The organism is Acidovorax sp. AC410 (genome assembly GCF_979253235.1).
The window spans coordinates 6,353,837-6,408,505 of record NZ_CEEDCG010000001.1 but is presented as its reverse complement, the minus strand read 5'-3'; the positions used below and the strand labels follow the sequence as shown (position 1 = coordinate 6,408,505).

At 65.7% G+C, this 54,669-nt stretch carries 51 protein-coding genes (1 of these 51 running past the window's edge); 33 read left to right on the top strand and 18 right to left on the bottom strand.

Annotation, left to right across the window (positions count from 1 at the left end; all coding sequences use genetic code 11):
* Positions 1–1,027, bottom strand: the 5' portion of a protein-coding gene (locus AC0IZS_RS29775; protein ID WP_471638973.1) for a CoA-acylating methylmalonate-semialdehyde dehydrogenase. It extends 497 nt beyond the left edge of the window; only the first 1,027 of its 1,524 coding nucleotides appear in the window; it begins with the start codon at positions 1,025–1,027; its stop codon lies beyond the left edge, outside the window.
* Between the two features lie 187 nt (positions 1,028–1,214).
* Here AC0IZS_RS29775 and AC0IZS_RS29770 point away from each other — a divergent pair, with 187 nt between their 5' ends.
* From AC0IZS_RS29770 to AC0IZS_RS29750, 5 genes are all read left to right on the top strand, one after another.
* Positions 1,215–2,045 (top strand): hypothetical protein, encoded by an 831-nt coding sequence (locus tag AC0IZS_RS29770; protein ID WP_471638972.1) that lies wholly within the window; start codon positions 1,215–1,217, stop codon positions 2,043–2,045.
* Positions 2,046–2,058: 13 nt separating this feature from the next.
* Positions 2,059–2,976, top strand: coding sequence for a LysR family transcriptional regulator (locus tag AC0IZS_RS29765; RefSeq protein ID WP_471638971.1), 918 nt, complete (start codon positions 2,059–2,061; stop codon positions 2,974–2,976).
* A 21-nt stretch (positions 2,977–2,997) separates the two neighbouring features.
* Complete coding sequence (locus AC0IZS_RS29760; RefSeq protein ID WP_471638970.1) at positions 2,998–3,453, top strand: YiiD C-terminal domain-containing protein; 456 nt, start codon at positions 2,998–3,000, stop codon at positions 3,451–3,453.
* 38 nt (positions 3,454–3,491) lie between these two features.
* Positions 3,492–3,869 (top strand): PH domain-containing protein, encoded by a 378-nt coding sequence (locus tag AC0IZS_RS29755; RefSeq protein WP_471638969.1) that lies wholly within the window; start codon positions 3,492–3,494, stop codon positions 3,867–3,869.
* 152 nt (positions 3,870–4,021) lie between these two features.
* Positions 4,022–4,579, top strand: a complete 558-nt coding sequence (locus AC0IZS_RS29750; RefSeq protein WP_471638968.1) for an EF-hand domain-containing protein — start codon at positions 4,022–4,024, stop codon at positions 4,577–4,579.
* 92 nt (positions 4,580–4,671) lie between these two features.
* Here the strand turns inward: AC0IZS_RS29750 and AC0IZS_RS29745 are convergent, their stop codons facing one another.
* Positions 4,672–4,830 (bottom strand): DUF3309 family protein, encoded by a 159-nt coding sequence (locus AC0IZS_RS29745; protein WP_007856361.1) that lies wholly within the window; start codon positions 4,828–4,830, stop codon positions 4,672–4,674.
* A gap of 123 nt (positions 4,831–4,953) precedes the next feature.
* Positions 4,954–5,949 (bottom strand): Bug family tripartite tricarboxylate transporter substrate binding protein, encoded by a 996-nt coding sequence (locus AC0IZS_RS29740; protein WP_471638967.1) that lies wholly within the window; start codon positions 5,947–5,949, stop codon positions 4,954–4,956.
* A gap of 210 nt (positions 5,950–6,159) precedes the next feature.
* Here AC0IZS_RS29740 and AC0IZS_RS29735 point away from each other — a divergent pair, with 210 nt between their 5' ends.
* From AC0IZS_RS29735 to AC0IZS_RS29715, 5 genes are all read left to right on the top strand, one after another.
* Complete coding sequence (locus AC0IZS_RS29735; RefSeq protein WP_471638966.1) at positions 6,160–7,371, top strand: 3-hydroxybenzoate 6-monooxygenase; 1,212 nt, start codon at positions 6,160–6,162, stop codon at positions 7,369–7,371.
* Positions 7,372–7,391: 20 nt separating this feature from the next.
* Positions 7,392–8,432, top strand: a complete 1,041-nt coding sequence (locus AC0IZS_RS29730; RefSeq protein WP_471638965.1) for a cupin domain-containing protein — start codon at positions 7,392–7,394, stop codon at positions 8,430–8,432.
* A 38-nt stretch (positions 8,433–8,470) separates the two neighbouring features.
* Positions 8,471–9,175: a fumarylacetoacetate hydrolase family protein gene (locus AC0IZS_RS29725; protein WP_471638964.1), complete on the top strand. Its 705-nt coding sequence runs from the start codon at positions 8,471–8,473 to the stop codon at positions 9,173–9,175.
* 10 nt (positions 9,176–9,185) lie between these two features.
* Positions 9,186–9,818, top strand: a complete 633-nt coding sequence (gene maiA / locus AC0IZS_RS29720; RefSeq protein ID WP_471638963.1) for a maleylacetoacetate isomerase — start codon at positions 9,186–9,188, stop codon at positions 9,816–9,818.
* Positions 9,819–9,905: 87 nt separating this feature from the next.
* Positions 9,906–10,421, top strand: coding sequence for a MarR family winged helix-turn-helix transcriptional regulator (locus tag AC0IZS_RS29715; protein ID WP_057203731.1), 516 nt, complete (start codon positions 9,906–9,908; stop codon positions 10,419–10,421).
* Positions 10,422–10,486: 65 nt separating this feature from the next.
* On the opposite strand, the gene AC0IZS_RS29710 is transcribed toward AC0IZS_RS29715, so the two are convergent.
* The 4 genes from AC0IZS_RS29710 to AC0IZS_RS29695 form a co-directional block, all read right to left on the bottom strand.
* Positions 10,487–12,118, bottom strand: coding sequence for a DHA2 family efflux MFS transporter permease subunit (locus AC0IZS_RS29710; protein WP_471638962.1), 1,632 nt, complete (start codon positions 12,116–12,118; stop codon positions 10,487–10,489).
* 15 nt (positions 12,119–12,133) lie between these two features.
* Positions 12,134–13,444, bottom strand: a complete 1,311-nt coding sequence (locus AC0IZS_RS29705; protein WP_471638961.1) for an EmrA/EmrK family multidrug efflux transporter periplasmic adaptor subunit — start codon at positions 13,442–13,444, stop codon at positions 12,134–12,136.
* Between the two features lie 67 nt (positions 13,445–13,511).
* Positions 13,512–14,984, bottom strand: a complete 1,473-nt coding sequence (locus AC0IZS_RS29700; RefSeq protein WP_471638960.1) for an efflux transporter outer membrane subunit — start codon at positions 14,982–14,984, stop codon at positions 13,512–13,514.
* Positions 14,985–15,035: 51 nt separating this feature from the next.
* Positions 15,036–15,569 (bottom strand): MarR family winged helix-turn-helix transcriptional regulator, encoded by a 534-nt coding sequence (locus AC0IZS_RS29695; RefSeq protein ID WP_471638959.1) that lies wholly within the window; start codon positions 15,567–15,569, stop codon positions 15,036–15,038.
* 166 nt (positions 15,570–15,735) lie between these two features.
* On the opposite strand from AC0IZS_RS29695, the gene AC0IZS_RS29690 reads away from it, so the two are divergent.
* Positions 15,736–16,683 (top strand): ketopantoate reductase family protein, encoded by a 948-nt coding sequence (locus AC0IZS_RS29690; RefSeq protein ID WP_471638958.1) that lies wholly within the window; start codon positions 15,736–15,738, stop codon positions 16,681–16,683.
* A gap of 824 nt (positions 16,684–17,507) precedes the next feature.
* Positions 17,508–18,779 carry a M20/M25/M40 family metallo-hydrolase gene (locus tag AC0IZS_RS29685; RefSeq protein ID WP_471638957.1) on the top strand — a complete coding sequence of 424 codons (1,272 nt, stop codon included), beginning with the start codon at positions 17,508–17,510 and terminating at the stop codon, positions 18,777–18,779.
* Between the two features lie 207 nt (positions 18,780–18,986).
* Here AC0IZS_RS29685 and AC0IZS_RS29680 read toward each other — a convergent pair whose 3' ends face one another.
* The 4 genes from AC0IZS_RS29680 to AC0IZS_RS29665 all read right to left on the bottom strand — a co-directional run bounded on the left by AC0IZS_RS29680 (position 18,987) and on the right by AC0IZS_RS29665 (position 22,575).
* Positions 18,987–19,946 (bottom strand): 2-hydroxyacid dehydrogenase, encoded by a 960-nt coding sequence (locus AC0IZS_RS29680; protein ID WP_471638956.1) that lies wholly within the window; start codon positions 19,944–19,946, stop codon positions 18,987–18,989.
* 92 nt (positions 19,947–20,038) lie between these two features.
* A complete protein-coding gene (locus AC0IZS_RS29675) occupies positions 20,039–20,500 on the bottom strand; it encodes a nuclear transport factor 2 family protein (RefSeq protein ID WP_471638955.1) in 462 nt (153 codons plus the stop codon).
* 135 nt (positions 20,501–20,635) lie between these two features.
* Entirely contained in the window at positions 20,636–21,547 is a 912-nt protein-coding gene (gene kdgD, locus AC0IZS_RS29670; RefSeq protein ID WP_471638954.1) for a 5-dehydro-4-deoxyglucarate dehydratase, read from the bottom strand.
* A 50-nt stretch (positions 21,548–21,597) separates the two neighbouring features.
* The gene (locus AC0IZS_RS29665) at positions 21,598–22,575 is read right to left on the bottom strand and encodes a Bug family tripartite tricarboxylate transporter substrate binding protein (RefSeq protein ID WP_471638953.1); all 978 of its coding nucleotides are present in this window, start codon (positions 22,573–22,575) and stop codon (positions 21,598–21,600) included.
* Between the two features lie 434 nt (positions 22,576–23,009).
* On the opposite strand from AC0IZS_RS29665, the gene AC0IZS_RS29660 reads away from it, so the two are divergent.
* Together AC0IZS_RS29660 and AC0IZS_RS29655 are read left to right on the top strand one after the other, a co-directional pair.
* Positions 23,010–24,107, top strand: a complete 1,098-nt coding sequence (locus tag AC0IZS_RS29660) for a lactonase family protein (RefSeq protein WP_471638952.1) — start codon at positions 23,010–23,012, stop codon at positions 24,105–24,107.
* Between the two features lie 51 nt (positions 24,108–24,158).
* Positions 24,159–25,151 (top strand): Bug family tripartite tricarboxylate transporter substrate binding protein, encoded by a 993-nt coding sequence (locus tag AC0IZS_RS29655; protein ID WP_471638951.1) that lies wholly within the window; start codon positions 24,159–24,161, stop codon positions 25,149–25,151.
* Between the two features lie 21 nt (positions 25,152–25,172).
* Here AC0IZS_RS29655 and AC0IZS_RS29650 read toward each other — a convergent pair whose 3' ends face one another.
* Entirely contained in the window at positions 25,173–25,517 is a 345-nt protein-coding gene (locus AC0IZS_RS29650; protein ID WP_471638950.1) for a helix-turn-helix domain-containing protein, read from the bottom strand.
* A gap of 187 nt (positions 25,518–25,704) precedes the next feature.
* Between AC0IZS_RS29650 and AC0IZS_RS29645 the strand changes: the two genes are divergently transcribed.
* The 10 genes from AC0IZS_RS29645 to AC0IZS_RS29600 all read left to right on the top strand — a co-directional run bounded on the left by AC0IZS_RS29645 (position 25,705) and on the right by AC0IZS_RS29600 (position 40,680).
* A complete protein-coding gene (locus AC0IZS_RS29645) occupies positions 25,705–26,094 on the top strand; it encodes a thioredoxin family protein (RefSeq protein WP_471638949.1) in 390 nt (129 codons plus the stop codon).
* Between the two features lie 291 nt (positions 26,095–26,385).
* The gene (locus AC0IZS_RS29640; RefSeq protein WP_471638948.1) at positions 26,386–29,952 is read left to right on the top strand and encodes a DEAD/DEAH box helicase; all 3,567 of its coding nucleotides are present in this window, start codon (positions 26,386–26,388) and stop codon (positions 29,950–29,952) included.
* 263 nt (positions 29,953–30,215) lie between these two features.
* Positions 30,216–30,809, top strand: a complete 594-nt coding sequence (gene rimP, locus AC0IZS_RS29635; protein WP_471638947.1) for a ribosome maturation factor RimP — start codon at positions 30,216–30,218, stop codon at positions 30,807–30,809.
* Positions 30,810–30,897: 88 nt separating this feature from the next.
* A complete protein-coding gene (gene nusA / locus AC0IZS_RS29630; protein ID WP_007857628.1) occupies positions 30,898–32,385 on the top strand; it encodes a transcription termination factor NusA in 1,488 nt (495 codons plus the stop codon).
* Between the two features lie 24 nt (positions 32,386–32,409).
* The gene (infB, locus tag AC0IZS_RS29625) at positions 32,410–35,280 is read left to right on the top strand and encodes a translation initiation factor IF-2 (RefSeq protein ID WP_471638946.1); all 2,871 of its coding nucleotides are present in this window, start codon (positions 32,410–32,412) and stop codon (positions 35,278–35,280) included.
* Between the two features lie 3 nt (positions 35,281–35,283).
* A complete protein-coding gene (rbfA, locus tag AC0IZS_RS29620; RefSeq protein WP_007851039.1) occupies positions 35,284–35,658 on the top strand; it encodes a 30S ribosome-binding factor RbfA in 375 nt (124 codons plus the stop codon).
* 3 nt (positions 35,659–35,661) lie between these two features.
* Positions 35,662–36,654, top strand: coding sequence for a tRNA pseudouridine(55) synthase TruB (gene truB / locus AC0IZS_RS29615; protein ID WP_471638945.1), 993 nt, complete (start codon positions 35,662–35,664; stop codon positions 36,652–36,654).
* Positions 36,651–38,471: a translational GTPase TypA gene (typA, locus tag AC0IZS_RS29610; protein WP_057203712.1), complete on the top strand. Its 1,821-nt coding sequence runs from the start codon at positions 36,651–36,653 to the stop codon at positions 38,469–38,471. The genes truB and typA overlap by 4 nt, the downstream gene beginning before the upstream one ends.
* A gap of 179 nt (positions 38,472–38,650) precedes the next feature.
* The gene (locus tag AC0IZS_RS29605; protein ID WP_471638944.1) at positions 38,651–39,556 is read left to right on the top strand and encodes a DMT family transporter; all 906 of its coding nucleotides are present in this window, start codon (positions 38,651–38,653) and stop codon (positions 39,554–39,556) included.
* Positions 39,557–39,567: 11 nt separating this feature from the next.
* Positions 39,568–40,680 (top strand): enoyl-CoA hydratase/isomerase family protein, encoded by a 1,113-nt coding sequence (locus tag AC0IZS_RS29600; protein WP_471638943.1) that lies wholly within the window; start codon positions 39,568–39,570, stop codon positions 40,678–40,680.
* A gap of 13 nt (positions 40,681–40,693) precedes the next feature.
* Here AC0IZS_RS29600 and AC0IZS_RS29595 read toward each other — a convergent pair whose 3' ends face one another.
* The 4 genes from AC0IZS_RS29595 to smpB all read right to left on the bottom strand — a co-directional run bounded on the left by AC0IZS_RS29595 (position 40,694) and on the right by smpB (position 43,124).
* Complete coding sequence (locus AC0IZS_RS29595; RefSeq protein WP_471638942.1) at positions 40,694–41,581, bottom strand: anti-sigma factor family protein; 888 nt, start codon at positions 41,579–41,581, stop codon at positions 40,694–40,696.
* On the bottom strand, positions 41,578–42,138 hold the full coding sequence (locus AC0IZS_RS29590) for an RNA polymerase sigma factor (protein WP_471638941.1): 561 nt from the start codon (positions 42,136–42,138) through the stop codon (positions 41,578–41,580). Before AC0IZS_RS29590 ends, AC0IZS_RS29595 begins: the two co-directional genes overlap by 4 nt.
* A 20-nt stretch (positions 42,139–42,158) precedes the next feature.
* Positions 42,159–42,524, bottom strand: a complete 366-nt coding sequence (locus AC0IZS_RS29585; RefSeq protein WP_471638940.1) for a COG4315 family predicted lipoprotein — start codon at positions 42,522–42,524, stop codon at positions 42,159–42,161.
* 126 nt (positions 42,525–42,650) lie between these two features.
* Entirely contained in the window at positions 42,651–43,124 is a 474-nt protein-coding gene (gene smpB / locus AC0IZS_RS29580; RefSeq protein WP_007856984.1) for an SsrA-binding protein SmpB, read from the bottom strand.
* A gap of 149 nt (positions 43,125–43,273) precedes the next feature.
* Between smpB and AC0IZS_RS29575 the strand changes: the two genes are divergently transcribed.
* Both AC0IZS_RS29575 and AC0IZS_RS29570 read left to right on the top strand, forming a co-directional pair.
* Complete coding sequence (locus AC0IZS_RS29575; RefSeq protein WP_471638939.1) at positions 43,274–43,714, top strand: type II toxin-antitoxin system RatA family toxin; 441 nt, start codon at positions 43,274–43,276, stop codon at positions 43,712–43,714.
* Positions 43,707–44,060: an RnfH family protein gene (locus tag AC0IZS_RS29570; protein WP_471638938.1), complete on the top strand. Its 354-nt coding sequence runs from the start codon at positions 43,707–43,709 to the stop codon at positions 44,058–44,060. The genes AC0IZS_RS29575 and AC0IZS_RS29570 overlap by 8 nt, the downstream gene beginning before the upstream one ends.
* A 61-nt stretch (positions 44,061–44,121) precedes the next feature.
* Here the strand turns inward: AC0IZS_RS29570 and AC0IZS_RS29565 are convergent, their stop codons facing one another.
* Complete coding sequence (locus AC0IZS_RS29565; protein ID WP_471638937.1) at positions 44,122–44,667, bottom strand: DUF4124 domain-containing protein; 546 nt, start codon at positions 44,665–44,667, stop codon at positions 44,122–44,124.
* 128 nt (positions 44,668–44,795) lie between these two features.
* Between AC0IZS_RS29565 and guaB the strand changes: the two genes are divergently transcribed.
* From guaB to AC0IZS_RS29540, 5 genes are all read left to right on the top strand, one after another.
* Entirely contained in the window at positions 44,796–46,271 is a 1,476-nt protein-coding gene (gene guaB, locus AC0IZS_RS29560; RefSeq protein WP_471638936.1) for an IMP dehydrogenase, read from the top strand.
* A gap of 110 nt (positions 46,272–46,381) precedes the next feature.
* The gene (locus AC0IZS_RS29555) at positions 46,382–46,654 is read left to right on the top strand and encodes a type II toxin-antitoxin system Phd/YefM family antitoxin (RefSeq protein WP_057203704.1); all 273 of its coding nucleotides are present in this window, start codon (positions 46,382–46,384) and stop codon (positions 46,652–46,654) included.
* Complete coding sequence (locus AC0IZS_RS29550; RefSeq protein ID WP_179680916.1) at positions 46,651–47,085, top strand: type II toxin-antitoxin system VapC family toxin; 435 nt, start codon at positions 46,651–46,653, stop codon at positions 47,083–47,085. The genes AC0IZS_RS29555 and AC0IZS_RS29550 overlap by 4 nt, the downstream gene beginning before the upstream one ends.
* A 25-nt stretch (positions 47,086–47,110) precedes the next feature.
* Entirely contained in the window at positions 47,111–48,730 is a 1,620-nt protein-coding gene (guaA, locus tag AC0IZS_RS29545; RefSeq protein WP_471638935.1) for a glutamine-hydrolyzing GMP synthase, read from the top strand.
* A 348-nt stretch (positions 48,731–49,078) separates the two neighbouring features.
* Positions 49,079–51,193 (top strand): ATP-binding protein, encoded by a 2,115-nt coding sequence (locus AC0IZS_RS29540; RefSeq protein WP_471638934.1) that lies wholly within the window; start codon positions 49,079–49,081, stop codon positions 51,191–51,193.
* A 455-nt stretch (positions 51,194–51,648) separates the two neighbouring features.
* Here AC0IZS_RS29540 and AC0IZS_RS29535 read toward each other — a convergent pair whose 3' ends face one another.
* Entirely contained in the window at positions 51,649–53,082 is a 1,434-nt protein-coding gene (locus tag AC0IZS_RS29535; RefSeq protein WP_471638933.1) for a DNA cytosine methyltransferase, read from the bottom strand.
* A 652-nt stretch (positions 53,083–53,734) separates the two neighbouring features.
* Between AC0IZS_RS29535 and AC0IZS_RS29530 the strand changes: the two genes are divergently transcribed.
* A complete protein-coding gene (locus AC0IZS_RS29530) occupies positions 53,735–54,286 on the top strand; it encodes a transposase (RefSeq protein ID WP_471638932.1) in 552 nt (183 codons plus the stop codon).
* Entirely contained in the window at positions 54,283–54,615 is a 333-nt protein-coding gene (gene tnpB, locus AC0IZS_RS29525; protein ID WP_471638931.1) for an IS66 family insertion sequence element accessory protein TnpB, read from the top strand. The genes AC0IZS_RS29530 and tnpB overlap by 4 nt, the downstream gene beginning before the upstream one ends.
* Positions 54,616–54,669: the final 54 nt, after the last annotated feature.

Sequence of the window (54,669 nt, the reverse complement as noted above, 5' to 3'; positions counted from 1 at the left end):
CCTCCACACGGTCCTTGGCGGCGCAGGAGACCACCGGACCCACGTCCGTGCCCTTTTCGGTGCCGGCGCTGATCTTCAAGGTCTTGGCCTTGGCCACCAGGTCGGGAATCCATTTTTGCGCCTCGCCCACCAGCACCACCACCGACAGCGCCATGCAGCGCTGGCCGGCCGCACCGAAGGCCGCGCCGGCCAGGGCATTCAGGGTCTGCTCCTTGTTGGCGTCAGGCAGCACGATGGCGTGGTTCTTCGCGCCCATCATGCACTGCACGCGCTTGCCGGCCAGGCTGGCGCGGTTGTAGACATGGGTGCCCACCTTGGTGGAGCCCACGAAGCTGATCGCCTTGATGTCCTTGTGGTCGCAGATCGCGTTCACGGCCATCTCGCCGCCGTGGATCACGTTGAGCACGCCCGGGGGCACGCCGGCTTCCAGCGCCAGCTCCACCAGGCGCATGGTCACCATCGGGTCCTGTTCGGAGGGCTTGAGCACGAAGGTGTTGCCCGTGGCGATCGCCATCGGGAACATCCACAGCGGAATCATCGCCGGGAAGTTGAAGGGCGTGATGCCCGCGCACACGCCCAGGGGCTGCATCAGGGTGTAGGTGTCCACACCTCCGGCCACGTTGTTGGCCAGCTCACCCAGTTGCAGGTTGCCGATGGCGGCGGCATGCTCCACCACTTCGAGGCCACGGAACACATCGCCCTCGGCGTCGGGCAGGGTCTTGCCTTGCTCGGCCGTGAGGATGGCGGCCAGCTCGGCCATGTTCTCGCGGATCAGTTGCTGGTACTTGAGGAAGATGCGCGCGCGCGTGCCGATGGGCGTCTTCTTCCAGGTCTTGAAAGCTTCCTTGCCGGAGGCCACGGCGGCATCGATCTCTTCGGCCGTGGCAAACGGCACACGCGCCAGCACCTGCTGCGTCGCAGGGTTCACCACGTCGCGCCACTCGGTGGTCTTGGACTCGATGAACTGGCCGCCGATCAGCAGCTTGACGGTGGGGGCCAGTACGGCCGAAGAGGTGGGTGCGTTCATCGGGTTGTCTCCTGAAGATAAGGGGCGCTAAAACGGGGAAGTATCTGGCAACCCGTGCATGGTATCTGTGCAAAATTGTGAAGACAATAGACAATACTGCGCACAAGGTTTGCAAAAATGCAGACCGGTGCCGGGCGCCCGGGTGGGGCGCCTGCACCCCCTTTTGCCCAGACCGAGAAAGCGGACGATGAGAACCTGGTGGATGATGACGTTGGTGGCTGCAAGCTGCCTTGCACAGGCAGCCCCTGTGCTGGCCGCACCGGGCCTGGAGGCACTGCTGGCCGGCTCGCCTGCCGCAGCCGCCAAGGCTGCGGCCGAGAAGGGCGATACCCGTTTCATGGGCGTGCCCGCCTGTGTCGCCAACCAGGTACCGGGAATGCCGTCCGAGCCGTCGGCCTGGTGGAAAGGCCGGGACCATGCGGAGCCTCTGGAGTGCCAGGCCGTCGTCGGCAGCACGGCCGTGGAGCGCATGAACCGGCTGCAGCAGTTCGCCAAAGAGTACAACACCACCATGCTGGCCCATGTGCGCAGCCATGGCCTGTACCCGCTGTACCCCTGGGACGCCGAGCCCAACCACCAGCCCACGCCCGAACTGGAAAAGCGCTTGGCCGCCGAAGCCGATGCCGCGCTGGACGCCTTCTATGGCCCCCGGCGTCCGGTATCGGTGCAGCGCGACGACGACATTGGCGCCTGGACCACGGCGGAGGGGACTCTGTCGCGCCTGTTCGTCACCTCGCGGGTGGGTGCGGGCGACTGGCAGCAGTTCTTCCAACCCGGGCAGTGGCGCGCGGTGCCGACGCCCCGGGATTTCATCCGCACGGCACACAAGGTGGCGCCCACCTACACCGGCCGTATCCAGGGCCGGCCCGCCTACCTGTTCGTCACCAACGGCCGTGGCCGCGACGAGGTGCTGCTGGCCATGGTCCTGGTCTATGACGCGGACGAAGCCGACGGCGCGCCCGCCGCCCCCACCCCTCCCAGCGGCCAGAAAGCCGCTGCCACGCCCGCGCGGCCCTAGCCCGCCCGACGCCATGGACTGGGACAACCTGCGCTACTTTCTGGAGCTCGCGCGCGCCGGCACCCTGGTGGGCGCGGCGCGCCGCCTCACGGTGGACCACACCACGGTGGCGCGCCGCATCCAGGCGCTGGAAAAGCAGGTGGGCTCGGCCCTGTTCGCGCGCGAGGCCGGCGGCCACCGGCTGACCGAGGCCGGCCGCGCGCTGCTGCCCCAGGTCGAGGCCATGGAGGCCGCCTTCCTGGCGGTGGAGAACGCCGCGCCCGGCGTGCGCCAGGGCCTGCAGGGCCTGGTGCGCATCGGCACCACCGAGGGCTTTGGCAACCTGGTGCTGGCGCCGCAGTTGGCGCACTTTGCGCTGGAGCACCCGGGCCTGGTGCTGGACCTGCTGGCCCTGCCGCGCCTGGTGCACCTGTCGCGGCGCGAGGCGGACATCGTGATCTCGCTGGAGCGCCCGGCGCGCGGCGCGGTGCTGGTGGTCAAGCTCACCGACTATGTGCTGCAGCTCTACGGCACGCGCGACTACCTGGCCCGCCATGCGCCCATCCGCACGGCCGACGAGCTGCGCGGCCACAGCTTCATCAGCTACGTGGACGACCTGCTGTTCACCAAGGAGCTGCAGATCCTCGATGAGCTGCACCGCCCCGCGCGTTTTGCGCTGCGCAGCACCAGCATCCTCGCCCAGTACGAGGCGGTACGCGCTGGTGCCGGGTTGGCAGTGCTGCCGGCCTTCGTCGCCGCGCAGGATCCGGCCCTCACGCTGGTGCTGCCCGGCAAGGCGCGCTTCACGCGCACCTTCTGGATGTCCATGCCCGAGGAGAACAAGCATGTGGCGCGCATGCAGGCCACCTGGGCCTTTCTGCGCGAGACGGTGGCGGCGCAGCAGGGGCTGCTGCTGCCCGATCTGCCCGGCGCGATAGCATCGCGCCCATGAGCCTCTTTTGGAAAGCAGCGCGTGAAGACCGATGACGACCTGCAGGCCTACCTGCACCAGCACATTCCCCTGTCCAGCGCCATGGCGGTGTCCGTCATGGAGGCCTCGCTCGAGCGTGTGGTGCTCAGCGCACCCCTGGCGCCCAACATCAACCACCGCGACACGGTGTTCGGCGGCAGCGCATCGGCGGTGGCCATCCTGGCCGCGTGGTCCATGTTGCACCTGCGCTTGTCCGCGCACGGCCTGGGCAGCCGGCTGGTGATCCAGCGCAACACCATGGAATACGGCCTGCCCATCGATGGCAGCTTCACGGCCGTGGCCGAGGCCCCCACCGAGCAGGCCTGGCGGGCCTTCGTGCGCGTGTTCGAGCGCAAGGGCCTGGGCCGCATCGAGCAGACCTCGGTGCTGATGTACCACGGGCAGCCTGCCGGGCGGCTCACCGGCGAATTCGTCGCCTTCGGGCAGGGGTATCGCTAGCCGGACTACGATCACCGCCTCGCAACGGGGAGACCACCATGGGACTTTTGGACGGAGTGATGGGCAATGCGTCGAAGATCGATGCATCCAAGATTCAGGAAGAGTTCGCCCGCATCCTGATACCGGGCGAGGTCGTTGAGCACGCCTACCAGCTCATCCGCGACTACTTCGTCTTCACCAACAAGCGCCTGGTGCTGGTGGACAAGCAGGGCATCACGGGCAGCAAGGTCGAGTACCACTCCTTGCCCTACAAGAGCATCACGCATTTCAGCATCGAGACCGGCGGCACCTTCGACCTCGATGCCGAACTCAAGATCTGGATCTCGGGCAGCGCCACCCCGTTTCAGAAGCAGTTCAACAAGAAGCTCAGCATCTACGACGTGCAGAGCGTGCTCGCCAGCTACGTGCTGAAGTAGAGGCATGGTCCGGAAAAGCGGCTGTGCAGCGCCGCTTTTCTGCCCATTGCATGAAGCGCTTGCCGCATATGCTGGACCACCGGGCGATGGCATGCCCTGGTGCTTTGCCCTAAAGCACCGGCAGCCAAGCCGCGCGCAGGAGTCCATTGGCCATGTCACCCCTTATTTCCGGCCTCGCGTCGGTCGCGTCCTTTCTCTACAACGCTGCCTCGGGCAGCAAGTCCGCAGCCACGGCGCGCGCCAGCCAGCCGGCGGCCGCCGAACCGTCTGCCGTGGTCACCTTGAGCAAGGAGGCCGAAGCCCTGACCGGCTTTGCCGGCAAGGGTGTTTTGATGACCTCCGGCAAGCTCGACGGCCCGCTGGGCACACGCGCGGCTGCCGATGCGGGCACGGCGCTGACGGCTTCACAGGCCGACCGTTCGGTGTCCAAAAAGGATTTCCAGGAACTGCTCGCCAGCTTTGGCGCCAACGAGGCGCAAAAGGAGCAACTGGCGGCCGGCTTCGATGCCAACCAGGACGGCGCCATCTCGCGCGCTGAATTCCTCAAGGGGGTTGCCGCCACCTCGGGCACCCAGGGCGGCAGCGAGCTGTCGCAGTCGCTGCTGCAACTGGTGGACCGCCATGGCAATGCCAATGGCGTCGTGAACCAGACCGAGCTGGCGCAGCTCACCACCGCCTTTGCCAACGCACAACTGCGCAAGGCGGCCTGACCGCCTGCGGGCTTTTCATACACGTCCCCAAAGCAAAAAGCGTGGCCATGCCACGCTTTTTGCTTTGGGGCCTTCAGCAGGCCGCCGCAGGTTTATATCCTGCCCATGAGCAGCAGGATCACCAGGATCAGCACCACCAGGCCGATGCCGCCGCTGGGTCCATAACCCCACGAACGGCTGTGGCCCCAGGTGGGCAGCGCGCCGACGAGGATGAGGATCAGGACGATCAGGAGAATGAGGGAGAGCGACATGGCAGTTCCTTTTGTTGTGGTGACTGCATTGTTCGATCACCCCCTGCGCCGGATCGCAGGCGGCGGGCGCGCCCCCATGTCAGGCTTTTCCGACGCCGTGTGTGGGAGGTGCGGGCCCTGGCCTCAGTCGAGCGTGATCCCGGCCTTGGTGATCAACTGCTCGTACTGGCTGGACTTGGCCGCCGCGTTGCGGCCGATGTCCTCCACCGACCACGCCAACGGCTCGAAGGCGAAGGTGTTGAAGCGCTCGCGCACCTCGGGGTCGGCCAGTGCGGCAAGCACGTCCGCATGGATCTTGTTGCGCACGGCGGCGGGCACGCCCCTGGGGGCCACCAGCACCACGAAGGAGTTCACGTCGAGCTGTGCCGGGCCGCCGGCCTCGGCCACGGTGGGCACGTCGGGCAACTGCGGGATGCGCCTGGGCGCCGCCACCGCCAGGTATTTGATCTTGCCCGCCTTGTAGACCCCCTGGCTTGATGGAATGCTGGCAAAGCTCCAGGCCACCTCGCCGGTGGCCACGTTGGTGTACAGCTGGCTTACCTCCTTGTAGGGCACATGGGTCATGCGCACGCCGGTGATGGATTCGAGCCACTCACCACCCAGGTGGCCCGGGCTGCCCATACCCCAGGAGCCATAGCTCAACCCGCCGGGTCTGGCCTTGGCCTCGTTCAGCAGGTCGGTCATGTTCTTCCAGGGCGACTGGGCCGGCACCGCCACCATGAACGGGGTGCGGAACAGCGGCGCCACCGGGTCAAAGGCCTTGAGCGTGTCGACGTTGCGCTTCTTGTACAGGTGCGGCACGGCGGCCAGGTGCTCGCTGTCGAGTTGCAGCAGCGTGTAGCCGTCGGCCGCACCGCGCCTGGCCGCATCCATGGCGATGAAGCCGCCGCCGCCAGGGCGGTTGTCCACCGTCACGGTCTGCTTCCACTGGGCCGACAGCTTGTGCGCCACCAGCCGCAGCACGGCATCGGGCCCGCTGCCCACGGCAAAGGCGGTGTAGAGCGTGACCGGCTTGTTCGGAAAGTCGCCGCTCTGGGCATGGCTGGTGCCCAGGGCGCCCACCAGCATGCCGGCGCAGGCGAGCGATAGGAGCAATGGGTGTCGGGCGGTCGGGTTCATGGGGGTCTCCTGGAAGCGTGGCGGATTGTTTGATGACTGATTAACAGTATGCTGATGAAAATCATAGATCCAGCAAATCTCCGGCGCGCTCGGTGAAAACCCTTGATCCTGTATTGATGCGGAAATTGGCCGAGACAGCTTGCGCACATGCACTATGGGTTGTTACACTAATCATCAGCATACTGACTAAATGAAAAGACGAGGTGAATGATGGAGCAGACAGATGGGCGTGCCACGGGCCTCCCCGTGCTGGTGGCGGGTGGTGGCATTGGCGGGCTGGCAGCGGCGCTGGCCCTGGTGCGCCAGGGCCTTGAAGTACAGGTGCTGGAGCAGTCGCCAGCCATCGGCGAGATCGGTGCCGGCATGCAGCTGGGGCCCAATGCCTTCCATGCCTTCGATGCGCTGGGCGTGGGGGAGCAGGCGCGCAGCCGCTCGGTGTTCACCGACTGCATGGTGATGCACGATGCGCTGGACGAGTACCAGGTGGGCCGCATCCCCACGGGCGAGGCCTTCCGTGCCCGCTTCGGCAATCCCTATGCGGTCATCCACCGGGTGGACGCGCACAACTGCCTGCTCGAAGGGGCGCTGGCGACCGGGCGCGTGCGCCTGCAGACCCACACCCGCATCGAGCGTGTGGAGCAGGACGCCAGCGGCGTCACCGCCTTCGACCAGCATGGCAAGGCCTGGCGCGGGGTGGCACTGATCGGTGCCGACGGCGTCAAGTCCGTGGTGCGCCAGCAGTACGTGGGCGATGCGGCCCGCGTGACCGGCCACGTGGTCTACCGCGCCGTGGTGGAGCGCGATGATTTCCCCGAAGACCTGCGCTGGAATGCCGCCAGCATCTGGGTGGGCCCGCACTGCCACCTGGTGCACTACCCGCTGCGTGGCGGCGAGCAGTACAACGTGGTCGTCACCTTCCACAGCCGCGAGAAGGAGGAGTGGGGGGTGACCGAAGGCAGCCGCGAGGAGGTGCAGAGCTACTTCCAGGACATATGCCCCCGTGCCCGGCAACTGATCGACCTGCCCAGGAGCTGGAAGCGCTGGGCCACCGCCGACCGCGAGCCCATCGCCCGCTGGACGCATGGCCGCACCACGCTGCTCGGCGACGCGGCCCACCCCACGACGCAGTACATGGCCCAGGGCGCCTGCATGGCGCTGGAGGACGCGGTGACCTTGGGCGAGGCCCTGCGCGTGCACGGCAATGACTGGGATGCCGCGCTCGATCGGTACCAACGCTCGCGCGTGGCGCGCACCGCGCGCATCGTGCTCTCGGGCCGCGAGATGGGGCGCATTTACCACGCCCAGGGCGTGGAGCGCCTGGTGCGCAACGACCTGTGGCGCGGGCGCAGCCCCGAGCGCTTCTACGACGCCATGGAGTGGCTGTACGGCTGGAACGTAGCCAACTGTCTGGCAGCGCACTGAATCCCGAGGAGACAACACCGATGCAAGAACTTGGACGCCTGGAAGACCTGCCCCAGGACTACCGCGACGAACTCGCGCAATCGAACCTGGTGCCCCTGTGGCCCAGCCTGCGCGCCATGCTGCCGCCGGGCCAGCCGCGGCCGCGCACCCGGGCCACGCACTGGCCCTATGCGGCGCTGCGGCCGCTGCTGATGCGGGCCGGCGAACTCACCCCCATCGAGAAGGCCGAGCGCCGGGTGCTGGTGCTGGCCAACCCCGGCCACGGGCCGGACAGCATGCAGGCCAGCGCCGCCATGTACCTGGGCATGCAGCTGCTGCTGCCCGGCGAGTGGGCCCCTGCGCACCGCCACACGCCGAATGCGGTGCGCATGGTGGTGGAAGGCGAGGGCGCCTGCACCACGGTGGATGGCGAGCGCTGCCCCATGGAGCGCGGCGACCTGATCCTTACGCCCACCGGCCTGTGGCACGAACACGCCCACGAGGGCACCGCGCCCGTGGTCTGGCTCGACGTGCTGGACCTGCCGCTGGTGCATTACCTGGAGGCTTCGTACCACGTGGACGGCCCGCGCCAGGCAATCACCGGGGCGGCGGGCGACCGCGCCTATGCGCGCGGCGGCATCGTGCCCACGCCGGTGTTCGGGCGCACGGCGCGCGCCTACCCGATGTTGCGCTACCCCTGGGCCCAGGCCCGGGCGGCGCTGCAATCGCTGGCGGCCGACCAGCCCGCGCTCGCGTCGGTGCAGATCACCTACGTAAACCCCGAGACCGGCGCCGATGCCCAGAACATCCTCGGCTTCTACGCGCAGATGCTGCGCCCGGGGCAGGTGCTGCGGCTGCCCGCGCGGTCGCCGGCCATGGTGTTCCACCTGATCGAAGGCGCGGCCGACGTGCAGGTGCAGGACCAGCCGCGCTTTGTACTGGCCGAGGCCGACACCTGCTGTGCCCCCGGCTACACCGCCGTCACGCTGGCCAACCGCTCGGCCGACCAGCCGGCCTTTTTCTTCATCGCCGACGAGAGCCCGCTGCACCGCAAGCTGGGCGTGTTCGAGAACCGTGGCTGATGGCTGCGCCATTCCTTTTGTTCTATTGAAAGCCCTGCATGTCCACCACCTACCTCTGGACCCCTCCCGCCACCGTTTCGCTGCCTGTGCGCGGCCAGGCCGCGCGCCTGCCCGTGAACCGCCTGTTCTTCGTGGGCCGCAACTACCACGCCCATGCGCTCGAGATGGGCCGCCCCGTGGACAAGTCGCAGGAGCGGCCGTTCTACTTCACCAAGTCGCCGTCCACGGTCGTGGAATCCGGCGCCACCGTGGCCTACCCGCCGGGCACCGAGAGCTACCATTACGAGATGGAGCTGGTGGTGGCCATCGGCACGGCGGGCTTTCGCATCGCGCCCGAGCAGGCGCACACGCATATCTATGGCTATGCCTGCGGGCTGGACATGACGCGGCGCGACCTGCAGCTCGTGGCGCGCGACAAGGGCCGGCCGTGGGACCTGGGCAAGGATGTCGAGCAGTCCTCCATCGCCTCCGAGGTCGTGCCCCTGCCCGGCGTGGTGATCGAGCGCGGGGCCATTGCGCTCAGCGTCAACGGCCAGGTGCGCCAGCAGTCCGACGTGGACAAGCTCATCTGGAACATCCGCGAGCTCCTTGCCGACCTCTCGCAGTTCTACCACCTGCAGCCGGGCGATCTGGTCTACACCGGCACGCCCGAGGGCGTGGGGGCCGTGGTTCCGGGCGACCGCATCGAGGGCCATGTGGACGGCGTGGGCAGCATTGCCCTCAACGTCGGTCCCGCAGAGTGAAGCTTCCAGCATGAAGCTGCACCACTTCTTTCGCAGCGGCACTTCGCACCGGCTGCGCATCGCCCTGCACCTCAAGGGCCTGCAGGCCGAACATATCCCCGTGGACCTGCGCCAGGAAGAGCACCTGGGTGACACTTACCGCGCCATCAACCCGCAAAGGCTGGTGCCTGCGCTGGAGCATGAAGGCCAGGTGCTGATCCAGTCGCCCGCCATCATCGAATGGCTGGAGGAGCGCTACCCCGAGCCGCCGCTGCTGCCGGCCGGCGTGGATGCCCGCGCCCAGGTGCGGGCCCTGGCCGCACTGGTGGGCTGCGACATCCACCCCGTCAACAACCGCCGCATCCTCGAATACCTGCGCCACCAGCTGGGTTGCGACGAGGTGGCCGTGAACGCCTGGTGCTCCACCTGGATAGGCGCGGGCTTCGATGCCTACGAGGCGTTGCTTGCGCGCGATGTGGCGCGCGGTGCCTTCAGCTTCGGCCATTCGCCCACCCTGGCCGACGTGTACCTGGTGCCCCAGGTCGAAAGCGCGCGCCGCTTCCAGATCGACCTGGCGCGCTGGCCGCGCATCAGCGCGGTGGACGCTGCCTGCGCGGGGCTGCCAGCGTTCCAGCTGGCGGCGCCCGCAGCGCACGCGAATTGAGCATGCGTGCCGGCGGCGGCTTCCGATAGACTGCGGCCTCGCGGATTGCCGCTCCCTCGTTGTCCATCGTCGCCTGCCTGTCTGCCCATGTCCTCATCCCATTCTCCAGCGCTTGAAGAACTGCCCGGCCACTACATCCGCCGGCTGCAGCAGATCGCGGTGGCCATCTTCCTCGAAGAGACGCAGGAAGTGGGCATCACCCCCGTGCAGTTCGCCGCCCTGGCGGCCGTGCAGCGCGAGCCGGGCCTGGACCAGCGCCGCCTGGCCGGCCGCATCGGCTTCGACACCTCGACCATCGGCAGCGTGATCGACCGGCTGGAAGCCCGCGGCTGGATGGTGCGCAACAGCAGCCCGGGCGACCGCCGCGTGCGCCTGCTGATGCTCACGCCCGACGGTGAAGACCTGTTGCGCCAGGTGGAGCCCGGCATGCGCCGCGCCCAGAAGCGCATGCTGGCCCCCTTGCCGCCCGAGCAGGGCGAGCTGTTCATGGCCATGCTCAAGACCCTGGTCAACGCCAACAACGTGCTCAGCCGGGCGCCCAGCGTCACCAGCACGCCTGAGCTGCCGGCCTCGCGCACCCGCGCCAAGGCCAGCAAGGGCTAGGAACAAAAAAGGTGGCGAGCCCGAGGGCGCGCCACCTAGTCGTTAAAGCTGTTCCAAGCCCGGAGTCAATGGGCTCCTGCCGCGTCTGCCGACGCAGCGCCCCCTTGCGCGGGACGCTTGGTGAGCCAGATCAGCCCGATCAGCAGCAAAAACAGGCCGGCCGAGCCCAGGAAGATGTCGTTCGCCGCACGGGTGAAGGCCTGCTGGTCGATCAGCCGGTTGACCTGGGCCAGCGCCTGCAACTGCGTGAGGCCCGATGCCATCAGGTTGTCCAGCGTGATGGCGAAGACGCCCTGGCCCTGCACCAGGCCCTCGGTCAGGTGGGCATGGTGCATGGCGGCCCGGCTCTCCCACAGCGTGGTGGCAATCGACGTCCCCATGGCCCCGGCGGTGATGCGCACGAAGTTGCTCAGGCCCGCCGCAGCCGGGATGCGCTCGGGCGCCAGGCCCGACAGCGTCAGCGTGGTCAGCGGGATGAAGAAGAACGCCATGGCCGCGCCCTGCAGCAGGGTGGGGATCAGGATGTGCACGAAGTCGGTCTGCACCGTGAACTGCGAGCGCATCCACAGCACGATGCCGAAGACGATGAACGCGCCCGTCGCCATGCGCCGCGGATCCCACTGGCCCACCTTCTTGCCCACCAGCGGCGTGAGCAGGATGGCGAAGATACCCACCGGCGCCAGCGCCATGCCGGCCGAGGTGGCGGTGTAGCCCATCCACTGCTGCAGCCACAGGGGCAGCAGCACCACGTTGCCGAAGAACAGCGCGTAGGCCACCGACAGCGCCAGCGCCCCGAAGGTGAAGTTGCGGCCCTTGAAGAGCTTGAGGTCCACCACCGGGTGCTTGTCGGTGAGCTCCCAGACCAGGAACACGGCGAACGCCACCACCGCAACGACGGCCATGAGGATGATCTCGTTGGAGGCGAACCAGTCGAGCTCCTTGCCCTTGTCGAGCATGAGTTGCAGCGCGCCCACCCACAGCACCAAGAGGGACAGGCCCACGGTGTCGATGGGCAGCTTGCGGATCGGGGTCTCGCGCTTGCGGTAGATGCCCCAGGTGAGCACGCCGGCGAGCAGCCCCACGGGCACGTTGATGTAGAAGATCCACGGCCAGGAGATGTTGTCCGTGATCCACCCGCCCAATAGCGGTCCGACCACGGGCGCGACCAATGTGGTCACGCCCCACAGGGCAAGCGCAGTGCCCGCCAGCGCACGCGGGTAGCTGGCCAGCAGCAGCGTTTGCGACAGCGGGATCATGGGCCCGGCGACCAGGCCCTGCAGCACACGGAAGAAGACCAGCATCTCCAGCGACGAGGCAAAGCCGCACAGCCAGGAGGTGAGCACGAACAGCAGCACGCTCATCGTGAACAGCCGCACCGCGCCAAAGCGCTGCGTGAGCCAGCCCGTGAGCGGCACCGAGATGGCATTGGCCACGCCGAAGCTGGTGATGACCCAGGTGCCCTGGCCTGGGCTCACGCCCAGGTCGCCGGCAATGGCGGGGATGGAAACGTTGGCAATGGACGAATCCAGCACGTTCATGAACGTGGCCAGCGACAGCGACAGCGTGCCCAGCAGCAGGGCCGTGCCCTGCAGCGGTGGATAGGCCGCAGGCGGCCCGGGCGGGGCGGCTGGCGGCGTCGTCACAGCAGGCGGCGCCGAAGCGCCGGCCTGGTCTGCGGTAGGGTTGGCGGCAGTCATGGAAAAGACTCCGGCTTACTGCACCACAGGAGCACGCACGGGTGCGGATGCGTGGTTCTGAGCCTGCACGGCGCTGCTGCCCTGTGTGGAGGGCACCCTGGGCGAAGCCACGGCCACGGCCTTGCGGCCCAGGTTGGCGGCGATGATGTGGGCGACTTCGTCATCGGCGGCCTTGAACTGCTCGTCGAACACCGCCGTGGAGGCCACCGGCGTGCTGCGCTGGACGTCCGACAGGGTCTTGCCGCTCTGGTCGGCGGTGTCCACCTTCACGTCCATCGACAGGCCCACGCGCAGAGCGTGTTCAGCCACTTCCTTGGGGTCCAGGGCAATGCGCACGGGCACGCGCTGCACCACCTTGATCCAGTTGCCCGTGGCGTTCTGTGCGGGCAGCAGCGCGAACGCGGCGCCGGTGCCGGCACCCAGGCCCGTCACCTTGCCGTGGTAGACCACCTTGGTGCCGTACACGTCGGCCACCAGCTCGGCGGGCTGGCCGATGCGCAGGTTCTGCAACTGGCTTTCCTTGAAGTTGGCGTCCACCCACAGATCGCTCAGCGCCACCAGCGTCATCAGCGGGGCGCCGGCCTGCACGCGCTGGCCCACCTGCACGCCGCGCTTGGCGACATGGCCGTCGAGCGGCGCCAGGAGCTGGGCGCGCTGCACGGCCAGGTAGGCCTCGCGCACGCGGGCCGAGGCGCGCTGCACGTTGGGGTGCTGCTCGATGGAGGTGCCTTCGGTCTGCGTCTGGCTGGCGGCCAGTTGCTCCTGTGCGGCCACCACGGCGGCCTGGGCCGCGGCCACGGTGCTCTTGGCGGCCGTGACCTGGGCGTTGGCGTGCTGGAACTCTTCCTTGCCCACGGCGCCGCTGGCCATCAGCGGGGCGCGGCGGGAAACGTCGTCCTGCAGGCGCGCGGCTTCGGCCTGGGCGCGGGCGAGGTCGGCGCTGCGCAGGCTGACCTGGGCCTTCAGGGTGGAGTTGTTGGCGAACAGCGTGCGCACTTCGCGCACCGTTTGCGCCAGCTGCGCTTCGGCCTGTTCCAGCGCCACGCGGGCGTCGGCCGGGTCGAGCTTGACCAGCAACTGGCCGGCCTTGACGTAGTCGGTGTCGTCCGCACCGATGGAGACCACCGTACCGCCGACCTGCGGCGTGATCTGCACCACGTTGCCCGCTACGTAGGCGTTGTCGGTGGTCTCCATGTGGCGGCCATTGGCCCAGTGCCAGGCTCCCCAGCCGATGGCGGCAATGGCCACGGCGGCGGCGATCAGGGTCAGGCCGCGGCGGCGCGCGGGGTTGGTGGCTTCTTTGTTAGAGGCAAGGGGTTCGCTCATGGCAAGGGTCCTTCGGGAATGTGCTGTTGTGTGTGGTTTTTTATGCGTCGTATCGGGTCGCTGGCGCTCAGCGGGCCGCGGTCTGTAGCGTGGCGGTGTCGTCCGTCCAGCCGCCGCCCAGGGCCTTCATCAGCTGCAGGCGGGTGTCGAGCTGGCGGGCGCGCAGGTCCACGGCCAGGCGGCGCTGGGCCAGCACCTGGCTTTCGGTGGAGAGCACCACCAGGTAGTTGCCCAGGCCCGCGCGGTAGCGCTCCTGCGCAAAGCGGTAGGCCTTTTCGGCGCTGGCGGCAGCATCGTCCTGCAGCGCCTGCTGGCGCGTGAGGGACTGCACCGAGGCCATGGCATCGCCGGCCTCCTTGACCGCGTCGAGCACCATGCCGTTGTACTGGGCGATGGCGGCATCGAGCTCGGCCTGGCGGCCGCCCAGCTGGGCGCGAAGGCGCCCTCCGTCGAAGATCGGCAGGCGCAGCGCGGGCGTCACGCCCATCTGGCGCGAGCCGGCGTTGAACAGATTGTCCAGCCCCAGCGAGTTCAGGCCGATGAAGGCGGCGATGTTGATGTTGGGGTAGAACTCCGTGCGCGCAACCTTCACACCCTGGGTCGCGGCCTCCACGCGCCAGCGCGCGGCCACCACGTCGGGGCGGCGGCCCAGCAGGTCGGCACCGAGCGCGTCGGGCACGGCCGTGGGCTGCAGGGCGGCCAGTTGCGGGGTCAGCGTGGTCAGCGCATCGGGCGCCTGACCGCTGAGCACGGCGACCTGGCGGCGCGCCAGGGTGATCTGCTCGTCCAGCGCCTCGATCTGCGTGCGCGCATCGGGCACGGCGGCCTGGGCCTGGGTCAGCTCGACCTGGCTGTCCAGGCCCGCGGCCACGCGGTCGTTGGTCAGGCGGCGCTGCTCTTCGCGCTGTTCCAGGGCCCGCACGGCCACTTCGCGCTGCGACACCAGGCGGGCCAGCGCCACATAGCTGCGGCCCACCTGGGCCGCCAGGGTGTTGGCGGCGGCGGCGGCGTCGGCCTGCGCGGCGCGCGCCTGGCCCAGGGCCACCTGCAGCTCGGCCGCATGCTGGCCGAAGAAATCGGGCGACCAGCTGAACGTCGCCTGCACCGTGCCGCTGTTGTAGGTGTTGCCGGCCACCGGGGCGGGCACCAGGCCGTGGGCGGTGTAGCGCTGGCGCGTGGCGTCCACGCCCAGGTTCACCTGTGGGCCGTTGGCGGCTTCGCGCACCTGGCTCAGCGCCACGGCCTGCTCCAGGCGGGCCCGGCTCACGGCCAGGCTGGGGCTGCCCTGCAGGGCCTTGTCGACCAGGGCGTTGAGCTGAGCATCACCGAGGGTGGTCCACCACTGCGAGGGGGCGGCAGATTCGGTGGCCGCTGCGTTCAGGCCCAGTGCGGCCGGCGTGGTCTGTGCCAGTGGCGTATGGGCTGCGCCGGGGCTGGCGCAACCGACCAGGAAGAGGGCGGCCGCCAGCGCGACGGCCGACACGGCGAAATGGGCCGCCATGGCGGCACGGGTGGACAGGGGTGCGGTGGATGAGGACATATCTGCTATCTCTTGCTTGAAGGGGTCCGGGAGGGGGGCTCAGAGGCCGGGTCAGGCGGCCGGTGGCTGCTGTTGTTGTTCCTGGCGCACGGCATCGCCGTTGGCCAGCATGCGGCGCAGCATGCTGAGCAGCAGCTGCCATTCATCGCGGGTGAAACCGCGCAGGTGCTTGTTGAGGACTTCGGCGAGCACGGGGGGCACCTTGGCGGCGACGGCCTCGCCTTCGGGCGTGAGCACCACATGCACCACGCGCCGGTCGGTGGTCGAGCGTTCGCGCAGCACCAAGCCCTTGGCTTCCAGACGGTCCAGCGTGCGCGTCATGGAGGCCGCGTCGGTCTCCAGTTCGCGCGCCATCACGGCCACCGTGGCGGCGGCCTGGCCCGTCACGGCCTGGCATGTGGAGATCTTGAACAGCGGCAGCCATTGCGCGAAGGTCAGGTCGTGGGTGGACAACTGCGCGTCCGCCTGCGTGCGGATGGACGACATCACCTTGCGCATCAGGTAGCCCACGCTCTCCTCGGCAGGGCTGTGGCCGTTGCCGTAGAAGGACACGTCGGATGAAGAGGTGGGAGATGTCGATGTCATGGCCAGGAATTTAATTGACTAGACAATGATTGTCTTCGCAAGTAATTAATTTCCGACTCCACTGCAGGGGAATTTGCAGCTGCTCGCCAGCTTGCTGCACCGGCATCGGCCGGCCGATATAGTCGGCAGGCCATGTCGGCCTGCTTTGCGTACCGGACGTTCTTCCATGACCACCACCGCCTCCCTTGCTGAACCCGCCGTCCCTCTGTTGCGTGTTGCCGTCATGGGGGCCGGGGCCGTGGGCTGCTATTACGGCGCGCTGCTCGCGCGGGCTGGCCATGCGGTCAGCCTGATCGGCCGGCAGGCCCATGTGCAGGCGGTGCAGCAGCATGGCCTGCGCCTGCAGACGGCTGTGCTCGACGTGCAGGTGCCCATGCAGGCCAGCACCGAGGCCAGCGCCGTGCAGGGTGCCGACGTGGTGCTGTTCTGCGTGAAGTCCACGGATTCGGAGGCCGCCGCGCGCGCGATCCAGCCTTACCTGGCGCCCGGGGCGCTGGTGCTCACGCTGCAGAACGGCGTGGACAACGACGAGCGCGTGCGCGCCGTGCTGGACCGTCGCACCCCCGTGGCCGCCGCCGTGGTCTATGTGGCCACCGCCATGGCCGGCCCTGGCCATGTGCAGCACCATGGCCGGGGCGAGCTGGTGATCGCGCCGTCGCCACGCAGCGAGGCGGTGGCCGCGCAGTTCGCCGCCGCAGGCATTCCCACGCAGATTTCGGACAACGTGCGCGGCGCGCTCTGGGCCAAGCTGGTGCTCAACTGCGCCTACAACGCGCTGTCGGCCCTGTCGCAGCAGCCCTATGGGCCGCTGGTGAAGGTGCCGGGCGTGACCGAGGTGATCGCCGACACCGTGGCTGAATGCCTGGCCGTGGCGCGGGCCGATGGGGTCAACATCCCTGGTGATGTCGATACGGCCGTGCAAGGCATCCCTGCCACCATGCCGGGCCAGCATTCCTCCACCGCGCAGGACCTGGCGCGCGGAAAGCCTACCGAGATCGACCATCTGAATGGCTATGTGGTGCAGCGTGGCGCGGCCTTGGGCGTGCCCACGCCGCTCAACCGGGCGCTGCAGGTGCTGGTGAAGCTGGCAGAGGGGAGACGTGTGGCTGTTTGATGGGCCTGGAGGGCCGCTGTTTGTCTTTTTTGACAGCATGCCTATGTTGAGGGCAGAGGCCGGGATGTGCGCCCGGCGGCGCACCTACTTTCTTTTTGCGCAAAAAGAAAGTAGGCAAAGAAACAGCGCCCCGCTGCCCGTGTCCCTTCGCTGCGCTACGGGCAACCTGCGATGCTCGCGCCTGGGGTGGCGTCGCTGAACTCGCTTCGTTCTTCGAACTCCGCTCAGACAGCAGCGACGAGCCAGACCACGAAGCGCGTGTCCTTCGGCACGCGCCCACCCCAGGCCCTGCGCTTCTCGGCACGGTCAGAAGGGGGTGGGAGCGGGCTCCATACGGGCCATTGCTTCGCTCGGCCCCAACTGCCTCGCTGCGCTTCGGCCGTCGGCAGCGCGCAGCGCATAACCGACCCCAGGCGCGGCTGCGAAAGCAGCAGCCGCCTTTGACCCCGCTCCCCACCCCTGCTGGCTGCGCCGAGGAGCGCAGGAGCTGGGGTGGGCGTGTGTGCCGAAGGACACACACGCTTCGTCTTCTGGCTCATCGCAGATGTTTGAGCGAAGTTCGAAGAACGTAGCGAGTTCTGCGATGCCACCCCAGATCCGAGCACCGCAGGTTGCCCCCATCGCCCGACAGGGCGATGGGGGACGCAGACTGGGGGCCGCCTTCTCTTTGGTGACTTTCTCTTGGCGGCCAAGAGAAAGTTACTGCGCCGCCGGGCGCACATCCCGGCCTCCGCCTTCCGCGCAAGCATGCTGCCCAATCGAGACCCAGATCCCGACTCGCCAGGCTTCATAATCAAAAAAATCATTCCATCAACAGCCACACCATGCACCACCCCCTCCGCCCCCTGGTCGCCTCCCTCTCCCTGGCCTTCGCCGCCGCCATGGCCCACGCCGCCCCGGTGGCCGAGGTCCATGCCCTGGCGCAAAAGGAGCAGCAACCCCTGCTCGACACCCTGCGTGACCTGGTACACATCGAATCGGGCAGCAAGGACATCGAGGGCCTGAACCAGATCGCCGAGCGCATCGCCAGCCAGCTCAAGCAGCTGGGCGGCACGGTGGACGTGCTGCAGACCAGCGACGTCTACCGCCTGGACGACACGCCCGAGAAGGTGGGCCCCGCCGTGCAGGCCGTGTTCAAGGGCACGGGCAGCAAGAAGATCATGCTGATCGCGCACATGGACACGGTGTACTTGAAGGGCATGCTCAAGGGCCAGCCCTTCCGCATCGACGGCGACAAGGCCTATGGCCTGGGCATCTCCGATGACAAGCAGGGCATCGCCCTCATCATCCACACCATCGCGGTGCTGCAAAAGCTCAACTTCAAGGACTACGGCACCCTCACGGTGCTGATTAATGGTGACGAGGAAATCAGCTCGCCCGGCTGGCGCAGCACCATCACCCGCGTGGCCTCGGAGCAGGACGTGGTGTTCTCGTTCGAAGGCGGTGGCACCGACGGTACCCTGCGCCTGGCCACCAGTGGCATCGGTGCGGCCTACATCACGGTGCAGGGCAAGGCCTCGCATGCCGGCGCCAAGCCCGAAGACGGCGTGAACGCGCTGTACGAGCTGTCGCACCAGTTGCTGCAGATGAAGGACCTGTCCAAGAGCGACGAGGGCCTCAAGCTCAACTGGACCGTCTCGAAGTCCGGCACCAACCGCAACGTGATTCCCGCCGAAGCCACGGCCCAGGCCGATGCCCGCGCCCTCAAGGTGGCAGACTTCGACGGGCTGGAAAAGTCTTTGCAGGAGAAGATCAAGACCAAGCTGTTGCCCGCCTCCAAGGTGGACGTGAAGTTCGAGGTGCGCCGCCCACCGCTCGAAGCCAGCGAGGCATCACGCCGCGTGGCCGGCTACGGCAAGGTCATCTACCAGGAACTGGGTCTGCCGCTCAGCGTGGTCGAGAAGGCCACGGGCGGCGGTACCGATGCGGCCTTCGCGGCCCTCAAGACCAAGGGCGCGGTCGTGGAGGGCATGGGCCTGTCGGGCTACGGTGCCCACTCCAACGATGCCGAGTATGTGCAGGTCAACACCATCGTGCCGCGCCTGTACCTGGCCACGCGCATGATCATGGATATTTCCAAGGGCGTGTTGAAATAAAGCACCCCCTGAGTCGCTTCGCGCCTTCACCCCTCTCTCATATTGCTTCGCAATCTGGGAGGGGGACGCCCCCAGCGCGGCGGGGCGGCCCTTGCGCGGGGGCACTGGCCTTGGCCGCGCCAGTTTCATGCATTGCGGGTGGCACGTAGCTCAATGAACCAGAAAAAAGGCCCTCGCTCGGCAAGCGCCGAAAGGGCCTTTTTGTGATCAGACCGTGGGCACTGGCACGCGCACCGCGCCCGTGGCGTAGAAGGATTGCAGGTTCTCCAGCACCAGGTCGGCCATGGCGCGGCGGGTTTCGTGGGTGGCGCTGGCGGTGTGCGGGGTGAGGACCACGTTGTCCAGGTCCACCAGCGCGGCAGGCACCTGGGGTTCGTTCTCAAACACATCGAGCCCGGCACCGGCGATGCGTTTTTGCTGCAGGGCCTCGACCAGCGCGGCCTCGTCCACCACGCTGCCGCGCGCCACGTTGATGAGGTAGCCCTTGGGGCCCAGGGCGTCCAGCACCTCGCGGGTGACCATGTGGCGCGTCGAGGCGCCGCCGGCCACCGTGAGCACCAGGTAGTCGGCCCACTGCGCCAGTGCCAGCAGCGATTCGAGGCGGGGCAGCGGCGAGCCTTCGACCGGGCGGCGGTTGTAGTAGCCGACCTGCATGCGAAAGCCGGTGGCGCGTTCGGCCACCGCCAGGCCGATGCGTCCCATGCCGACGATCCCCAGGCGCTTGCCCGACACGCGGGTCTGCGGCGCGTAGCGGGCCCGGGGCCATTCGCCGCGGCGCACGAAGCGGTCGCTCGCGGCCACGCCGCGTGACACGTCGAGCATCAGCGCAAAGGCCATGTCGGCCACGCAGTCGTTGAGCACGTCGGGCGTGTAGCCCACGGGGATGCTACGTGCCTGGCACGCGCCAATGTCCAGCGCATCGAAGCCCACGCCGAAGCTGCTCACTACCTGCAGCCGGGGCAGGGCGGCAATCACCTCACCCTTGAGGCCGATGGACGCCGATGTCGCCACGCCGGTGAAGCTGTCGCCATGCTCTGCCAGGAAGGCGGCCGGGTCGGCCTGGTCGGACAGGCAGACCACGTCATAGCGGGCGGCCAGATCGGTCTCCAGTGCCGGGAGGGGCAGGCGGGCGATTTGCAGGAGGCGGGGCTTGGAGGGCTGGGTCATGAAGGAGAGGGGGATGGGCTGGTCCCGGGGAGCCAGGCCAGCCGTTGTGAAGGCGGGCCGCAACGTTTGCGTTGCAGCCCATGGCGACGATCTTACGTCGCCACGCGGATAGCCTGGCGGGCCAGCAGCTTCCACTGCCCGCCCTGCTGCTGCCACACGCCCAGGATCTTGATCTGCACCTTGCCGGGCTTGCCCGAGTCGTTGGTGTCGGCCGTGAGCGTGTGGCGCACGATGGCGGTGTTGCCCACGACCTTGATGGTCTGGTCGCTGATGGCAATGGTCACGAAGTCGGACTTGCCGGCAAGCAGGTCGCCGATGAAGCTGTCCTTGGTGTCCACGCGGCCGCCCGAGTGGCCGTAGCTCAGGTCATCCGCCACCAACTGGGCCAGTGCGGCCTGCGTGGGGTCGACCATGGCCACGCGCAGGCGCTCGGCCGCAGCGGCCACCGATTGCTCGGACGCGGCGGACGATGCTGCAGGCGAGTTGCTTGCGCAGCCGGTAAGGGCTGCGATGGCCACGGCAGCAGCGGCTGCGAGGACGATTTTCTTGATCATCTTGTCTGTCTCCATTGTTGTGTTTGAGGATGTAGATGCGTGCCGCAGGGAAAATTCACGCGCCCGTGCACGGCCAGGCGAATGGAGATCGTGAAATGAAAAAGGGCCTGGTGAACACCAGGCCCTTTGGTGGGCTTACTGCGGGCCGAGCTTGTCGATCAGCGCTTTCAGCTGCTCCATCTCGGCCGGCTTCAGGTCCGTCAGCGGCGCGCGCACAGGCCCTGCGTCGTGTCCCACCAGCTTGGCGCCGGCCTTGATGATGCTCACGCCATAGCCTTCCACCTTGTTGCGGATGTCCAGGTAGGGCATGAAGAAGTCCTTGAGCAGCCGGTGCTGCGTGGCCATGTCGTCGGCCGCCACGGCCTTGTAGAAGTCCATCGCCGTCTTCGGGATGAAGTTGAACACCGCCGACGAGTACACCGGCGTTCCCAGCGCCTTGTACGCGGCCGCATACACCTCGGCCGTGGGCAGCCCGCCCAGGTACGAGAAGCGATCACCCATCTTCATGAAGATCGAGGACATGGTCTCGATGTTGCCCACGCCGTCCTTGAAGCCGATCAGGTTGGGGCAGCGCTCGGCCAGGATGGCCAGCGAGTTCGCGGTCAGCTTGGTGCGGTCGCGGTTGTAGACGATGACGCCGAACTTCACGCTGTTGCAGACCGCAGCCACATGCTCGATCAAACCCTCCTGGCCGGCTTCGGTCAGGTAGTGGGGCAACAGCAGGATGCCATGGGCGCCCAGGCGCTCGGCCTCCTGGGCATGGGCGATGGCGGTGCGGGTGGGGCCGCCGGCACCGGCAATGATGGGCACCTTGCCGCGGCAGGTGTCCACCGCGGTCTTGACCACCTCGCTGTACTCGGGGCCCGACAGCGAGAAGTACTCACCCGTGCCGCCGGCGGCGAACAGGGCGGTGGCGCCATACGGGGCCAGCCATTCCAGGCGTGCGGCATAGCCCTTGGGATTGAAGTCGCCCTGCGCATCGAAGTCCGTGACGGGGAACGAGAGCAGGCCGGAGCCCATGATGGATTTGAGGTCTTGCGGGTTCATGGTGGTAGCGGGGCTGGGAATGAAGGGGTTGGAAAGACGCTGGCAAAGGCTCAGTCGAGCTTGATCTTGGCGGCCGAGACCACGCTGGCCCAGCGTGCGCGTTCCTTGGCGAAGAACTGGTCCTGCTCGGCGGCGGTCATGGTTACGACCTCGGCGCCCTGGCCAGCCAGGCGCGAACGGATGTCGGGTGCGCGGATCACGCTGATCAGCGCCTTGTTCAAACGCTGCACCACGGCCTCAGGCGTGCCGCGTGGCAGCAGGATGCCTTGCCAGGTGCCGGATTCGTAGCCGGGCACGCCCTGCTCGGCGATGGTGGGCACGTTGCCCAGCAGCGGCATGCGCGTGGACTTGGAGACGCCCAGCACCTTGAGCTTGCCATTGGTCACCTGGGGCAGGGTGGCCAGCATGCCGTTCATCAGCACCTGGGTCTGGCCGGCCACGGTGTCCTGGATCGCGGTCACGCCGCCCTTGTAGGGGATGTACTGCCAGCGCGCGCCGCTGGCGCGCTCCAGGGCCACGCCGGCCAGATGCGGTGCGCTGCCCGTGGCGGTGACGGCGAAGTTCAGTTCGGCGGTCTTGGACAGCGCCACCAGCTCCTTGAGGTTGTTGGCTGGCACCGAGGGGTGTACCACCAGCAGGTGGGGCGAGTAGGCCAGCATGGTCACGCCACGCAGGTCCTTGGAAGGATCGAACGACAGCTTGGTGTAGACCGAGGGGCTGATGGCCAGGGCGCCCACGTCGCACAGCAGCATGGTGTAGCCGTCCGGCTCGGCCTTGGCCACGAAGTCCGCGCCCAGGTTGCCGTTGGCACCGGGCTTGTTCTCCACGATCACGGTCTGCTTGAGCAGCTCCGACAGCGGCTGGCTGATGGAGCGGGCAATGATGTCCGAGCTGCCGCCGGGCGGGTAGGGCACGATCAGCTTGATGGTTTTGGTGGGTTGCCACTCGGCGGCGGTCTGGGCCGTGGCGGTGGTGGCGGCAAGGGCGGCGGTGCACGCCAGGATGGCGTCGCGGCGGGTGATTGTCATGTGTTGTCTCCTGGTTTCACTGTTGTTGCTAGTCATCGTACAACTAAGCGCGTAGAAAAACAATTGCCCTTACAAAAAAAGAGCGCATTAAAGTGCCGATGGGGTGACTGCCTGGGGTGCCTGATGCCCCGCGACAGCGGAGCCCATCGTGCGTTGTCTGTTGTCGAAGGGGTGTGGATGGTGCTGCATCCTCCTATGGGGATGCCTGGTCGGTGGCAGTTTTTTCGCTGCATGCACTGCAAGCCCAGGGAGCATGCAATCGGGTTCGGGTAATCCCTTTGGTCAGAAGCGCTGTGCGCCTCCACAATCAGCCATGTTGTATGACAACATATGACGCACAGTCCTTTTCATGGAGAGCGGGACCCCGCTGCGTCGTGTCGCCCGCATGCCCGTGTCCCCTGCCTGTGCGGACCCCCGTTTGAAAGGAAATACTGATGACCCGTGTAATTCGTTGGCGCGGCCTGGTGCTGCCCCTGGCTGCCAGCGCCCTGTGGCTGGGTGCCTGCTCTGCGGCAACGGCCGCTACCTGGGTGTATGTGTCCAACGCTGACAGCCAGGATCTGTCCGTGCTGGAACTCGACCGCAGTGCCGGCACGCTCAAGCCCGTGGAGACGGTGCCCCTGGCCGGCATGGCCATGCCCATGGCGGTCAGCCCGGACAAGCGCGTGCTCTATGTGGCGCTGCGCTCCCAGCCGTTCCGGGTGGTCAGCCTGGCCATCGACCCCGCCAGCGGCAAACTGCGCAAGCTGGGCGAGGCGCCGCTGGCCGACAGCATGGCCAATATCGACACCGATGCCACGGGCCGCTGGTTGTTCGCCGCCTCGTACCCGGGCCACAAGATCACGGTCAACAGCATCGGCAAGGACGGCGCCGTGGGCGCCGTGCAGCAACTGATCCCCACGGCGCCCCATGCGCACGCCATCCATGCCGATGCCGCCAACCGCCATGTGTTCGCCACCAGCCTGGGCGGCGACAACCTCTCGGCCTGGCGCTTCGATGCGGAAACGGGGCGGCTCACGGCCCACGAACCCGCAATCACCAGCATCGCCCCCGAGAAGTCCGGCCCGCGCCACTTCGTCTGGGACCGTGCGCAGCGCCATATGTATGTGCTCAACGAGCTCGATGCCGCCGTACACGTGATGGCCTACGACGGCGCGCGCGGCACGCTGCGGTCCGTGCAGCGCACCACGGCGCTGCCCGCCGGCTTTGCCGGCAAGCCCTGGGCGGCCGACCTGCACCTGTCGCCCGACGGCCGCACGCTGTACGCGTCCGAGCGCACGTCGAGCACGATCAGCAGCTTTCGCGTCGATGCCGCCACCGGCCAGTTGCAGCCCCTGGGCCAGGTGCCCACCGAAAAGTCGCCGCGCGGCTTTGCGGTGGACTCCTCGGGCCGCTTCCTGATCGCGGCGGGGCAGGAGTCGCACAGCCTCTCGCTGCACCCCATCGATGCGGCCACGGGCATCCCGGGCGTGCCGACCCGTGTGCCCGCCGGCAAGAACCCCAATTGGGTCGAGATCGTCGACTTCCCCTGAGCATCGCCCCCCCCCTTTTTTTCATCCGCTTTCCATCGCGAGACAAACACCATGCAACGCAGAACCCTCATCCACACGGCGGCCCTGGCCGCAGCCTGCGGCCTCATGGGCCTGCCCGCCGCTGCCCAGGGCACCTGGCCCACAGGCAAGCCCATCAGCTATGTCGTTCCCTTTGCCGCGGGCGGCACCACCGACACCCTGGGCCGCATGATCGGCCAGCAACTGGGCACGGCCCTGGGCACCACGGTGGTGGTGGAGAACAAGGCCGGCGCGGCGGGCAGTGTGGGCTCGGAGGTGGTGGCGCGCGCCGCGCCCGACGGTTACACGCTGCTGGGTGGCACGGTGAGCTCGCACGCGATCAACGCCACTCTCTATCCCAAGCTCGGCTACGACGCCATCAAGTCCTTCAGCCCGGTCACGCTGATCGGCACCAACCCGGTGGTGCTGGTCGTGGCGGCCAACAGCCCGTACAAGACACTCAAGGATGTGCTGGCCGCAGCCAAGACCAAGGAGGGCGGCCTGTCCTCCGCCTCGGCCGGCACGGGCAGCTCACAGCACCTGGCGGTGGAGCTGCTGGGCTTCAAGTCGGGTGTGAAGTTCACGCACATCCCCTACAAGGGCAGCGGCCCGGCGATCCAGGACGTCATTGGCGGCCAGGTGGACATGATGTTCGACACCACCGTGGTGGCGGCGCCGCATGTGCAAAGCGGCAAGCTGCGCGCCATTGCCGTGACCTCGCCCAAGCGCCTGGCCTCCATGCCCGACGTGCCCACAGTGGCGGAGTCGGGCATCAAGGGCCTTGAGGACTTCCAGGTCCAGTCCTGGCAGGCCATCTTCGTGCCGGCGGGAACGCCCGCGCCGGTGGTGGGCCGCCTGCACGACGAGATCCGCAAGATCCTGGCCCAGCCCGAGATGCAAAAGCGCCTGGCAGGCTTCGGCATGGAGCCGGCCGATCTGAACGTGGGGCAGATCGCCGCCTTCCAGAAGGCCGAGGTCGAGAAGTGGGCCCAGGTGATCAAGGCCGCCAACATCAAGGCCGATTGAGCCGCCGCAACGGCGCGGCGCCTACTCGGGCGAGATGGTTTCCTCGCCGTCTGCGACGGCATCCGTCACGGTGCCGGGCTCCTGGCTTGCAGCGGTCCTGGGTTGCAGCACGAACTCGGGGTGCTGGCCGGTGAGCAGCAGGAACATGGCGAACACCGGGCCCTGCATGCTGCGCTCGTCGCTCGGGCTCTCCAGGGCCTGCCAGGTGCGCGACTGCAGGCCGCCCCGGCTGCCGGTCTGCAGCGGATAGCCCAGCAGCTCTGCCGCCTGCGCCTGGCTCAATCCGGCGGCCGTGCGCGCGGCCTTGAGTTGGTCGCCGCTGGGGATCGGCATGTTCAGCGCAAGGGTGTCGGGGCGATGGCTCATGGGTGGGGTGGTGCGTGGGTGTGCGGGATGTGTGGATTGTCGTCCAGCACCCGCGTGGCGTGCATGGATGCCGTGCGCAGTGGACAGGTGGGCATTCTGCCTCCACTGCGGGGCTGCCCGCGTTGTGCCTGCAGCCTGCCCCAAGCCGTTGTAAAGTGGCACGCCACCGCCCCGAAGGATTTCGCAGATGCACAGCCCGGCCGCCTTGCCCGATGCCACTCCCGCCGCCAGCTCCCCGCAGGGCTGGTGGGCCGTGTGCCTGTGCGCCAACTGGTGCGGCACCTGCCGTGATTACCGGGTCCTCTTCGATGCCCTGGCCCAGGCCCATCCAGAGGTGCGCTTCGAGTGGGTGGACATTGAGGATGAATCCGAGCTGGCGGGCGACCTGGACGTGGAGACCTTTCCCACCCTGCTGATCGCCGATGGCACGAGCGCGCGCTTTCTGGGGCCTTTGTTGCCCCAGGCGCCCGTGCTGGCGCGGCTGCTCTCCAGTCTGCAGGCGGGGCAGGGCGGGCGGGCGACGGGCGGTGATGCGCAAGAGGTGTTCGAGCGCGTGCGCGCGGCACGCGGGGGCTGAGGTAGGGGTCTAGTGCAGTGTTTCACGCTATCTGGCACATAAAAAGTCGTCTTTTCGGCCCTGGCCGCGTTGCAAATCCTCGCGATACGCCCGGTATCGCTGTGGTTTGCGCCTTGCCAGGACCAAAAATCCGCCCTTTTTATTTGTGCCATCAAGCATGAAGCACTGCACTAGCGGCCACCTCCATGGGGCAGGTGGGGGCTATGGCCTGCTATTTTTTGAATAGCAGTTTGTGCAGTACCATGAACCGATAGCCCCTGTCGACCCCCTGTTTGCGTACTGGATTTTTCCATGTCCCTGGAGTTCTGGTTCGAGCCTGAATCGCTGCGTGCGTTGTGCGACGACGGCGTGTGGTCGCGGGGAACGGCGCTGTTCAAGGCGCGTGCCGTGCGGCGCCTGGCCATCAGCGCCCAGGGCGACCACTGGCTGCTCGAAGGCGACGTGCAGGGCACCCAGCTGGCGCCCTACCGACTGGCCGTCTCGATGGCGCTCATGCCCGATGGCGCGGTGGACTACTGGCGCAGCCAGTGCAGTTGCCCGGTGGGCCTGCAGTGCAAGCATGGCGTGGCACTCATGCACCAGGCAGCGCGCCAGGGGCCGAGCGAATCCGACCGGGAGCGGGGCCTGGCCGTGCCCGCCGCCGGGCTGAGCCGTCCGCCGCCCGCCCGCAGCGATGCGCAGCAGCGCATGGCCGAGGTACACCGCCTGGAGTCGGAGGCACGCCTCATGAACTGGCTGCAGGCGCTGGACAAGGCTGCGGGGCTGGGCGATGCCGATGCGCCCGCGGGTGCCGTTGCCGATCGCCCCGAGCAGTATGTGTACCTGGTGTCCGCCGTGGGTGCGCCGCGTGCGGCGCCCATGCTGCAGCTGGAGGCTGTGGTGTCCTACCCCAAGGTCACTGGCGGCTGGGCCAAGCCCAAGCTGGTGCGCACCCAGCCGGGCAAGGGCCAGGCGGTGTTCGACCGGGCCAGCGACACCGACCGCCAGGTGCTGCAACTGCTGCGTGCGCTGCCGCGCCATCAGAATTACTACTCGGCCTACAGCGGCGCGCCCTGCGCGGTGCTCGAAGGGCAGATCGGTCTGCTGGCGCTGCAGCAGGCCGCCAGCACCGGGCGCCTGTTTGCCGATGCGGGCGGCTCCACCGTGGGCGAGCCCCTGCGCTGGGGCGGCCTGCTGCCCATCGAGTGGACCTGGCAGGCCGTCTCCGGCGGTACTGCGGGCGCCCTGGCGCAGGACAGCGGCTGGGCGCTGCAGGCCCGCCTGCGCGAGGCGGGCGCCACGCTGTGCCACAACAGCCCGCCGATGTACCTGGATGCCGCCGCAGGCCTGTGCGGCCCCGCGCACGCGCCGGGCATGGAGTCCGCGCAGCTGGAGGTGCTGCTGCATGCGCCCCCGCTCAGTGCCGCCGCGCTGCAAAAATACCAGGCCGAGGTCGCCCGCCGCCTGGGCTCCTTGCCTCTGCCACCCGTGCTGCACGGGCTGACCCGGCTCGATGGCGTGGCCCCGGTGGCGCGCCTGCACCTGGCGCCCACGCCGGCGGTCGGGGTCGCGTACATGGGGCTCATCTCGGCGCAATTGCGCTTCGACTACCAGGGCCATGTGGGCTGGTGGGCGGGGCAGCCCCTGTCGGTGCTGGTGGATGGCCAGGAGGGCGAGGGCGGCAAGGTGCTGCTGCAGCGCGATGGCCGCGCCGAGATCGATGCCATCTCGCGCCTCATGGACCTGGGCCTGCTCGGTGTGGACGAGGGGATGTTCGGCATTCCCGGCGAGCGGCCGCAGGGCGCCTGGATGCTCTGGGCCGACGAGGGCTTTGCCGCGCTGCGCGACGCCGGCTTTGCGCTCACGGTGGCGCCCGAACTCGATGGCTGGATCACGCACGCGCAGACCATCCATGTACACCTGGGACCGGAGGGGCAAGGGGGTGGTGAGGAGGACGATGAAGATGAAGACGCCTTCGGGCTGGACGATGAGGGCGGCTCGGCCGCACGCGGCGAGGGCGCCGAGCCCGCTCCGTCGCCCTGGTTCGAGCTGTCGCTGGGCATCGAGATCGATGGCCAGCGCCACAACATCCTGCCCTGGCTGCCCGACCTGATCGCGGCCGCGGCCGCTGCGCCCCCCGATCCTGCCGAGCCCGGTGGCGGCGCCAGGGGGCTGCCGGCGCTGCCTCCGTACCTGTACCTGCCGGCGCCCAGCGGCCACGGCTTCGTGCGCCTGCCCACCGATACCCTGCGCCCTTGGCTGGCGGCGCTGCTGGACCTGGCGGGCGACCGCGCGCACGATTTTTCGGGCGAGAGCCTGCGCCTGTCGCGCCTGGAGGCGTTGCGCACCAGCGCCTCGCTGGGCGATGGCGTGGCGTGGGAGGGGGCGGCCAGCCTGCACGCCCTGGTGCAGCAACTGCAGGGGCAGGGCCAACTGCCCGAGGTGCCGGTACCCGCTGGGGTGCATGCGCAGCTGCGGCCCTACCAGCAGCAGGGGCTCAACTGGCTGCAGTTCCTGCGCGCCAACGGCCTGGCCGGCGTGCTGGCCGACGACATGGGGCTGGGCAAGACCTTGCAGACGCTGGCGCACATCCAGGTCGAGAAGGATGCGGGCCGCCTGGTGCAGCCCGCACTCATCGTGGCGCCCGTCAGTTTGATGGGCAACTGGGAGCGCGAGGCTGCGCGCTTCACCCCCGGCCTGCGCAGCGTGGTGCTGCACGGCAAGGAGCGCCACGCCCTGGCCGAATCCATGGCTGAGCACGACCTGGTGATCGCCCCCTACTCGCTGCTGCAGCGCGACCGCGAGCGCTGGCTGGAGGCGCGCTGGCACATGGTGGTGCTCGACGAGGCGCAGAACATCAAGAACGCCACAACGAATGCCGCGCAGGTGGTGGCCCAGCTGCAGGCCAACCACCGGCTGTGCCTGTCGGGCACGCCCATGGAAAACCACCTGGGCGAGATCTGGAGCCTGTTCCACTTCCTGATGCCGGGCTTCCTGGGCAGCCAGCAGCGCTTTCGCGACCTGTTTCGCAACCCCATCGAGCGCCAGGGCAGCACCGAGCGGCTGGCGCAGCTGCGCGCGCGCATCACGCCCTTCATGCTGCGCCGGGCCAAGTCGGTGGTGGCGCACGAGCTGCCGCCCAAGATCGAGACCGTGATGCCGGTGGACCTCTCGGGCGGCCAGGCCGATCTGTACGAGACCATTCGCCTGGGCATGGAAAAGACGGTGCGCGAGGCACTGCAGGCCAAGGGCCTGGCGCGTTCGCAGATCACCATCCTCGACGCCTTGCTCAAGCTGCGCCAGGTGTGCTGCGACCCGCAGCTCGTGCCGCTGGAGGCGGCGCGCAAGGTGCATACCTCGGCCAAGCTGGCGCAACTGATGGAAATGCTGCCCGAGATGCTGGCCGAGGGCCGGCGCATCCTGCTGTTTTCGCAGTTCACGAGCATGCTCTCGCTGATCGAGGCCGAATTGTCGAAACGTGGCCTTTCCTGGGTCAAGCTCACCGGGCAGAGCCAGAAGCGCGACGCCATCATCGACCGCTTCACCAGCGGCGAGGTGCCGCTGTTCCTCATCAGCCTGAAAGCCGGCGGGGTGGGGTTGAACCTGCCCCAGGCCGACACCGTGATCCACTACGACCCGTGGTGGAACCCCGCCGTCGAGGCCCAGGCCACCGACCGCGCCCACCGCATCGGGCAGACGCAAAGCGTGTGGGTGGTCAAGCTGGTGGCGCGCGGCACCATCGAAGAGCGCATCCTGGCCCTGCAGGACAAAAAGGCCCAACTGGCCGAAAATCTCTACCAGGGTGCGGCCGGGCGCAAGCAGCCGCTTTTCACCGAAAGCGACCTCGCCGAGCTGCTCCAGCCGCTGTCACTGTCGTAGCGCAAGGGGGCGCCGTACGGTCCTCCATGGGGCTTTGGGTGGCGCAAACCCGCGCCGGGCGTTGTTCTGCCGCACATGCGTGGCATTTGCTGCCTGCCCGTGGGCCCGCAGCTTTGCAAATCAACACTTTACGGGCTACAATACGTTTCTCACGACCAAGCGGGCGGGTACCAACCGCCCGTTTTTTTTGGCCGTTTGCTTTTGGAGCTCGAAGCCTCTGGGGGTTATCGGGTTTTTTGTTTTTCCGGGATTGAATAGAACACGTGGCACTGCAGCAAGTCGTTGAACAAATCGTGATTGGCCTGGGGTATGACCTGGTGGAGATCGAACGCTCCGCCGGTGGTCTGCTGCGCATCACCATCGACTTGCCCTGGGTACAGCCTGCCGCCGATGCGCCCGCGCCGGCCGCCGAGCAGTACGTCACGGTCGAAGATTGCGAGAAGGTCACCCGCCAGCTGCAGTTTGCGCTGGAGGTCGACGGCGTTGAATACAAGCGCCTGGAAGTATCTTCTCCCGGAATCGACCGGCCCTTGCGCCACGAGCAGGACTTCGTGCGTTTCGAAGGTTCGGTCATTGACATCACATTGAAGGCGCCCATCGGCGCAGCAGGTGCGGGGCAGGTCAACGCCACGCGCAAGAAATTTCGCGGCACGCTGGAGCGGGCCGAGGCAGGGGGCTGGCAGATCGTCTGGAGCGACGAGCCCGCTGTCAAGCCAGGTCAAAGAGTCAGCAAGAAGCGCGTGCCCGCCCCGTTGCAGGCGCTGGGCTTCACCCTGGATGAAACACGGGACGTGCGCCTGGCGCCCATCGTGGATTTCAAGGGGCGCAGCAACAAGGCAGGGGCCGAGCCCGCCTGAGCTGCAAGCAGGCTGCTGAATGAATTGGGCAGATGGCCGCCGCGTGCAGTCTTTGCTTATCGGGTGATTGAACTAGGAGAGTCGTCGCATGAATCGCGAATTGTTGATGTTGGTTGAGGCCATTTCGCGCGAAAAGAACGTGGAGCTGGACGTGGTCCTGGGCGCCGTGGAGTCGGCCCTGGCCCAGGCCACCAAGAAGCTGTACCAGGGCGAGGTGGACATTCGCGTGTCCGTCGATCGCGACAGCGGCAACTATGAGACTTTCCGCCGCTGGCTGGTGGTGCCCGATGATGCGGGTCTGCAGAATCCCGAGGCCGAAGAACTGCTGATGGATGCGAAGGACCGCATCCCCGACATCGAAGTCGGCGAGTACATCGAAGAGGGCGTCGAGTCCGTGCCCATCGGCCGCATCGGCGCCATGGCGGCCAAGCAGGTCATCCTGCAGAAGATCCGCGACGCAGAGCGCGAAATGCTGCTCAACGACTTCATGTCGCGCGGCGAGCGCATCTTCACCGGCACCGTCAAGCGCATGGACAAGGGCGATATCATCGTCGAGTCCGGCCGGGTGGAAGGCCGCCTGCGCCGCAGCGAGATGATCTCCAAGGAAAACCTGCGCAGTGGCGACCGTGTGCGCGCCATGATCATGGAAGTGGACCTGACGCTGCGCGGCGCGCCCATCATCCTGTCGCGTTCGGCGCCCGAGTTCATGATCGAGCTGTTCCGCCAGGAAGTGCCCGAGATCGAACAGGGCCTGCTGGAGATCAAGAGCTGCGCCCGTGACTCCGGCTCGCGCGCCAAGATCGCCGTGCTCAGCCACGACAAGCGCGTGGACCCCATCGGCACCTGCGTCGGCGTGCGCGGCACCCGTGTGAATGCGGTGACCAACGAACTCGCCGGCGAGCGCGTGGACATCGTGCTGTGGTCCGAAGACCCGGCCCAGTTCGTGATCGGTGCGCTGGCCCCGGCCAACGTCTCGTCCATCGTGGTGGACGAGGAAAAGCACGCCATGGACGTGGTGGTGGACGAGGAGAACCTTGCCATCGCCATCGGCCGCGGCGGTCAGAACGTGCGCCTGGCGTCCGACCTGACCGGCTGGAAGATCAACATCATGGACGCCGCCGAATCGGCGCAGAAGCAGGCCAACGAGTCCGACACGGCCCGCAAGCTGTTCATGGAAAAGCTCGATGTGGACGAGGAAATCGCCGACATCCTGATCTCCGAAGGTTTCGCCAGCCTGGAAGAAGTGGCCTATGTGCCGCTGCAGGAAATGCTGGAAATCGAAAGCTTCGACGAAGACACCGTCAATGAGCTGCGTGCCCGTGCCAAGGATGCGCTGCTCACCATGGAAATCGCCCGTGAGGAAAGCGTGGAAGAGGTCTCCCAGGACCTGCGCGACCTCGAAGGCCTCACCCCTGAGCTGATTGCAAAATTGGCCGAAGGCGGTGTGCACACCCGTGACGACCTGGCCGACCTGGCCATTGATGAGCTGACCGACCTGACCGGACAGTCCGCAGACGAAGCCAAGGCCTTGATCATGAAGGCGCGCGAACATTGGTTCGCGGGGCAGCAAGAGTAAGGGTCAGGGAGGCACGAACCACATATGTCCAGTAACACTGTCGCCGAGTTCGCAAGCGAACTCAAGAAATCACCTGAAACCCTGCTCGACCAGCTCAAGGCTGCCGGCGTGGGCAAGGCCGCCCCATCGGACGCATTGACCGAGTCCGACAAGCAAAAACTGCTCGTGTACCTGCAAAATAGCCATGGCACCGCGTCCGTCGATCGCAAGAAGATCACGCTGACGAAGAAATCCACCAGCGAGATCAAGCAGGCCGATGCCACGGGCAAGGCGCGCACGATCCAGGTGGAAGTGCGCAAGAAGCGCACCTTCATCAAGCGCGATGACGGCGTCGAAGGCTCTGCCGAGTCCGAAGAATCCGTGGTGGAAGAAGCTGCGCAGTCGAGCGAAGACCTCGAACTGTCGCGCCGCGAGGAAGAGGCACGCCGCCAGGCCGAGCTGATCCGCCGCCAGGAAACCGAGCTTGCTGAAAAGCGTGCCGAGCGCGAAGCGCGTGAACAGCGCGAGCGCGAAGCCGAAGAGCGCGCTGCCGCCTACGCCGCCCAGGAAGCCGAGAAGAAGGCCCAGGCCTCTGCCGTCAAGCAGGAAGCCACGCGTGAGCAGGCGGCCGAAGCCGCTGCGCGCACCGCCGCCCAGACCGAAGCCCGCGAAAAGGCCGCAGCCGAATCCAAGGCCCGCTCCGACGAGGAAGTGGCCCGTGCCGCCGACCTCGACGCGCGCCGCCGCAAGGCCGAAGCCGAGGCTGCCGCGATCCGCTCCATGATGGCCACGCCCAAGAAGGCGGTCATGGTCGCCAAGAAGCCCGAAGAACCCAAGCCCGTGGCCAAGCCCGCGCTGGCTGGCGACGCCAAGAAGGGCACGCTGCACAAGCCTGCAGTAGGCACGGGCACCGGCCCGGCACGCCCTGGCGCACCCGCCACGGCGGCAGCGCCCGGCACCGCCGGCAAGGAAGTGAAGTCGGCCAAGCTGTCCTCCAGCTGGGCAGGCGACACGGCCAAGAAGAAGGAAATCAAGACCCGCGGCGACAGCAGCGGCGGTGTCGGCCGCAACAACTGGCGCGGAGGCCCGCGTGGCCGCCGTGGCAACGACCGCGACCACCGTGACGACCACCACCAGCAATCCGCTCCGGTGGAGGCGCGCATCATCGAAGTGCACGTGCCCGAAACCATCACGGTGGCAGAGCTCGCGCACAAGATGTCGATCAAGGCCAACGAAGTCATCAAGGCCCTGATGAAGATGGGCCAGATGGTCACCATCAACCAGCCGCTGGACCAGGACACCGCCATGATCATGGTGGAAGAAATGGGCCACAAGGCGGTCGTGGCGGCTCTGGACGATCCGGAAGCCTTCACCGACGAAGATGCGGGCCAGAAGGACGTCGAACTGCTGCCACGCGCACCCGTGGTCACCGTCATGGGCCACGTGGACCATGGCAAGACCTCGCTGCTCGACTACATCCGCCGTGCCAAGGTCGCCTCGGGCGAAGCCGGCGGCATCACGCAGCACATCGGTGCCTACCACGTGGAAACGCCACGCGGCATGATCTCGTTCCTGGACACCCCTGGCCACGAGGCGTTCACCGCCATGCGTGCCCGCGGTGCACAGGCCACCGACATCGTGATCCTGGTGGTGGCGGCCGATGACGGCGTCATGCCCCAGACCAAGGAAGCCATCAAGCACGCCAAGGCGGCAGGTGTTCCCATCGTGGTGGCGGTCAACAAGATCGACAAGCCCGATGCCAACGCCGACCGCGTCAAGCAGGAGCTGGTGGTCGAGTCCGTCGTGCCCGAAGAGTACGGTGGCGAGTCGCCCTTCGTCTCGGTGTCGGCCAAGACCGGCCAGGGCATCGACGACCTGCTCGAACAGGTGCTGCTGCAGGCCGAAGTGCTGGAACTGAAGGCACCGGTCGATGCGCTGGCCAAGGGCCTCGTGATCGAAGCCCAGCTGGACAAGGGCCGCGGCCCTGTGGCCACCGTGCTGGTGCAGTCCGGTACGCTCAAGGTTGGCGACGTGGTGCTGGCAGGCCAGACCTATGGCCGCGTGCGCGCCATGCTGGACGAAAACGGCAAGACCGCCAAGACCGCGGGTCCATCGATCCCGGTCGAAATCCAGGGTCTGACCGAAGTGCCGCAGGCTGGCGACGAATTCATGGTGCTCACGGACGAACGCCGTGCCCGCGAAATCGCCACCTACCGTGCCGGCAAGTTCCGCAACACCAAGCTGGCCAAGCAGCAGGCTGCGAAGCTCGAGAACATGTTTGCCGACATGACGGCAGGCGAAGTGAAGATGCTGCCCATCATCGTCAAGTCCGACGTGCAGGGTTCGCAGGAAGCGCTGTCGCAGTCGCTGCTCAAGCTCTCGACCGACGAGGTCAAGGTGCAGCTGGTGTACGCCGCAGTGGGTGCCATCAGCGAGTCGGACATCAACCTGGCGATCGCCTCCAAGGCCATCGTGATCGGTTTCAACGTGCGTGCCGATGCCGGTGCGCGCAAGCTGGCCGAGAGCAATGGCGTCGATCTGCACTACTACAGCATCATCTATGACGCTGTGGACGAGTTGCGCGTGGCCATGTCGGGCATGCTGGCTCCCGAGCAGCGCGAAGAGATCATCGGTACGGCCGAGATCCGCACGGTGTTCGTGGCCACCAAGATCGGCACGATTGCCGGTTCGTACATCACCTCGGGCATGGTCCATCGCAACGCACGCTTCCGCCTGCTGCGCGACAACGTGGTGGTCTACACGGGCGAAGTCGACTCGGTCAAGCGCCTCAAGGACGACGTCAAGGAAGTCAAGGAAGGCTTCGAGTGCGGTATCAAGCTCAAGAACTACAACGACATCAAGGAAGGCGATCAACTCGAGTTCTTTGATATCAAGGAAATCGCGCGGACGCTGTAACCGATGGCTGCGAAGAAGAAGTCCTCCACCCCGAACCGCGCCTTCAAGGTCGCCGATCAGATCCAGCGCGATCTGACGGAGCTGATCGCGCGCGAGTTGAAAGACCCGCGCGTGGGCATGGTGACGCTGCAGGGTGTGGAGGTGACTCCCGACTACGCACACGCCAAGGTGTTCTTCAGCCTGCTGGTGGGCGACCCTGTGGAAACACAGGCGGCGCTCAACCAGGCGGCAGGGTTCCTGCGCAATGGCCTGTTCAAGCGCCTGCACATCCACACCGTGCCCACGCTGCACTTCGTGTACGACCGCACCTCCGAGCGTGCGGCCGACATGAACGCCTTGATCGCCAAGGCCGTTTCTTCGCGCGCGAAAGAGGAGTAGCCCATGCACGCGCCTCGCACCAGGGTGCAGCGGCGCCCTGTGCATGGGGTGTTGCTGTTGGACAAACCGCTCGGCCTGTCGAGCAACGACGCCTTGCAGAAGGCCAAATGGCTGCTGCGCGCTGAAAAAGCGGGCCATACCGGCACGCTCGACCCGCTGGCCACCGGCGTGCTGCCGCTGTGCTTTGGCGCGGCCACCAAGTTCAGCCAGCTGCAGCTCGACGCCGCCAAGACCTACGAGGCCGTGGCCCTGCTGGGCACCACCACCACCACCGGCGATGCCGAAGGCGACGTGGTCGAGCGCCGCCCCGTGGTGCTGGCCGAGCTCACGCCCGAACGCCTGGCCGCCGTGCAGGCGCAGTTCACCGGCCCCATCCAGCAGGTGCCGCCGATGCACAGCGCCCTCAAGAAGGACGGCAAGGCCCTCTACGAGTACGCGCGCGCCGGCATCGAGGTGGACCGGCCCGCCCGCGACGTGGTGATCCATTCGCTTTCCCTCACGCTGCTGGCGGACAATCCAGACGCCATCGCCCTTAAAATGGTGGTGCAGTGCAGCAAGGGCACCTACATCCGCACGCTGGGTGAGGACGTGGGCGCGGCACTGGGCTTCGGTGCGCACCTGACTTTTCTGCGCCGCATCGATACCGGGGGTATCGGGGTGGAGCGCTGCGTCACGCTGGCGCAGCTCGAAGCCATGGAGGAGGGCGTGCGGCTTGCACAGCTGGAGCCGCCCGAGTCCCTCCTGGCCCAACATGTGCGTGTCACGCTGGACAGCGAGAATGCCGCTCGATTCCTGTCGGGCGTGCGCCGCCGAGGTACCTGGCCCGACGCCGGTGCCGTGGCGGTGTTTGGCGACAATCCCCCGGCACTGCTGGGGGTGGGCCACATCGTGGGCGGGGAGCTGGTGCCCGACAGGCTCCTGAGTCCGCTGGAAATTCAACAAATTTTGGAAGGTACGCCGCACCTGCAAGCCAGCGGCACATTGGAAAAACTATGACTAAACAGATCCGCAACATCGCCATCATCGCCCACGTTGACCATGGCAAGACCACCATGGTGGACCAATTGCTGCGCCAGTCCGGCACCTTCGCCGACCACGAAAAGGTCGTCGACACCGTGATGGACAACAACGCGATTGAAAAAGAGCGTGGCATCACGATCCTGGCCAAGAACTGCGCCGTGAGCTGGGAGGGCACCCACATCAACATCGTGGACACCCCCGGTCACGCGGACTTCGGCGGTGAAGTGGAGCGTGCCCTGTCCATGGTGGACAGCGTGGTGTTGCTGATCGACGCGCAAGAGGGCCCCATGCCCCAGACGCGTTTCGTGACCAAGAAGGCCCTGGCCCTGGGCCTGCGCCCGATCCTGGTGGTGAACAAGGTGGACAAGCCCGGTGCCAACCCCGACAAGGTGGTGAACGCCGCATTCGACCTGTTCGACAAGCTCGGTGCCACCGACGAACAGCTCGACTTCCCCGTGGTGTACGCCTCGGGCATCAACGGCTGGTCGTCGCTGGTGGAAGGCGCTCCTGGCGAGCAGTGGGGCCCCGACATGTCGGCCCTGTTCAACACCATCCTGAGCCACGTTCCACCGAACACGGGTGACCCGGCCGCTCCGCTGCAGCTGCAGATCTCGGCGCTGGACTTCTCCACCTTCGTGGGCCGCATCGGCGTGGGCCGCATCAGCCAGGGCACCATCAAGCCCATGATGGACGTGGTCGTCATGGAAGGCCCCGATGGCAAGGCCGTCAAGGGCCGCGTCAACCAGGTGCTGACCTTCCAGGGCCTCGATCGCATGCAGACGCCCATGGCCGGCCCCGGCGACATCGTGCTGATCAACGGCATCGAAGACATCGGCATCGGCGTGACCATCACCGACCCTGCCAACCCCGCTCCGCTGCCCATGCTCAAGGTGGACGAGCCCACGCTGACCATGAACTTCTGCGTGAACACCTCGCCACTGGCCGGCCGCGAAGGCAAGTTCGTGACCAGCCGCCAGATCTGGGACCGCCTGCAAAAGGAACTGCAGCACAACGTGGCCCTGCGCGTGAAGGAAACCGACGAAGAAGGCATCTTCGAGGTGATGGGCCGTGGTGAATTGCACCTGACCATCCTGCTCGAAAACATGCGCCGCGAAGGCTACGAAATGGCCGTGTCCAAGCCCCGCGTCGTGTTCCGCGACGTCAACGGCGAAAAGCACGAGCCTATCGAACTGGTGACGGCCGACATCGAAGAAGGCCACCAGGGCGGCGTGATGCAGGCCCTGGGCGAGCGCAAGGGCGAGCTGGTGAACATGGAGCCGGACGGCCGTGGCCGCGTGCGCCTGGAGTACCGCATTCCTGCGCGCGGCCTGATCGGCTTCACCAACGAATTCCTGAACCTGACGCGTGGCTCGGGCCTCATCAGCAACATCTTCGACAGCTACGAGCCGCACAAGGGCGACATCGGCGGCCGCAAGAACGGCGTGCTGATCTCCATGGACGACGGTGAAATCTTCACCTACGCCCTGGGCAAGCTCGACGACCGTGGCCGCATGTTCGTCAAGGCCAACGATCCCGTGTACGAAGGCATGATCGTCGGCATCCACAGCCGCGACAACGACCTGGTCGTGAACGCCACGCGTACCAAGCAGCTGACCAACTTCCGTGTCTCGGGCAAGGAAGACGCGATCAAGATCACGCCACCCATCGATGCCACGCTCGAATACGCCGTGGAATTCATCGAGGACGACGAACTGGTCGAAATCACGCCCAAGTCCATCCGCATCCGCAAGCGCCACCTGAAGGAAAGCGACCGCAAGCGCGCGGGCCGCTGAGAGCGCGGCGTTCCCTCTCCTTGCTGGAGAGGGGAATGACGACACCAGGCTGAAAGGCTTGCCAAAGGGCCACAGTCACCGTGCTGTGGCCCTTTTGTCGTCAAGAGCGGTTAAAAGAACTCTTTCGGCGCTGTCGCTGCGTCCAGTCGCCGAGGCTGGCGGGTTGCATGGGGCTGGTTATGGACGAGGATGCAGGCGATGGCGGTAACCCGGTGAAGCTCACCCACTCAAAGGCCGTGGCCCTGATGGTGGCCGTGACCCTGATGTGGTCCATCGCTGGCGTGGTCACGCGCCACCTGGAGCAGGCGCGCAGCTTCGAGGTGACCTTCTGGCGCAGCCTGTTCACGCTGGCTGCGCTTCTGGTCATACTGCCGGTGCTGCAGGGGCGCGCTGTGTTCGCCTCCATGCGCCAGAGCGGTCGGGCGCTGTGGATCTCGGGCCTGTGCTGGAGTGTGATGTTCACCGCCTTCATGGTGGCCATTCTGCTCATGCCGGTGGCCAACGTGCTGGTCACCATGGCGGCAGGGCCCCTGCTCACCGCGCTGTTCGCGCGCTTGTTCATCGGCCACCGCATCGCCCCGCGCACCTGGGCTGCCATCGGTGTGGCAGGCTTGGGTATCGCCTGGATGTACGGCTCGCAAATGGCCGGGCTGCCCGTGGTGGGCACGCTGGTGGCCTTGTGCGTGCCCGTCGCCGCTGCCATCAACTGGACGGTGGTGCAGCACGCGCAGCGCCACGGCCATGCGGTGGACCTGGCGCCCGCCGTGCTGGTGGGGGCGGTCATCTCGGTGGTGACCACGCTGCCCCTGGCGCTGCCGTTCCAGGCCTCGGCGCATGACCTTTGGCTGCTGGCCCTGCTGGGCGTGGTGCAATTGGGCATCCCCTGCGTGCTGGCAGTGCGCTGCGGGCAGGTGCTCAAGGCCCCCGAACTGGCTCTGCTGAGCCTGCTCGAAGTGATCTTTGGTATTTTGCTGGCATGGCTGGGCGCGGGCGAAGAGCCCGCCGCCGCCGTGCTGACGGGTGGCGCGCTGGTGATCGGCGCGCTGGTTTTCAACGAATTACTGGCTTTCAAGGAACAACAATGACGGAGACGACTATGACTGCAACGAATACGGCTGCCCCTGCCGAAGTGCTGAGCGAAGTGCGCGGCCAGGTGGGCTTCATCACGCTGAACCGCCCGCGCGCGCTCAACGCGCTGTCGCTGGGCATGGTGCGCGACCTCATGGCCATCCTGCTGGCCTGGCAGCACGATGATGCGGTGCTGGCCGTGGCCATCCGCGGCAGTAACAAGGAAGGCCCGTTCGGCGCCTTCTGCGCCGGTGGTGACATCCGCTTTCTGCACCAGGCCGGCAGCCAGGGCAACCCGCAGCTCGAGGACTTCTTCACCGAGGAATACGCGCTCAACCACCTGATCCACAACTACGCCAAGCCCTACATCGCCTTCATGGACGGCATCGTCATGGGCGGCGGCATGGGCATCAGCCAGGGCGCGGCCCTGCGCGTGGTGACCGAGCGCACGAAGATGGCCATGCCCGAGACAGCCATCGGCCTGTTCCCCGATGTGGGTGGCGGCTACTTCCTGGCCCGCTGCCCTGGCAGCGCGGGCGAGTGGCTGGCGCTCACGGGCGACACCATCGGCGCCGACGCGGCCGTGGCCTGCAACCTGGCCGATGGCTGCATCCCCGTAGACCAGCAGGCCCCCGTGTGGGAGGCGCTGGGCACGCAGCAGTTTGCCGATGCCGAGGCCGTCAAGGCCTTCGTCGTGGCCCGCCTGCTGCCCAAGGGGCAGGCCCACCAAGCCGTGCCGGCTGACCTGGCACAGGCCGAGGCCTATTTTTCACTGCCCTCCGTGGGCGAGATCGTGCGTGCGCTCGAAGCCGCCGATACCGACTGGGCGCGCGCCACCGCCGCCACGCTGCGCAAGCGCTCGCCGCTGATGCTGCACGTGGTGCTCGAACAGATCCGCCGCGCGCGCGGCATGGGCCTGGCCGACGACCTGCGCATGGAGCGCGACATGGTGCGCCACTGCTTTTACCTGCGCCCCGGCCAGAGCGAAACGGTGGAGGGCATCCGCGCCCTGGCCGTGGACAAGGACCATGCGCCCAGGTGGAATCCCGCACGCATCGAAGACGTCACGCCCGAGATGGTGGCACCGTTCTTCGCCAGCCCCTGGCCGGCACATTCGCACCCCCTGGCCGCGCTGGCCTGAGGGCGCGGCCAGCTCACAACTGCCGGTACACCGCTGACGCCAGCGCCAGCAGTTGCTCGCGCGTGAGCTGGCCGCTGAGCGCATAGCCAAAGCCCTGGTCCACCCAGTAAAAGCCCGGGACCGGGCCATCGCTGGTGAACTGGAAGGCGGTTTCTCCGGCATCGGGCTTCTTCGGTGCGGCCGTTGCCGCACCGGGTTTGCCCACGGCGACGGCACCCAGGTACAGAGTGATGCGCTCGCCCCTGGCGTTCTGGTACATGAACTGCGCGCGCGCACCCGCATCGCCGGGCAGCAGCCGGCCGCCCACGAGCTCATAGCCTTCACCGGCCAGCATGGGCAGCTTGAGCGGGCGGCCCAAGCGCTTGGAGAGCCATTGCACCAGGTGCTCCTGCTGTGCGGCAGGCACTTCGACGGGGTGGCGCACCTCGGGCTGGTACACGGCATGCGCCACGGCAGCCTGCTGGGCAAAGCGCTGCCCGGTGGCGGCCAGCACCAGCGCCGGGCTGTCGGTGCGGCCCGTGGCAGGCCACAGGCTGCGCCCGGTCCAGCCCAGTGCGAATGCCAGCAGCACCGACGCCGCCATGCCCCCCCAGCGCCACCACTGGCCTTGTCGTTCCTTGCGCTCCGAGGTGCGCAGTGCGGCCGCCAGCAAGGCTTCGGGCACGGGCTCGTCCAGCACACCCTGGTGCAGGGCGCGCAGTTGCTGGCGCTGCTGCTGCCAGTGCGCCAGGGTCTCTTCGGCGCCCGCCTGGCCTTCGAGTCGGCGGCGCAGCGCAGCCGCATCGGCTGGCGACAGGCGGCCGTCCGCCAGCGCGTGCCAGGCGGCTTCGTCGTCGGCGGGTGGGGGAGGGTGGTGGTGCTTGTCCATGGCGGGCTGGCGTTCCTCAACAGGGCTGTTCATTTGAGGCGGCGCAGGTGGGGTGGCTGGCCGGTGATTGCTTGCTCGGGGGCGGTCTGTTCTGGGACCGGTGCCGATGCGACCGAGGGCAGGGGGGCGCGCTCCATCAGCAGGCGCAGGCGGCTGCGCGCACGCGACAGGCGCGACATCACCGTGCCCACCGGGATGCCCAGGATGCGCGCCGTATCGCCATAGTCCATGTCCTCCAGCGTCACCAGCAGCAGCACGGCGCGCTGCTCGGGCGGCAGGCGCTGCAGGCAGCGCTCCAGGTCCAGCGCATCGTCGCCCATGCCGGCGCTGCCCTGCAGGGTCTCGTGCAGCTCGTCCAGGTCCAGGTGCGGCAGCGCTGGCTGCGTGCGCAACTGGTTGAGGTACAGGTTGTGCATCAGCGTGAACAGCCAGGCACGCAGGTCGCTGCCGGTGCGCCACAGCAGCCACTTGCTGCAGGCCCGCTCCAGCGTGTCCTGCACCAGGTCGTCGGCCGCCCAGGCATCGCCCGTCAGCACGCGCGCATAGCGGCGCAGTGCGGGCAACTGCTCGACGACCTGGGTGCGGTTCATGCCAAGGGGAGGGGGATCGATCAGGGGCGAGCCGTGCGCCACACCTGGTTCACGCCATCCCCCGTCTTGTCACCGGGCTTGGTGTCCTTGACCCAGTAGTACAGCGGCTTGCCCTTGTAGGCCAGTTGCATCTTGCCGTCGTCGCGGGTGACCACGCTGTAGTCGCTGCCGGGGGCCTTGTCGCCCATCAGCGGCGGCCAGTTGGTGGCGCACGGGCCATTGCACACCGACTTGCCGCTGCCGGCAGTGTCGCGGTCGAAGGTGTACAGCGTCATGCCGCCGGCGCCCACCAGCACGCCGTCCATGGTTTTCACGGGGCCGTCGGCGGCCATGGAGGAGCAGCCGGCAATGGCCAGGAACGCAGCGATGGACAGAATCTTTTTCATGGTTTCTCCAGGTGGAAGAAGAGGGTTTGCAGGCGACGACACATGCCGCCTTGCACCTCCACAAACACCGGGGCCCAGTGGTTTATTCCACCGTGCATGAAAAAAGTTGAGCCTGCCCGCCGGGCGTCAGCGGTTGCGACTTTTCATCGCGCGTTCCACCTCGCGCTTGCCTTCGCGGTCCTTGATGGTGTCGCGCTTGTCGTGCTCGGCCTTGCCCTTGGCCAGGGCAACCTCGCACTTCACGTAGCCGTTCTTCCAGTGCAGGTTCAGCGGCACCAGCGTGTAGCCCTTTTGCTCCACCTTGATGATCAGGTGCTTGATGTCATCCTTCTTGAGCAGCAGCTTCTTGGTGCGGATGGCATCGGGGTTGACGTGGGTCGAAGCGGTCTTGAGCGGGTTGATCTGGCAACCCAGCAAGAACAGTTCGCCGTCGCGGATGATCACGTAGCCATCGGTCAGCTGCACCTTGCCCTCGCGCAGCGCCTTCACTTCCCAGCCGTACAGGACCATGCCTGCCTCGTGGCGTTCTTCGAAGAAATAGTTGTAGGCCGCCTTCTTGTTATCGGCAATGCGGGCGGTTGGATCGGGTTTCTTGGCCATGAGTTATTAATTGAGGCGCAAACGAGGAGATAAAAGGCCTCCCTACAATGCTTGTGTCTCGCACCTGTCATTTTAGGGTGTGTCCCCGATCTTCTTTGGCCCCATGCCACCGCATCCGGCGAAGATCCCGGCCCAAGCCCTTCTCCTGCATGAAAACCGTCAACAAGTCCGTCCTCATCTGGTACAGCCCCGAAGAAATGTTCGCCCTGGTCACGGAGGTCGCAAAGTACCCCGAGTTCCTGCCCTGGTGCGACAGTGCCACCGTGCTGGAGCAGTCGGACGAGGGCATGACGGCCGAGGTGGGCATTGCCTTTGGCGGCATCCACAAGACCTTCGTCACGCGCAACACGCACGAGGCCGGGCGGCGCGTGCAGATGCGCCTGGTCAAGGGCCCGTTCTCGCAGCTTGACGGCGACTGGCACTTCCACCCCGTGGGCGACGGCAGCCAGCGCGCCTGCAAGGTCGAGCTGGGCCTGAACTACGGTTTTGACAACGCCGCCCTGGCCGCGCTGGTGGGCCCTGTGTTCGACCGCATCGCGGGCAGCATGGTCGATGCCTTCGTGAAGCGCGCGGAGCAGGTGTATGGCTGAGGGCGCAGCTGCTGCCGCGCCGGCGGCACTGCAGATCACGGTGGTGGTCTCGCTCGCGCCGCGCCAGGTAAGCGAATGCACGCTGCAACTGCCCCCAGGCAGCACCCTGGCCGATGCCCTGCAGGCCGCCGGGCCCATGGCCGCCCGGCGCGAGGGCATGGTGTGCGGCATCTGGGGCCGCGTTCTGCCCGAGACCACCGTGCTCACGGACCAGGATCGGGTGGAGCTGTACCGGGACCTGCTGGTGGACCCCAAGGTGGCGCGCCGCGAGCGCTTTGCGCGCCAGGGAGCCCGCGCCACCGGCCTTTTTGCCCGGCAGCGGCCGGGTGGCAAATCAGGATACTAAATGAAACAAAAACGGCGCCCCAGGCGCCGTTTTTCTGCAACGAATAGGCCTTTTGCCCAGCTCAGCGCTTGCAGTCGGCGGCAATCACCGCGTTGATGCGCTTGGTCTCGGCCGCGCGCTGTGCCTCGTCGAGGAACACGCGCTCCCCCTGGGCCGTGGTCTGCCGCAGCGGCGTGCCCGAATCCATCAGCGCCTTGGCTTCGCGCGCGCGGGTGCAGTTCTCGGCCTTGCCCTTGGCAATCTTGTCGTCTTCGGCCTTCTTCTTGGCGGCTTCGGCGGCCTCGGCTTCGGCCTTGCGCTTCTCCAACTCCTTGTCCTTGCCGCTGGCGGCGGGGGCACTGGCCGCTGCCGCAGGGGCCGCTGCCGCGCCAGAGGCCGCGGCCGTTGCCGGGGCGGCTGCGGCAGCAGGTGCGGCGGCAGCCGGCGTGGTCACCCGCGGGCCCCCAAAGCCCGGCTGCTTGAGCATGTTCTTTTCCGGAATGTCCTGCGGTGGCGGCCGGTCGCTGAAGACCTTGCGGCCGTCCTTGTCGATCCACTGCCATTGGGCGGCAGCACCCATCGCCCAGGTACAGGCGACGGCCAGCAAAACAATCTTGTGCAATTTCATGCGGACAAGTTTAGCCGTGCAACAAGTCTGCCGCCAGTGCGCTCGGACGGGTGGGCATGCTGCAGCGCCGCACGGTACCCAACAGGTTCTTCGCCACGCGGGTACAATCCGTCTTTTGGAGCTTTCTCATGCGCCTTCTTGGAAAAGCGCTCACCTTCGACGATGTGTTGCTGGTGCCAGCGTACTCCCAGGTCCTGCCCAAGGACACGTCCCTCGCGACGAAACTCTCCCGTAACATCCAGCTGAACCTGCCTCTCGTGTCCGCCGCCATGGACACCGTGACCGAGGCGCGCCTGGCCATTGCCATTGCCCAGGAGGGCGGCATCGGCATCGTGCACAAGAACCTCACGCCGCAGGAGCAGGCCGCCCAGGTGGCCAAGGTCAAGCGCTACGAATCCGGCGTGCTGCGCGACCCCGTGGTCATCACCCCCGAGCACACCGTGCTGCAAGTGCTGCAGCTGTCCGAACAGCTCGGTATCTCCGGCTTTCCGGTGTGCGACGGCGGCAAGGTGGTGGGCATCGTCACCGGCCGCGACCTGCGCTTTGAAACGCGCTACGACGTCAAGGTCCACCAGATCATGACCCCGCGTGAAAAGCTGGTCACCGTCAATGAGAAAGAGGGCACCTCGCCTGCCGAAGCCAAGGCGCTGCTCAACAAGCACAAGCTCGAGCGCATCCTGGTCGTCAACGACGACTTCGAGCTCAAGGGCGTGATCACCGTCAAGGACATCACCAAGCAGACCAGCTTCCCCAACGCCGCGCGCGACAGCGCCGGCCGCCTGCGCGTGGGCGCGGCCGTGGGTGTGGGCGAGGGCACCGAAGAGCGCGTCGAAGCGCTGGTGCGTGCCGGTGTCGATGCCATCGTGGTCGACACCGCCCACGGCCACAGCCGCGGCGTGATCGAGCGCGTGCGCTGGGTCAAGCAAAACTACCCGCAGGTCGATGTCATCGGCGGCAACATCGCCACCGGCGCCGCTGCACTGGCCCTGGTCGAGGCCGGTGCCGACGCCGTCAAGGTCGGCATCGGCCCGGGCTCCATCTGCACCACGCGCATCGTCGCCGGTGTGGGCGTGCCCCAGATCATGGCCATCGACAACGTGGCCACGGCGCTGCGGGGCACCGGCGTGCCGCTGATCGCGGACGGCGGCGTGCGCTACAGCGGCGACATCGCCAAGGCCCTCGCCGCGGGCGCCAGCACCATCATGATGGGCGGCATGTTCGCGGGCACCGAAGAGGCACCCGGCGAAGTCATCCTGTACCAGGGCCGCAGCTACAAGAGCTACCGCGGCATGGGCAGCATCGGCGCCATGCAGCAGGGCAGCGCCGACCGCTACTTCCAGGAGTCGACCACCGGCAACCCCAACGCCGACAAGCTCGTGCCCGAAGGCATCGAAGGCCGCGTGCCCTACAAGGGCTCCATGGTCTCCATCGTGTTCCAGATGGCCGGCGGCGTGCGTGCCGCCATGGGCTACTGCGGTTGCGCCACCATCGACGACATGAACAACAAGGCCGAGTTCGTCGAGATCACCACCGCCGGCATTCGCGAAAGCCATGTGCACGACGTGCAGATCACCAAGGAAGCGCCGAACTACCGCGCAGACTGAAGGTGAGTCACCTAATCTGGCCTGATTGAAAATATCTGGTCAGAATGATATAGTCTGGTCTGAATTCACCATTCAGGCCAGACTTTTTCTTTTTGGGGGTCCGCGCATCCATGCAGTCCGTCGGCATCTACGAAGCCAAGAGCAGGTTCTCCGCCCTGATCGAGCTGGTCGAGCAGGGTGAAGAGGTGCGCATCACCCGCCACGGCAAAGAGGTGGTGCGCCTGCTGCCCGTGCGCCGCCGCCCCGTCATCACCGACGAGCAGATCGCCCGCGAGCTGGGCCAGATGGATGCCCTGCACGCCAGCATCCGCCCCGCAGGCGAAGCCGCCACTACCGCCGCACCCGACACCTTGCGCCGCAAGGGCAGGGCCGCAGCAGCATGACCGCCTTCGTCCTCGACGCCTCCGTCACCGCCGCCTGGCTGCTGCCCGACGCGGCCAGCGAGCACACGCGCCGCCTGTACACCCTGATCCGCCGCGACGAGGTCGAGCCCCAGGCCCCCAACCTCTGGCAGTGGGAGTGCAGCAACCTCATCAGCAGCGGCGTGCACAGCGGCCGCATCCCGCCCGCATCGGTCGAAGGCCTGTGGGGCGTGCTCGAAGCCATACGCCACCGCGTGGAGCTGCACGAACTGGCCCCCGCCCAGCACAAGGCCGTGCTCGACGTGGCGCTCGACACCGGCCTGCCCACCTTCGACGCCGCCTACCTGTGGCTGGCGCGCTCCCTGCGCCTGCCCCTGGCCACGTTCGATGCCGCCCAGGCAGCCGCTGCCAAGCGCAGCGGCGTACCGCTTCTCGACCTCTCCAGTCTTTAACAAACCCCAACCGCCACCCACCGCCATGCAACACCAGAAAATCCTCATCCTCGATTTCGGCTCGCAAGTCACCCAGCTCATCGCCCGCCGCGTGCGCGAAGCCAACGTGTACTGCGAAGTGCACCCCTGCGACGTGACGGACGAGTGGGTGCGTGACTATGCCAAGGACGGCTCGCTCAAGGGCATCATCCTGTCGGGCAGCCACGCCAGCGTGTACGAAGACACCACCGACAAGGCGCCCGAAGCCGTGTTTACGCTCGGCCTGCCCGTGCTCGGCATCTGCTACGGCATGCAGACCATGGCCCACCAACTGGGCGGCAAGGTCGAAGGGGGCCACAAGCGCGAGTTCGGCTTTGCGGCCGTGCGCGCCCGCGGCCACACCGCGCTGCTCAAGGACATTGCCGACTTCACCACCCCCGAAGGCCACGGCATGCTCAACGTGTGGATGAGCCACGGCGACAAGGTCACCGAGCTGCCCCCCGGCTTCAAGCTCATGGCCAGCACCGACAGCTGCCCCATCGCCGGCATGGCCGACGAAGAGCGCCGCTTCTACGCCCTGCAGTTCCACCCCGAAGTCACGCACACCGTGCAGGGCAGGGCGCTGCTCGACCGCTTCGTGCTCGGCATCTGCGGCACCCGCCCCGACTGGGTCATGCGCGACCACATCGCCGAAGCCGTCGAACTCATCCGCCAGCAGGTGGGCAATGAAGAAGTGATTCTCGGCCTGTCGGGCGGCGTCGATTCGTCCGTGGCCGCAGCGCTCATCCACCGCGCCATCGGCGACCAGCTCACCTGCGTCTTCGTCGACCACGGCCTGCTGCGCCTGAACGAAGGCGACATGGTCATGGACATGTTCGTCGGCAAGCTGCAGGCCAAGGTCATCCGCGTGGACGCCAGCGACCTGTTCCTGGGCAAACTGGCCGGCGTGAGCGAGCCCGAAGCCAAGCGCAAGATCATCGGCGGCCTGTTCGTCGACGTGTTCAAGGCCGAGGCCGCCAAACTGAAGGCCGGCGACGGTGGCCACAAGGGCGCCACCTTCCTGGCCCAGGGCACCATCTACCCCGACGTCATCGAATCCGGCGGCGCCAAGAGCAAGAAGGCCGTCACCATCAAGAGCCACCACAACGTGGGCGGCCTGCCAGAGCAACTGGGTCTCAAACTGTTGGAGCCCCTGCGCGACCTGTTCAAGGACGAAGTGCGCGAACTCGGCGTGGCCCTGGGCCTGCCGCCCGAAATGGTCTACCGCCACCCCTTCCCCGGCCCCGGCCTGGGCGTGCGCATCCTGGGCGAGGTGAAAAAAGAGTACGCCGACCTGCTGCGCCGCGCCGACGCGATTTTCATCGAAGAGCTGCGCAACCATGTCGACGAAGCCACCGGCAAGAACTGGTACGACCTCACCAGCCAGGCCTTCACCGTCTTTCTGCCCGTCAAGAGCGTGGGCGTGATGGGCGATGGCCGCACTTATGACTACGTGGTCGCCCTGCGCGCCGTGCAGACCAGCGACTTCATGACCGCGGACTGGGCCGAGCTGCCGTATGCGCTGCTCAAGAAGGTGTCGGGGCGGATCATCAACGAGGTGCGGGGGATCAACCGCGTGACGTATGACGTGAGCAGCAAGCCGCCAGCGACGATTGAGTGGGAGTGAGATAGGCTTGCTAGTCGCATGGTGGGGCTAGGCGGCTTCGGCTGCCGACGCGGCGTGCCGTTCGCCAACTGGGGCCCTGTCCTTAGACTGCAGCGCCTTCAACAGTCGGACGAATCAATGCTCGCTAGAACTGCATGCACACAGTGAAGGCCCCCGCCCTTTATTTAGGACGTGGTTGCAGCGTTCGGGCGCTGCTTTGGTCTGGTTTGAGGCTAGTGTTGGAGGATGCAATTCTGCAATGTTCAAAGCAGTTGTCATTCAGTAACATGTGATCGGGTGCAGAGGTTGGACGAGGCGCCATAGCCGAATCTGCGCCATGATCGCTCACAACAAAAACCGAGGGACTACATGAATTCGCCTGCTTCCGACGCGCAACCGCTAACTCTTCGGTTTGCGCACAATGTCATCGAGCACTTAGGCCTGAAGCTGTACCAGAATAAGCCGACAAATGTTCTGGCGGAGTTGGTGTCAAATTCATGGGATGCAATGGCATCCAATGCTTTTATTGACTTGGACGTATCTGAGCAAGGGACGCCCGAAGCGATCAGTGTGTACGACGACGGTCGTGGCATGAGTAAGCAAGATCTTGTCACCAACTACTTGGTTGTTGGCCAGCCGAAGCCTAGACCTCCACCAACAACTAGCGGCACAGGAGTTCGATATCCAATGGGGCGAAAAGGAATCGGCAAGCTGGCACCTTTCGGAATTGCACGCATCGTTCACGTCATTACAGTTCGCGATGGAATCGCGATGTGGCTCAGGTTTGACTATGATGCCATGCTGGCTGCTGAGAATCAGGATGCATCGACCACGGCAATATACGCTCCCTCCGTCTTGGCAGACGAAATTCCTATCGGAAACGTCTTGTCGGATAGCGCGCCAGCCATGCAGGGAATTCTTGAGAAATTTAAGGCGGCAATTGCGCAGTCGAAGGCTGGAACTTTAATATACGCGACTGCTTTAACGCTTAGGAAGCAGATCTCCACGATACAACTTCGAGAATCGTTGGGGCGCCGGTTTACGGTTACCTTGGCAAGGCCAGATTTTAAAGTCCATGTTAATGGGGGTGTTTTAGCTGAAACCGATGTATTTCCTGAATGGGAGCTTCGAATACCCGAGCAAGGAATGTCGGAGCAGGTCATTGCGACGCCTGTAGGAAACAGATCGATAAAGTTCTGGGTCGGCTTTGTTAAGACTGCAAGTTGGTCGCAAGAAGAGGCCGGCGTTGGGGTTTACGCTCATGGGAAGATTGCACAAGACCGCCCTTTCTTTTTTGGCGTCAAAGGGCGGGAGATATTCTCGCGCTATATGTACGCGGTGGTTGAGGCGGATTGGATTGATGAGCTTCAGCAAGATACGATTTCCACTGACCGTACGAGTGTCAATTGGGAAGATTCAGATCTCGAAAATCTTCACGCATGGGGTGCGCAGTCTGTTGTTACATGGATTGGCGCCTACGAGCAAAGAAGAAAAGAGATATCTAGAATTGAAGATGTTACGCTTGTCGAGGGTTTTCTAAATAGTACCCCCGATATAAAACTGCGCACTTCCGAAAAAGTTCATTTAGTCGACTTGATTAGCGATGTAACACCACGACTTGGGAAGGATCAGGATGCAAAAGTTCGCCTCATCGAAGCAGCTGCGAAAGCATGGGTGCATGAGCCGGCTCGAAAATTAATAAAAGAGCTCTGGACTCAGGTTACGACATTTGAGCCGTCAGCTTTCGTGTCTTCTGTAAATAGACTGAGCGATGAATTGGTGCCAGAAAGTCTGTCGTTGGCGGTGGCATTTTCTCTACGTGTTTTTGCTTTGACTCAGCTCCATGGTCATATACTTAAAGGCCAGGAAACCCAACTTCAGCAGCTTATCGAAAATTTTCCTTGGATACTTCATTCTAAGTACGAACGTTTTGTTTATAGAAAGTCTCTTTCCAATATTGTTAAGGATGAGGCAGATCTGATTGCTAAGCGAAATCCATTTCCACCCATCCCTGCTGATCGAACGTTACCCGATTTCGTTTTCTTCGGGACAGCTGAGGATCGCGAAATACTTGTCGTCGAACTCAAAGGGCCAGGCGATATTGCAGAGCATGAAGAGTATCAGCAGCTCCATTCTTACGTACTGTATCTTGCATCACGTTTTCAAAGCGCGAGGGTTTCGGGGTTGCTTGTGTCGGGAGGCCACGCCCCCTATCTCTCCAGCTATCGGTCACAAGCCATAGATTTTGAAAAATGGGATGACGTTCTGCTTCGATCAAGGCGCGGTCATATGGACCTTCTTACGGCGCTGTTGGTCGGAACTGACCCGGTTGGAGATGATGCAAGAATTCAGCAGGTTTGTGAGCTGGGCGGTCAAGCAGTCCAAGAGTTTCTCACGCAGATGAGTGAGCGGGAGCCATTGCTCCGTGATCTTGTCAACAGACTAAAGCCGGTACCCGGAACGCCGGCACCTAAGGTCCAATAGGAGGTGCGTGAGGTTGGCAGAGGAACATCAAATTAGAATCAGATACGCAGACGTAACGCCGGCTACACGTCTTTGTATATAAGTAGTCCTTCGCTGTGTCATTGCGCTCGAGATGTTGGTTCGATGTATGCTGAATGAATTGGACTACCAATCAGCCTGCATTGTAAGGACTTGCCTGGTTCGCTAGATATCGTACTTCCATGTCACCGGAAGATTGTTCTGATTTGTGGATGTTTTTGGCGTGGTACGAATAATGTAAACGTGCAAAGCATTCGATCAAACATGCCGATGCTTGGGGGGTCAAGGTCGATGGGAATTGGAATCAAGACGCGAAGAGTGTCGCTTCGCGAGCTAGGAAGAGATGTGCAAAGTTTTTGCAAGTGTGAGGTGTGGGATAGGGTGGCGATCGACAGCCGCCTGCGCGAATTCCTTCCAGTTCGCGGAGACTGAATTCGTTAGGCTCCAGTTTTCGCGGCTAGTGAAAATTCTACTTGCTTGTTTACCGTTAATCGCCGGGTGTTCGGTTTGGTGGCATGGTCGAAATAACTACGTGGATCTTCGCGTTCATCCTTCTTAGCTGCCCCGGCAAGCTTCGTCCAGCCTTTCAGGCATCGTTCGTCACTCAATGCCATAGGCGCACGCTCCCACCGCCGCATCAGGACGCCATGAAGCACATCGCCATGTAATTTCGTGAAGGCGGGCGGAACGGCTTCGCCGATCATTTCTCGCACATTCGTGTGACCCAGCTTCTTCATTGCATCTCCCCATTTGAAGTCCTTGGGAAACGTCTGGAGTAACGAACACTCCAGCGGACTAAGCAATCGATTTTGAGTTGGATGAATGGTGTAGTCGCTTCCAATATGGCCACTGGCAGTGGTCACAGTTGCTGCTGGCCTGTCGCTGTGCATTCGTCGATAGCTACTCTTGAATCCTTTGACGAGTCTATAGCTACCGTCTTTTTCTTTTATAATGGGGCGCAGAAGGGGCGATGAGCAAAGTGGGCAGGTGACACTCTCTGGGAAGACATCAACAGGGCCGCAGTGATGGCAAATGTCGTTGTTCCAGGCACTCTGGCCGGTAGCACGAGGGATCGCTGCTACCATTGCATAGATTCGTTCGTCCCAAACCGGGACGGAATGGAAGCCTTCGTATTCACTAGCACATGCTGCAGTCTCGTCGGCAGCATCGAGCGTCGGCAACGCGAAGCTCTCGAGGGCTTCGGAAAGCGTGATTGGTCGGGTTCCAATGTCAGCGCTATGAGTTGCCTGCGGGAAGGGACTACGATTTGAGCGTAGCAATTCCTTAAGTCCTGGCAGATCTTTGCGAACAAAGGTTAAAAATGCGCGATTGCGGGACTGGGGAATGCCAAAGTGGCACAGGTCGGCAACTAAAGGAAATGCGCAATAGTCTTCGGCCAAAGCCGTGATGAGGTAGTTAGCTGCAGAAACTGGCCTATTGTCCACCGGGTGATGGACCTTTCGCGTAAAAAATGCGGGAACATTTTCTACAACGATCAAAGCTGGCTTTAATGCCAGAGCCACATTCGCGACCACTGTCACTAGTAAGTTGCGCTCATCTTTCGAGCCCGCAGCTGGGTCATCGTGGCTCCCCTTGCCAGATCGTGCTGAGCTCATCCCTTGGCAAGGAGGGCAAGCGCATAGAAGCGCGGGGCGCGCTTTCCCCCGGGCGCTATACTTCTTGACAACTGTTTTCCAAGTCTCACGTAAATCACCAGCAACACCTTCGGCGCCAGGATGGTTCAACAAACAAACTTTGAGTCGACGGGGATCCAACTCGGCCATCACCTCAAAATTAAAGCCTGCGTTCCGGTAGCCGACATCACCGCCACCGCAGTTGGAAAAAAGACTGACAGCTCTTAGTTTGCTCATGTGCGTTTGCTTTGTCGCTATTGAGCGCTTAGGCGGTGGCGATTCAGATGAGAATTCTTTATAGGAAATCCCTGCCACCATAACTTCGTTTTCGCTCTAAATTGAGCACTGACGCCAAAGTTTTTGCTGTCGACTTAAAGTACCTGTCACTCCTACTCGCACAGCACGCCAATGCGCCCACGCCATTGTCTCATGTGCGCCGCCCTTGGAAGCATACATGTAGGCCGTCTCAGCTTCTATCGGATGACGGGTACTACAAGTGTCTGCTGGCGGCACCGACAACTCCCACCGCTCCAACGGCTCAATTGCCGGTTGGATAAGCTGAGATCAATGCGCAAGTGGGTACTTATGGCGCTGGCTCACCTACTAGATGCCCGCGTCTCGAGTTTCGGCGAGCGCTGCCATCTCGTTCATGGGTCGCTGCATAGATGTGGCGTAGTTGTTAAGTTCGGAGAGACGTGCTCACCGCAGTCACCTTGTCTCGTAGCCGTGCGTCATACCGCGTTGTTAACTCTAGCGCGGCCACCCAGCCTTGCCGCACGGTTTCAGGCTGCAGAACTCGTCCATCCAGACGTATCCGTCCGGCCAACCCATCTACCCTGGACGAGCAATTGCAAGCACCATCGTGTCCACGTAAACCATCGTGCACACCATGTCTCAAGAGATTCCCGATTCGCGCTCCAGTGCCCCACGCACTCGCCGGGTCTACAGCGCGCAATTCAAGGCTGAACTGATCGCTGCATGCCAGCAGCCCGGCGCATCGATTGCCGCCACGGCGCGTGAACATGGCATGAATGCCAACGTGCTGCATCGCTGGCTCAAGGAGCACCGTCAGGGCCTGCACCAGCGCGCCAGCGATACGGCGCATGCTGTTGCGTGCTGCATCGCCCCGCACTGCAACGGTGCAGCAGCTGAGCCCATGGTTGATCCACAGCCTGTTTGCGCCCCAGCACAGCAGGCCCATCCGGTGCCTGCCAACCCCGCACCCGCCTTCATCGCCTTGACACTGGGCTCGCCAGTGATGGGTCCCCAGGCAGCGGGTGCACATGCGGCCCCCACCAGTGCTGCATCGGCCGCTACCTCATCAGACATCCGCATCGAGTGCTGTCACCACGGCACCCTCGTGACGGTCAACTGGCCCGTGGGCGCTGCTGCCGAGTGCTCCCGCGCATTGCAGGGCTTGTTGCAGGTGCTGCGGCAATGATCCGCATCGAGGCCGCCTGGCTTGCCACTGCCCCGCTGGACATGCGCGCCGGCACCGACACGGCGCTGGCCCGGGTGGTCACCGTGTTCGGTGCCGCCCACCCCCACCACGCCTATCTGTTCGCCAACAAGCGCGCCAACCGCATCAAGGTGCTGGTGCACGACGGCATCGGCATCTGGCTGGCGGCTCGCCGCCTGCACCGGGGCAAGTTCGTCTGGCCGGCACCAGGCGATGAACAGTGGCAGTTGGAGTCCGATCAGCACCAGGCCCTGGTCCTGGGTCTGCCCTGGCAGCGCATGGGAAGCGCCGGCATCATCACCGTGGTCTGAAGCTGGCGTGCAATCGGTGGATCTGCGCATGACAGCGCAGCGCCATCCTGGGCA

What these genes read in the sequence shown, in the direction of transcription:
- AC0IZS_RS29550 (WP_179680916.1), top strand. Translation starts at nt 46,651, where the DNA reads ATGACCGCCTTCGTCCTCGACGCCTCCGTCACCGCCGCCTGGCTGCTG.
- AC0IZS_RS29665 (WP_471638953.1), bottom strand. Translation starts at nt 22,575, where the DNA reads ATGACAATCACCCGCCGCGACGCCATCCTGGCGTGCACCGCCGCCCTT.
- AC0IZS_RS29595 (WP_471638942.1), bottom strand. Translation starts at nt 41,581, where the DNA reads ATGAACAGCCCTGTTGAGGAACGCCAGCCCGCCATGGACAAGCACCAC.
- AC0IZS_RS29735 (WP_471638966.1), top strand. Translation starts at nt 6,160, where the DNA reads ATGGAGCAGACAGATGGGCGTGCCACGGGCCTCCCCGTGCTGGTGGCG.
- AC0IZS_RS29645 (WP_471638949.1), top strand. Translation starts at nt 25,705, where the DNA reads ATGCACAGCCCGGCCGCCTTGCCCGATGCCACTCCCGCCGCCAGCTCC.
- AC0IZS_RS29675 (WP_471638955.1), bottom strand. Translation starts at nt 20,500, where the DNA reads ATGATCAAGAAAATCGTCCTCGCAGCCGCTGCTGCCGTGGCCATCGCA.
- AC0IZS_RS29695 (WP_471638959.1), bottom strand. Translation starts at nt 15,569, where the DNA reads ATGACATCGACATCTCCCACCTCTTCATCCGACGTGTCCTTCTACGGC.
- tnpB (WP_471638931.1), top strand. Translation starts at nt 54,283, where the DNA reads ATGATCCGCATCGAGGCCGCCTGGCTTGCCACTGCCCCGCTGGACATG.
- AC0IZS_RS29730 (WP_471638965.1), top strand. Translation starts at nt 7,392, where the DNA reads ATGCAAGAACTTGGACGCCTGGAAGACCTGCCCCAGGACTACCGCGAC.
- AC0IZS_RS29590 (WP_471638941.1), bottom strand. Translation starts at nt 42,138, where the DNA reads ATGAACCGCACCCAGGTCGTCGAGCAGTTGCCCGCACTGCGCCGCTAT.
- AC0IZS_RS29740 (WP_471638967.1), bottom strand. Translation starts at nt 5,949, where the DNA reads ATGAACCCGACCGCCCGACACCCATTGCTCCTATCGCTCGCCTGCGCC.
- AC0IZS_RS29570 (WP_471638938.1), top strand. Translation starts at nt 43,707, where the DNA reads ATGGCTGAGGGCGCAGCTGCTGCCGCGCCGGCGGCACTGCAGATCACG.
- AC0IZS_RS29650 (WP_471638950.1), bottom strand. Translation starts at nt 25,517, where the DNA reads ATGAGCCATCGCCCCGACACCCTTGCGCTGAACATGCCGATCCCCAGC.
- guaA (WP_471638935.1), top strand. Translation starts at nt 47,111, where the DNA reads ATGCAACACCAGAAAATCCTCATCCTCGATTTCGGCTCGCAAGTCACC.
- AC0IZS_RS29765 (WP_471638971.1), top strand. Translation starts at nt 2,059, where the DNA reads ATGGACTGGGACAACCTGCGCTACTTTCTGGAGCTCGCGCGCGCCGGC.
- typA (WP_057203712.1), top strand. Translation starts at nt 36,651, where the DNA reads ATGACTAAACAGATCCGCAACATCGCCATCATCGCCCACGTTGACCAT.
- nusA (WP_007857628.1), top strand. Translation starts at nt 30,898, where the DNA reads ATGAATCGCGAATTGTTGATGTTGGTTGAGGCCATTTCGCGCGAAAAG.
- AC0IZS_RS29600 (WP_471638943.1), top strand. Translation starts at nt 39,568, where the DNA reads ATGACTGCAACGAATACGGCTGCCCCTGCCGAAGTGCTGAGCGAAGTG.
- AC0IZS_RS29745 (WP_007856361.1), bottom strand. Translation starts at nt 4,830, where the DNA reads ATGTCGCTCTCCCTCATTCTCCTGATCGTCCTGATCCTCATCCTCGTC.
- AC0IZS_RS29585 (WP_471638940.1), bottom strand. Translation starts at nt 42,524, where the DNA reads ATGAAAAAGATTCTGTCCATCGCTGCGTTCCTGGCCATTGCCGGCTGC.
- AC0IZS_RS29565 (WP_471638937.1), bottom strand. Translation starts at nt 44,667, where the DNA reads ATGAAATTGCACAAGATTGTTTTGCTGGCCGTCGCCTGTACCTGGGCG.
- AC0IZS_RS29725 (WP_471638964.1), top strand. Translation starts at nt 8,471, where the DNA reads ATGTCCACCACCTACCTCTGGACCCCTCCCGCCACCGTTTCGCTGCCT.
- infB (WP_471638946.1), top strand. Translation starts at nt 32,410, where the DNA reads ATGTCCAGTAACACTGTCGCCGAGTTCGCAAGCGAACTCAAGAAATCA.
- AC0IZS_RS29715 (WP_057203731.1), top strand. Translation starts at nt 9,906, where the DNA reads ATGTCCTCATCCCATTCTCCAGCGCTTGAAGAACTGCCCGGCCACTAC.
- kdgD (WP_471638954.1), bottom strand. Translation starts at nt 21,547, where the DNA reads ATGAACCCGCAAGACCTCAAATCCATCATGGGCTCCGGCCTGCTCTCG.
- AC0IZS_RS29680 (WP_471638956.1), bottom strand. Translation starts at nt 19,946, where the DNA reads ATGACCCAGCCCTCCAAGCCCCGCCTCCTGCAAATCGCCCGCCTGCCC.
- smpB (WP_007856984.1), bottom strand. Translation starts at nt 43,124, where the DNA reads ATGGCCAAGAAACCCGATCCAACCGCCCGCATTGCCGATAACAAGAAG.
- AC0IZS_RS29770 (WP_471638972.1), top strand. Translation starts at nt 1,215, where the DNA reads ATGAGAACCTGGTGGATGATGACGTTGGTGGCTGCAAGCTGCCTTGCA.
- AC0IZS_RS29535 (WP_471638933.1), bottom strand. Translation starts at nt 53,082, where the DNA reads ATGAGCAAACTAAGAGCTGTCAGTCTTTTTTCCAACTGCGGTGGCGGT.
- AC0IZS_RS29685 (WP_471638957.1), top strand. Translation starts at nt 17,508, where the DNA reads ATGCACCACCCCCTCCGCCCCCTGGTCGCCTCCCTCTCCCTGGCCTTC.
- truB (WP_471638945.1), top strand. Translation starts at nt 35,662, where the DNA reads ATGCACGCGCCTCGCACCAGGGTGCAGCGGCGCCCTGTGCATGGGGTG.
- AC0IZS_RS29750 (WP_471638968.1), top strand. Translation starts at nt 4,022, where the DNA reads ATGTCACCCCTTATTTCCGGCCTCGCGTCGGTCGCGTCCTTTCTCTAC.
- AC0IZS_RS29530 (WP_471638932.1), top strand. Translation starts at nt 53,735, where the DNA reads ATGTCTCAAGAGATTCCCGATTCGCGCTCCAGTGCCCCACGCACTCGC.
- AC0IZS_RS29655 (WP_471638951.1), top strand. Translation starts at nt 24,159, where the DNA reads ATGCAACGCAGAACCCTCATCCACACGGCGGCCCTGGCCGCAGCCTGC.
- AC0IZS_RS29700 (WP_471638960.1), bottom strand. Translation starts at nt 14,984, where the DNA reads ATGTCCTCATCCACCGCACCCCTGTCCACCCGTGCCGCCATGGCGGCC.
- guaB (WP_471638936.1), top strand. Translation starts at nt 44,796, where the DNA reads ATGCGCCTTCTTGGAAAAGCGCTCACCTTCGACGATGTGTTGCTGGTG.
- AC0IZS_RS29755 (WP_471638969.1), top strand. Translation starts at nt 3,492, where the DNA reads ATGGGACTTTTGGACGGAGTGATGGGCAATGCGTCGAAGATCGATGCA.
- AC0IZS_RS29660 (WP_471638952.1), top strand. Translation starts at nt 23,010, where the DNA reads ATGACCCGTGTAATTCGTTGGCGCGGCCTGGTGCTGCCCCTGGCTGCC.
- rbfA (WP_007851039.1), top strand. Translation starts at nt 35,284, where the DNA reads ATGGCTGCGAAGAAGAAGTCCTCCACCCCGAACCGCGCCTTCAAGGTC.
- maiA (WP_471638963.1), top strand. Translation starts at nt 9,186, where the DNA reads ATGAAGCTGCACCACTTCTTTCGCAGCGGCACTTCGCACCGGCTGCGC.
- AC0IZS_RS29575 (WP_471638939.1), top strand. Translation starts at nt 43,274, where the DNA reads ATGAAAACCGTCAACAAGTCCGTCCTCATCTGGTACAGCCCCGAAGAA.
- AC0IZS_RS29705 (WP_471638961.1), bottom strand. Translation starts at nt 13,444, where the DNA reads ATGAGCGAACCCCTTGCCTCTAACAAAGAAGCCACCAACCCCGCGCGC.
- AC0IZS_RS29690 (WP_471638958.1), top strand. Translation starts at nt 15,736, where the DNA reads ATGACCACCACCGCCTCCCTTGCTGAACCCGCCGTCCCTCTGTTGCGT.
- AC0IZS_RS29540 (WP_471638934.1), top strand. Translation starts at nt 49,079, where the DNA reads ATGAATTCGCCTGCTTCCGACGCGCAACCGCTAACTCTTCGGTTTGCG.
- AC0IZS_RS29710 (WP_471638962.1), bottom strand. Translation starts at nt 12,118, where the DNA reads ATGACTGCCGCCAACCCTACCGCAGACCAGGCCGGCGCTTCGGCGCCG.
- AC0IZS_RS29640 (WP_471638948.1), top strand. Translation starts at nt 26,386, where the DNA reads ATGTCCCTGGAGTTCTGGTTCGAGCCTGAATCGCTGCGTGCGTTGTGC.
- AC0IZS_RS29605 (WP_471638944.1), top strand. Translation starts at nt 38,651, where the DNA reads ATGGACGAGGATGCAGGCGATGGCGGTAACCCGGTGAAGCTCACCCAC.
- AC0IZS_RS29555 (WP_057203704.1), top strand. Translation starts at nt 46,382, where the DNA reads ATGCAGTCCGTCGGCATCTACGAAGCCAAGAGCAGGTTCTCCGCCCTG.